Source organism: Arthrobacter silvisoli, from assembly GCF_003369445.1.
Taxonomy (GTDB): Bacteria; Actinomycetota; Actinomycetes; order Actinomycetales; family Micrococcaceae; genus Arthrobacter; species Arthrobacter silvisoli.
Genome location: NZ_QRCU01000032.1, coordinates 1 through 55,667, shown reverse-complemented (window position 1 = coordinate 55,667; position 55,667 = coordinate 1). Strand labels below are relative to the sequence as shown.

At 66.5% G+C, this 55,667-nt stretch carries 59 protein-coding genes and 1 tRNA gene (1 of these 60 running past the window's edge); 43 read left to right on the top strand and 17 right to left on the bottom strand.

Annotated elements, in window-relative coordinates:
- The 6 genes from DWV11_RS07950 to DWV11_RS07925 form a co-directional block, all read left to right on the top strand.
- A protein-coding gene (locus DWV11_RS07950) for a M20 family metallo-hydrolase (RefSeq protein ID WP_115788349.1) crosses the window boundary here: on the top strand, positions 1–965 show its 3' portion. Its footprint begins 268 nt before the window's first position; 965 of the gene's 1,233 nt are visible here — the last part of the coding sequence; the start codon falls outside the window, past its left edge; the stop codon is at positions 963–965.
- Complete coding sequence (locus DWV11_RS07945; RefSeq protein WP_115788348.1) at positions 962–2,401, top strand: amidase; 1,440 nt, start codon at positions 962–964, stop codon at positions 2,399–2,401. The genes DWV11_RS07950 and DWV11_RS07945 overlap by 4 nt, the downstream gene beginning before the upstream one ends.
- Before the next feature lie 174 nt (positions 2,402–2,575).
- Positions 2,576–3,727: a GGDEF domain-containing protein gene (locus tag DWV11_RS07940; RefSeq protein ID WP_115788347.1), complete on the top strand. Its 1,152-nt coding sequence runs from the start codon at positions 2,576–2,578 to the stop codon at positions 3,725–3,727.
- A gap of 89 nt (positions 3,728–3,816) precedes the next feature.
- Entirely contained in the window at positions 3,817–5,172 is a 1,356-nt protein-coding gene (locus DWV11_RS07935) for an FAD-dependent oxidoreductase (RefSeq protein WP_281269602.1), read from the top strand.
- On the top strand, positions 5,162–5,680 hold the full coding sequence (locus tag DWV11_RS07930) for a hypothetical protein (RefSeq protein ID WP_115788345.1): 519 nt from the start codon (positions 5,162–5,164) through the stop codon (positions 5,678–5,680). Before DWV11_RS07935 ends, DWV11_RS07930 begins: the two co-directional genes overlap by 11 nt.
- A gap of 25 nt (positions 5,681–5,705) precedes the next feature.
- The gene (locus tag DWV11_RS07925) at positions 5,706–7,388 is read left to right on the top strand and encodes an ATP-binding cassette domain-containing protein (protein ID WP_115788344.1); all 1,683 of its coding nucleotides are present in this window, start codon (positions 5,706–5,708) and stop codon (positions 7,386–7,388) included.
- Between the two features lie 36 nt (positions 7,389–7,424).
- Here DWV11_RS07925 and DWV11_RS07920 read toward each other — a convergent pair whose 3' ends face one another.
- The 4 genes from DWV11_RS07920 to DWV11_RS07905 are packed head-to-tail and all read right to left on the bottom strand — an operon-like array spanning position 7,425 to position 12,221.
- Positions 7,425–8,942, bottom strand: coding sequence for a mannitol dehydrogenase family protein (locus DWV11_RS07920; protein WP_115788343.1), 1,518 nt, complete (start codon positions 8,940–8,942; stop codon positions 7,425–7,427).
- Between the two features lie 23 nt (positions 8,943–8,965).
- Positions 8,966–9,886: a carbohydrate ABC transporter permease gene (locus tag DWV11_RS07915; protein ID WP_115788342.1), complete on the bottom strand. Its 921-nt coding sequence runs from the start codon at positions 9,884–9,886 to the stop codon at positions 8,966–8,968.
- A complete protein-coding gene (locus tag DWV11_RS07910; RefSeq protein ID WP_115788448.1) occupies positions 9,883–10,851 on the bottom strand; it encodes a carbohydrate ABC transporter permease in 969 nt (322 codons plus the stop codon). The genes DWV11_RS07915 and DWV11_RS07910 overlap by 4 nt, the downstream gene beginning before the upstream one ends.
- 26 nt (positions 10,852–10,877) lie before the next feature.
- Positions 10,878–12,221, bottom strand: a complete 1,344-nt coding sequence (locus DWV11_RS07905; protein WP_115788341.1) for an ABC transporter substrate-binding protein — start codon at positions 12,219–12,221, stop codon at positions 10,878–10,880.
- Between the two features lie 188 nt (positions 12,222–12,409).
- Here DWV11_RS07905 and DWV11_RS07900 point away from each other — a divergent pair, with 188 nt between their 5' ends.
- The 5 genes from DWV11_RS07900 to DWV11_RS07880 all read left to right on the top strand — a co-directional run bounded on the left by DWV11_RS07900 (position 12,410) and on the right by DWV11_RS07880 (position 17,607).
- On the top strand, positions 12,410–13,381 hold the full coding sequence (locus DWV11_RS07900) for a sugar-binding transcriptional regulator (RefSeq protein ID WP_115788340.1): 972 nt from the start codon (positions 12,410–12,412) through the stop codon (positions 13,379–13,381).
- Positions 13,378–14,778, top strand: a complete 1,401-nt coding sequence (gene xylB / locus DWV11_RS07895) for a xylulokinase (RefSeq protein ID WP_115788339.1) — start codon at positions 13,378–13,380, stop codon at positions 14,776–14,778. Before DWV11_RS07900 ends, xylB begins: the two co-directional genes overlap by 4 nt.
- A 419-nt stretch (positions 14,779–15,197) precedes the next feature.
- Complete coding sequence (locus DWV11_RS07890; protein ID WP_115788338.1) at positions 15,198–15,776, top strand: sugar O-acetyltransferase; 579 nt, start codon at positions 15,198–15,200, stop codon at positions 15,774–15,776.
- 2 nt (positions 15,777–15,778) lie between these two features.
- Positions 15,779–16,426, top strand: a complete 648-nt coding sequence (locus tag DWV11_RS07885) for a TetR/AcrR family transcriptional regulator (RefSeq protein WP_115788337.1) — start codon at positions 15,779–15,781, stop codon at positions 16,424–16,426.
- Positions 16,423–17,607 carry an MFS transporter gene (locus tag DWV11_RS07880; protein WP_115788336.1) on the top strand — a complete coding sequence of 395 codons (1,185 nt, stop codon included), beginning with the start codon at positions 16,423–16,425 and terminating at the stop codon, positions 17,605–17,607. Before DWV11_RS07885 ends, DWV11_RS07880 begins: the two co-directional genes overlap by 4 nt.
- Here the strand turns inward: DWV11_RS07880 and DWV11_RS07875 are convergent.
- The gene (locus tag DWV11_RS07875) at positions 17,540–18,253 is read right to left on the bottom strand and encodes a phosphatase PAP2 family protein (RefSeq protein WP_115788335.1); all 714 of its coding nucleotides are present in this window, start codon (positions 18,251–18,253) and stop codon (positions 17,540–17,542) included. The genes DWV11_RS07880 and DWV11_RS07875 overlap by 68 nt on opposite strands.
- A gap of 23 nt (positions 18,254–18,276) precedes the next feature.
- A complete protein-coding gene (locus DWV11_RS07870; protein ID WP_115788334.1) occupies positions 18,277–18,540 on the bottom strand; it encodes a hypothetical protein in 264 nt (87 codons plus the stop codon).
- A gap of 242 nt (positions 18,541–18,782) precedes the next feature.
- Here DWV11_RS07870 and DWV11_RS07865 point away from each other — a divergent pair, with 242 nt between their 5' ends.
- The 5 genes from DWV11_RS07865 (at position 18,783) to DWV11_RS07845 (ending at position 24,533) form a co-directional block, all read left to right on the top strand.
- Positions 18,783–20,327 carry a bifunctional phosphatase PAP2/diacylglycerol kinase family protein gene (locus DWV11_RS07865; protein WP_245953499.1) on the top strand — a complete coding sequence of 515 codons (1,545 nt, stop codon included), beginning with the start codon at positions 18,783–18,785 and terminating at the stop codon, positions 20,325–20,327.
- A 113-nt stretch (positions 20,328–20,440) separates the two neighbouring features.
- Positions 20,441–21,460 carry an ABC transporter ATP-binding protein gene (locus DWV11_RS07860; protein ID WP_115788332.1) on the top strand — a complete coding sequence of 340 codons (1,020 nt, stop codon included), beginning with the start codon at positions 20,441–20,443 and terminating at the stop codon, positions 21,458–21,460.
- A complete protein-coding gene (locus DWV11_RS07855) occupies positions 21,457–22,350 on the top strand; it encodes an ABC transporter permease (protein WP_115788331.1) in 894 nt (297 codons plus the stop codon). Before DWV11_RS07860 ends, DWV11_RS07855 begins: the two co-directional genes overlap by 4 nt.
- Before the next feature lie 150 nt (positions 22,351–22,500).
- A complete protein-coding gene (locus DWV11_RS07850; RefSeq protein ID WP_115788330.1) occupies positions 22,501–23,838 on the top strand; it encodes a sensor histidine kinase in 1,338 nt (445 codons plus the stop codon).
- Positions 23,835–24,533, top strand: coding sequence for a response regulator (locus DWV11_RS07845; protein WP_115788329.1), 699 nt, complete (start codon positions 23,835–23,837; stop codon positions 24,531–24,533). The genes DWV11_RS07850 and DWV11_RS07845 overlap by 4 nt, the downstream gene beginning before the upstream one ends.
- Positions 24,534–24,541: 8 nt before the next feature.
- Here the strand turns inward: DWV11_RS07845 and DWV11_RS07840 are convergent, their stop codons facing one another.
- From DWV11_RS07840 to DWV11_RS07830, 3 genes are all read right to left on the bottom strand, one after another.
- Entirely contained in the window at positions 24,542–24,979 is a 438-nt protein-coding gene (locus DWV11_RS07840) for a hypothetical protein (protein WP_136017888.1), read from the bottom strand.
- A gap of 75 nt (positions 24,980–25,054) precedes the next feature.
- On the bottom strand, positions 25,055–25,270 hold the full coding sequence (locus DWV11_RS07835) for a hypothetical protein (protein ID WP_115788327.1): 216 nt from the start codon (positions 25,268–25,270) through the stop codon (positions 25,055–25,057).
- 16 nt (positions 25,271–25,286) lie between these two features.
- Positions 25,287–25,544: a hypothetical protein gene (locus DWV11_RS07830; RefSeq protein WP_115788326.1), complete on the bottom strand. Its 258-nt coding sequence runs from the start codon at positions 25,542–25,544 to the stop codon at positions 25,287–25,289.
- Positions 25,545–25,836: 292 nt separating this feature from the next.
- Here DWV11_RS07830 and DWV11_RS07825 point away from each other — a divergent pair, with 292 nt between their 5' ends.
- The 13 genes from DWV11_RS07825 to DWV11_RS07765 all read left to right on the top strand — a co-directional run bounded on the left by DWV11_RS07825 (position 25,837) and on the right by DWV11_RS07765 (position 39,331).
- Entirely contained in the window at positions 25,837–26,535 is a 699-nt protein-coding gene (locus tag DWV11_RS07825; protein ID WP_115788325.1) for a TetR/AcrR family transcriptional regulator C-terminal domain-containing protein, read from the top strand.
- A 111-nt stretch (positions 26,536–26,646) separates the two neighbouring features.
- A complete protein-coding gene (locus DWV11_RS07820) occupies positions 26,647–26,949 on the top strand; it encodes a hypothetical protein (protein WP_115788324.1) in 303 nt (100 codons plus the stop codon).
- Positions 26,950–26,959: 10 nt separating this feature from the next.
- Complete coding sequence (locus DWV11_RS07815; RefSeq protein ID WP_115788323.1) at positions 26,960–28,261, top strand: M18 family aminopeptidase; 1,302 nt, start codon at positions 26,960–26,962, stop codon at positions 28,259–28,261.
- A gap of 282 nt (positions 28,262–28,543) precedes the next feature.
- A complete protein-coding gene (locus DWV11_RS07810; protein ID WP_342767728.1) occupies positions 28,544–29,407 on the top strand; it encodes a glycosyltransferase family 2 protein in 864 nt (287 codons plus the stop codon).
- A gap of 1 nt (position 29,408) precedes the next feature.
- Positions 29,409–30,407 carry a glycosyltransferase family 2 protein gene (locus DWV11_RS07805; protein ID WP_115788322.1) on the top strand — a complete coding sequence of 333 codons (999 nt, stop codon included), beginning with the start codon at positions 29,409–29,411 and terminating at the stop codon, positions 30,405–30,407.
- 56 nt (positions 30,408–30,463) lie between these two features.
- A complete protein-coding gene (locus DWV11_RS07800) occupies positions 30,464–31,546 on the top strand; it encodes a hypothetical protein (RefSeq protein ID WP_115788321.1) in 1,083 nt (360 codons plus the stop codon).
- Between the two features lie 13 nt (positions 31,547–31,559).
- Entirely contained in the window at positions 31,560–32,372 is an 813-nt protein-coding gene (locus DWV11_RS07795; protein ID WP_115788445.1) for a glycosyltransferase, read from the top strand.
- A 5-nt stretch (positions 32,373–32,377) separates the two neighbouring features.
- Positions 32,378–33,652 (top strand): lipopolysaccharide biosynthesis protein, encoded by a 1,275-nt coding sequence (locus DWV11_RS07790; RefSeq protein ID WP_245953497.1) that lies wholly within the window; start codon positions 32,378–32,380, stop codon positions 33,650–33,652.
- A complete protein-coding gene (locus tag DWV11_RS07785) occupies positions 33,649–35,427 on the top strand; it encodes a glycosyltransferase (protein ID WP_115788320.1) in 1,779 nt (592 codons plus the stop codon). The genes DWV11_RS07790 and DWV11_RS07785 overlap by 4 nt, the downstream gene beginning before the upstream one ends.
- Positions 35,424–35,762 (top strand): hypothetical protein, encoded by a 339-nt coding sequence (locus DWV11_RS07780; protein ID WP_115788319.1) that lies wholly within the window; start codon positions 35,424–35,426, stop codon positions 35,760–35,762. The genes DWV11_RS07785 and DWV11_RS07780 overlap by 4 nt, the downstream gene beginning before the upstream one ends.
- A complete protein-coding gene (locus DWV11_RS07775) occupies positions 35,759–35,962 on the top strand; it encodes a hypothetical protein (protein ID WP_115788318.1) in 204 nt (67 codons plus the stop codon). Before DWV11_RS07780 ends, DWV11_RS07775 begins: the two co-directional genes overlap by 4 nt.
- Positions 35,959–37,008 (top strand): metallophosphoesterase family protein, encoded by a 1,050-nt coding sequence (locus tag DWV11_RS07770; protein ID WP_115788317.1) that lies wholly within the window; start codon positions 35,959–35,961, stop codon positions 37,006–37,008. The genes DWV11_RS07775 and DWV11_RS07770 overlap by 4 nt, the downstream gene beginning before the upstream one ends.
- A gap of 385 nt (positions 37,009–37,393) precedes the next feature.
- A complete protein-coding gene (locus DWV11_RS07765) occupies positions 37,394–39,331 on the top strand; it encodes a CBM96 family carbohydrate-binding protein (protein ID WP_115788316.1) in 1,938 nt (645 codons plus the stop codon).
- A gap of 69 nt (positions 39,332–39,400) precedes the next feature.
- On the opposite strand, the gene DWV11_RS07760 is transcribed toward DWV11_RS07765, so the two are convergent.
- Positions 39,401–40,090, bottom strand: coding sequence for a DUF1345 domain-containing protein (locus DWV11_RS07760; protein WP_342767727.1), 690 nt, complete (start codon positions 40,088–40,090; stop codon positions 39,401–39,403).
- Entirely contained in the window at positions 40,074–40,238 is a 165-nt protein-coding gene (locus DWV11_RS20065) for a hypothetical protein (protein ID WP_168404603.1), read from the bottom strand. The genes DWV11_RS07760 and DWV11_RS20065 overlap by 17 nt, the downstream gene beginning before the upstream one ends.
- 128 nt (positions 40,239–40,366) lie before the next feature.
- Between DWV11_RS20065 and DWV11_RS07755 the strand changes: the two genes are divergently transcribed.
- A tRNA-Leu gene (locus DWV11_RS07755) sits at positions 40,367–40,449 on the top strand.
- 60 nt (positions 40,450–40,509) lie between these two features.
- Here DWV11_RS07755 and DWV11_RS07750 read toward each other — a convergent pair.
- A complete protein-coding gene (locus DWV11_RS07750) occupies positions 40,510–40,848 on the bottom strand; it encodes a YnfA family protein (RefSeq protein ID WP_115788314.1) in 339 nt (112 codons plus the stop codon).
- 226 nt (positions 40,849–41,074) lie between these two features.
- On the opposite strand from DWV11_RS07750, the gene rpsF reads away from it, so the two are divergent.
- The 7 genes from rpsF (at position 41,075) to DWV11_RS07715 (ending at position 45,071) form a co-directional block, all read left to right on the top strand.
- The gene (gene rpsF, locus DWV11_RS07745; protein WP_021473324.1) at positions 41,075–41,380 is read left to right on the top strand and encodes a 30S ribosomal protein S6; all 306 of its coding nucleotides are present in this window, start codon (positions 41,075–41,077) and stop codon (positions 41,378–41,380) included.
- 55 nt (positions 41,381–41,435) lie between these two features.
- Positions 41,436–42,020 (top strand): single-stranded DNA-binding protein, encoded by a 585-nt coding sequence (locus DWV11_RS07740; protein WP_115788313.1) that lies wholly within the window; start codon positions 41,436–41,438, stop codon positions 42,018–42,020.
- A gap of 126 nt (positions 42,021–42,146) precedes the next feature.
- Positions 42,147–42,386, top strand: a complete 240-nt coding sequence (gene rpsR / locus DWV11_RS07735) for a 30S ribosomal protein S18 (RefSeq protein WP_003800144.1) — start codon at positions 42,147–42,149, stop codon at positions 42,384–42,386.
- Positions 42,387–42,403: 17 nt separating this feature from the next.
- Positions 42,404–42,856: a 50S ribosomal protein L9 gene (rplI, locus tag DWV11_RS07730; RefSeq protein ID WP_115788312.1), complete on the top strand. Its 453-nt coding sequence runs from the start codon at positions 42,404–42,406 to the stop codon at positions 42,854–42,856.
- Between the two features lie 136 nt (positions 42,857–42,992).
- Complete coding sequence (locus DWV11_RS07725; RefSeq protein WP_115788311.1) at positions 42,993–43,844, top strand: PhzF family phenazine biosynthesis protein; 852 nt, start codon at positions 42,993–42,995, stop codon at positions 43,842–43,844.
- A gap of 196 nt (positions 43,845–44,040) precedes the next feature.
- Positions 44,041–44,667 carry an FMN reductase gene (locus DWV11_RS07720; protein WP_115788310.1) on the top strand — a complete coding sequence of 209 codons (627 nt, stop codon included), beginning with the start codon at positions 44,041–44,043 and terminating at the stop codon, positions 44,665–44,667.
- A gap of 80 nt (positions 44,668–44,747) precedes the next feature.
- Positions 44,748–45,071, top strand: coding sequence for a TFIIB-type zinc ribbon-containing protein (locus DWV11_RS07715; protein WP_245953496.1), 324 nt, complete (start codon positions 44,748–44,750; stop codon positions 45,069–45,071).
- 102 nt (positions 45,072–45,173) lie between these two features.
- On the opposite strand, the gene DWV11_RS07710 is transcribed toward DWV11_RS07715, so the two are convergent.
- Together DWV11_RS07710 and DWV11_RS07705 are read right to left on the bottom strand one after the other, a co-directional pair.
- Positions 45,174–45,749 (bottom strand): hypothetical protein, encoded by a 576-nt coding sequence (locus DWV11_RS07710; RefSeq protein ID WP_115788308.1) that lies wholly within the window; start codon positions 45,747–45,749, stop codon positions 45,174–45,176.
- Between the two features lie 3 nt (positions 45,750–45,752).
- A complete protein-coding gene (locus DWV11_RS07705; protein ID WP_115788307.1) occupies positions 45,753–46,226 on the bottom strand; it encodes a hypothetical protein in 474 nt (157 codons plus the stop codon).
- Between the two features lie 643 nt (positions 46,227–46,869).
- Here DWV11_RS07705 and dnaB point away from each other — a divergent pair.
- Complete coding sequence (gene dnaB, locus DWV11_RS07700; protein ID WP_115788306.1) at positions 46,870–48,252, top strand: replicative DNA helicase; 1,383 nt, start codon at positions 46,870–46,872, stop codon at positions 48,250–48,252.
- Positions 48,253–48,282: 30 nt separating this feature from the next.
- Here the strand turns inward: dnaB and DWV11_RS07695 are convergent, their stop codons facing one another.
- Positions 48,283–49,260, bottom strand: coding sequence for an acyl-CoA thioesterase (locus tag DWV11_RS07695; protein WP_115788305.1), 978 nt, complete (start codon positions 49,258–49,260; stop codon positions 48,283–48,285).
- 136 nt (positions 49,261–49,396) lie between these two features.
- Between DWV11_RS07695 and aztD the strand changes: the two genes are divergently transcribed.
- On the top strand, positions 49,397–50,677 hold the full coding sequence (gene aztD / locus DWV11_RS07690) for a zinc metallochaperone AztD (RefSeq protein WP_115788304.1): 1,281 nt from the start codon (positions 49,397–49,399) through the stop codon (positions 50,675–50,677).
- 73 nt (positions 50,678–50,750) lie between these two features.
- Here aztD and DWV11_RS07685 read toward each other — a convergent pair whose 3' ends face one another.
- Positions 50,751–51,185, bottom strand: coding sequence for a DoxX family protein (locus tag DWV11_RS07685; RefSeq protein WP_115788303.1), 435 nt, complete (start codon positions 51,183–51,185; stop codon positions 50,751–50,753).
- A gap of 170 nt (positions 51,186–51,355) precedes the next feature.
- Here DWV11_RS07685 and DWV11_RS07680 point away from each other — a divergent pair, with 170 nt between their 5' ends.
- The 3 genes from DWV11_RS07680 to DWV11_RS07670 all read left to right on the top strand — a co-directional run bounded on the left by DWV11_RS07680 (position 51,356) and on the right by DWV11_RS07670 (position 53,758).
- A complete protein-coding gene (locus tag DWV11_RS07680) occupies positions 51,356–52,693 on the top strand; it encodes an MATE family efflux transporter (RefSeq protein ID WP_115788302.1) in 1,338 nt (445 codons plus the stop codon).
- Positions 52,694–52,747: 54 nt separating this feature from the next.
- Positions 52,748–53,335: a hypothetical protein gene (locus DWV11_RS07675; protein ID WP_210725690.1), complete on the top strand. Its 588-nt coding sequence runs from the start codon at positions 52,748–52,750 to the stop codon at positions 53,333–53,335.
- 69 nt (positions 53,336–53,404) lie between these two features.
- Positions 53,405–53,758 (top strand): hypothetical protein, encoded by a 354-nt coding sequence (locus tag DWV11_RS07670; protein WP_115788301.1) that lies wholly within the window; start codon positions 53,405–53,407, stop codon positions 53,756–53,758.
- Positions 53,759–53,835: 77 nt separating this feature from the next.
- Here DWV11_RS07670 and DWV11_RS07665 read toward each other — a convergent pair whose 3' ends face one another.
- The gene (locus DWV11_RS07665; protein ID WP_115788300.1) at positions 53,836–54,378 is read right to left on the bottom strand and encodes a CGNR zinc finger domain-containing protein; all 543 of its coding nucleotides are present in this window, start codon (positions 54,376–54,378) and stop codon (positions 53,836–53,838) included.
- Between the two features lie 107 nt (positions 54,379–54,485).
- Between DWV11_RS07665 and DWV11_RS07660 the strand changes: the two genes are divergently transcribed.
- Positions 54,486–55,487, top strand: coding sequence for an EamA family transporter (locus DWV11_RS07660; RefSeq protein WP_210725696.1), 1,002 nt, complete (start codon positions 54,486–54,488; stop codon positions 55,485–55,487).
- Positions 55,488–55,667: the final 180 nt, after the last annotated feature.

Genomic DNA, 55,667 nt, shown 5'->3' with positions numbered 1-55,667 from the left:
CCTACGGCGTGATTGCGGCCCTGCACGCGGCGAAGGCAATCGACGCCGAGGTGGCCGGCTCCGGCACCGCGCCCCGCTACAACCTCGCGGTGGTCAACTGGTTCAACGAGGAAGGCAGCCGATTCGCCCCGAGCATCATGGGCAGTTCGGTGTTCGCCGGCCTGTTCGAGCGGGAGCAGATGCTCGACGTCCGGGACCTCGCCGGGACCAGTGTCCGCGAGGCGCTGGGAAGCATCGGGTACCTCGGTGCCGACACCGGGCCGGAGGTGGCCGGCTACGCCGAAATCCACATCGAACAGGGCCGCATCCTGGAACGCGAAGGCATCCCCATCGGCCTGGTGGACTCCAGTTGGTACACGCAGAAGTTGGACATCGAGGTGCTCGGCGAGCAGTCCCACACGGGCGCGACGGCCATGGCCGACCGGCATGATGCGCTTGTTGCCGCCGCCAAGATCATCCTGATGGTGCATGACGTCACCAAGGACTTCGCCGAGGAAGCACTGGTCTCCTCGGTGGGGCAGTTGACGCTGGAGCCCAACTCGCCGATCGTCGTTGCACGCCGGGTCCACCTGGTGGCGGACCTGCGCTCCGGCGACCCGGAAATCGTGCGCGCGGCCCGGGCCAAGCTGCTGCAGGACATCGACGCCTTGGCCAAGGAGCACGACATCAAGGTCAACGTGAAGGACTTCGACATCCGCCCGATCCGGCGTTTTCCCGAGGCCGGCCTTGAGCTGTCGGAAAAGGTGGCAGCCAACCGGGGCCTCACGTCCCGCCGGATCCAGACCATGGCCGGGCACGATTCCGTCGCCATGAACACCATGGTTCCTTCGGTGATGCTGTTCATTCCGAGCGTGGACGGCGTCTCGCACTGCGAGCGGGAGTTCAGCACCGACGGCGACATGCTCACCGGGGTGGACATGCTCACCGGGGTGGCGCGGGAACTCGTGGCGGGGGCGCTGGCATGACCGGACTGCCCGACTTGCACTATCTCGACGCCGGAACGGCCCTGCGGATGTTCCGCAGCCGGGAACTGTCCCCCGTGGAACTCATGGAGGCCGTCATTGCCCGGACCGAAGCCGTCAACGGCGGCATCAACGCCCTGACGGAAACGCTCTTCGACGAGGCACTGCGCGGGGCCCGGCAGGCTGCCACCGCCTACGCGCGGGGCCGCGGGCTGACTCCCCTGCTGGGCCTGCCCGTCGCGGCAAAGGAGAAGCACGGACTCGCCGGACACACTCTGTCCCAGGGCCTGATCGCGCAGAAGGACGCCGCGGCTACCGAAGACCATCCCGTGATCGCACGCATCCGGGCGGCCGGCGGGATCATCCACGCGCGCACCACCACCCCGGAATACAGCTGCGCCACCATCACCCACAGCCCGCTCTGGGGAGTCACCCGGAACCCCTGGAATCCCCGGTATTCTCCGGGTGGTTCCTCCGGTGGTGCGGGAGCAGCATTGGCCGCCGGGCTGGCTCCCCTCGCCACCGCCTCGGACATCGCCGGCTCCACCCGGCTGCCGGCGTCGTTCACTGGAACCGTGGGCTTCAAGGCACCATACGGCAGGATCCCGGGGCTCGCCCCGCTGTCCGCGGACCACTACCGCGGCGACGGACCGATGGCCCGCACCGTCGCGGACACGGCTTTGCTGGCCAACGTCATGGCCGGCCGGCACGCCGGAGACCACACCTCCCTCGCCGATGCCGATCCTTTGGCGGTTCCGGCGCCCGCGGCGGATTCGGTGCGGGGAACGCGGATCGCGCTCTGCATCCGCCTGGGAAACTACCCGGTGGCGCCCGACGTCGAGGCCAACACCCGCGCGGTGGCAGCGGCCCTGCGCGATGCCGGAGCCGTCGTCGAGGAAATCGAACTGCCCTGGACCACCGAATTCATCAGCCGGACCATGTTCACCCATTTCGGCTACCTGCTGGGGCCGGCGATGGAAGACGAAACGGCCGGCACTGAAGATCAGCTTGCGCCGTACACGCGCCGCTTCATGGCCGATGCCCGCGCCGCCGCGGCCGCCAACCGTTTCGTGGACGGCATCCGTGCCGAAACGCAGATCCAAGCCGAGCTCGCCGCTGCCATGGCGGGCTATGACGCGTTGCTGTGCCCGGCGTCGGCGGTTCCGGCACTGGAGGCCGAAGGGGCATACCTGGACGGGATCGACGCCGGCGGGGTGCGCCTGGAGCACTACTGGCAAGGCCACATGACCGGACCGTTCAACATCGCCAACCGCTGCCCGGTGCTCGCTGTGCCGAGCGGAATGGCGGACTGCGGCATCCCGACCGGGATCCAGATCGTCGGGCACCCCTTCGACGACGCCACCGTTTTCAGGGTGGGTGCCGCCGTCGAGGTCCTGCGCCCCTGGGCTCAGCGCCGGCCGCCGCTGAACGGGGCCTGAACTGGAGCTACTCCCGCGCCCGGCTGCTTGCTAAGCTCACATCAAGTCGAGCATTGGATCTAGCTGAGGGGATCAACATGCCCGTCGGCCAATTGCGCGAACCCGGCAGACCGCGCCATGTGGATCATCGGCGGCGCGGGGTCCGGCCCGCCGCCAGCCCCCAGGCAGCCCGCGATGGTGCTTGACACGACCAGCCTGAGAGTCGCCTTTGCCGTCGTCGCGTTCACCGTGGGCATCCTGTTCTATTTCGCGGATTACCTCAGCACGCGCTCCCCTTACAGCGGCTGGTGGTGCGTCTCGCTCGCTCTGTTCCTGACCGGATCGGCCGCCCTCCTGCTTGAAGCGACGGCCCTCCGCTGGTTTGCCAACCCGGTGGGAAACTCCCTGCTGGTCGGGGGTGCGTGCGCCGTCTGGGCCAGCGCGCGCTCGCTGCGGGCGCTCCATCCCCCTGTTTGGGTGCTTCTTGCCGTGCCCGGTTGCTCGGCCGTCGCCGCTGCAGTGGATCATCCGGGCTCCAATCCGTGGGCCGGTGATGCGGTGTTCCTGGCGTCCATGTGCTTCATGATCGGACTGGCCGCACGGGAATTGTGGCTCGGGGGACCCGAGGCCTCCAGGATACGGATGGCCATGTGTGTTGCCGCGGCCTCGGTTGCCACCTTCTACTTCTGCCGCCTCATGTCATTCATCCTCGATGGCGCCGGCAGCCCCCGGTACAACACTTTCTTCGGGTCCGCCGTCACCACCCTCGTGGGCATGGCGTTCCTGGCCGTTGCGTCCTTCAGCATGTTCGCCTTGAGCAGCGAAAACCGGGCCCGGGTGCTCAGGACCGCCGCCGCCCAGGACGGACTCACGGGCCTGTTGAACCGCGCGGGTTTCCTCCAGGAAGCAGGTGATGAGCTTCGCAGGATCCGGCTGGACGAGACGCACGGTTCCCTCGTCCTGGCCGACATTGACCATTTCAAGGACGTCAACGACAGCTACGGACATGCTGCGGGCGACGTTGCCTTGAAGTCCTTCGCCGGGGCGTGCCGGGCTGCGGTCCGTTCCGGTGATCTCGTGGGCCGGATCGGCGGAGAGGAGTTCATCCTCCTGGTACCGGGCATCAGCGCCGAGCGGGCGCGGTTGATTGCCGCGGATATCAGCAACCGCTTTGAAACAGCAAGCGCGGCTGCCCGTTTCCCGATGCCCACGGTCAGCTACGGAATCATCCCGATCGGCAAGGAAACAGCGGACCTCGATGAGCTCATCGCGGCCGCCGACGCTGCTTTGTACATGGCGAAGAGCCTCGGACGCAACCAGGTGGTCATCGGTACCCACCGGGGCTGAGGTGGGGCCCGGGAACTCTGGACATCCTCCGCTTGCCATGCACACTTGAATTCATCACTTGCTGAATTGATGGGCCACCGGGAGGTCCCGTGTACGAGGCAGAATCCACAACATGTGCCATCGCGGGCGGTGGCCCTGCAGGAGTCATGCTGGGCCTCCTGCTGGCGCGGGCCGGCGTCGAGGTTACCGTGCTGGAAAAGCACGCCGACTTCCTGCGGGACTTCCGCGGGGACACGGTCCACCCATCCACCATCCGGCTCCTTGACGAACTGGGCCTGGGCGAGGGATTCCGTGCGCTCCCGCAGAGCAGGCTCGGCAACTTCCGGCTGCCGGCTCCCGACGGCGACATCACCCTGGCGGACTTTCAGCGGCTGAAGCCGCCCTACAACTACGTGGCCATGGTGCCCCAATGGGAACTGCTGAACTTCCTGGTCAACGCCGCCCGCGACGAACCGTGCTTCACGCTCCGGATGAATACGGAGGCCACCGGGCTGCTGCACGACGGCGGGAAGGTCGCCGGAGTCTCGTACCGCACCCGGGATGCGCAGTCCGGAGAGGAGGCAGGGACGGGGGAGCTCCGGGCGGAGCTCACCGTGGCCTGCGACGGCCGGGGATCCGTGCTGCGCCGGGAAGCCGGGCTGGTCCCCCGCGAATTCCCGGTTCCCTTCGACACCTGGTGGTTCCGGCTCTCGCGCAACCAGGACGAACAGGGCCAGATCGCGAGCCTGACTCCGCGCTTCGCCGGAAAAGAGGTACTGCTTGCCCTTACCCGCAAGGACTACTACCAAATCGCCTACATCGCGGAGAAGGGCGCGGATGCCTGGTTGCGCGCCGAAGGCGTGGAGCGCTTCCGTGAACGCGTCTCCCGCCTGCGCCCGGATTTTGCCGACAGGGTGGGCGAAATCCGCTCCATGGATGACCTGCACAAGCTGGACGTGAAACTCAACCGGATCAGCCGCTGGCACAAACCCGGCTTGCTCCTGATCGGGGACGCCGCCCACGCCATGTCCCCCGCCGGCGGGGTGGGAATCAACCTGGCCATCCAGGACGCCGTGGCCGCGGCCGCAAGGATTGCCGGGCCGTTGCTGCGCGGCCGGTTGACCGAACGGGACCTCGCCGCGGTGCAAAAGCGCCGCTGGTTCCCCACCGTGGCCATCCAGAGCGTGCAGCTCCTGCTCCACACGGCGATTTTCGGGCCGGCCGTGACCCGCGGCCTCTCCGGGCCGCCGGGCCCGGTGGTCTTCGCCGCCCGCCGCCTGCCCTGGCTCCGCAAGGTGCCGGCGTTCCTGCTCGGTTTCGGTCCCCGGCCCGAGCACGCCCCGGGATTCGCCCGGCGCCGGCCTGCCGCCGTCGGACCGTCCGCCGCGGAGGACCCGCCAGTTACGCCCGGAGCCGCACCGGAACGCGGACCGGAACCCGGAACGGGCCAGGGCCATGAAGGGTGAACGGCCGTTGCTGCCCCAGGGCTGGCGGAAGCTGGTCCTGGTTCTGCACATCACCGGCGGGGTCGGGTGGATGGGCCTTGACGTCGGCCTCCTGTTTCTCGTGTTTACCGGCCTGCTGACCGATAGCGGACGGACCGCCGTTGCCGTCTATACCGCGCTCGGAATATTCGTTCCGCCGGCCGTCATTATCCTGAGCCTGTTGATGCTCGCCACGGGCCTGGTCCAAGGCCTTTGGACCAAGTGGGGATTGGTTGAGTACTGGTGGGTGCTGGTGAAACTGCTGCTGGGAATCGTGCTGACCGTCCTGGTTTTCGTGGCGTTGCTCCCGGCAGTGGGTTCGCTGCCTGCCGGGCTGGGCGATGCTGACGGAGCGAGCGGGGCAGCGGTGCGACATGCTTTGGGGGCCGCGCCGGTCCAGCTCCTGTTTCCGCCGATTGTGTCGTTCCTGTCGCTCGGTTTTGCGCTGGTGCTCGCCATTTACAAGCCATGGGGCCGCGTCCGCCCGTGACATCGCCGCATGGGAAGATTGGGCAGTGGCCCATATTGACGTTTCCGGCATCGACTACTTCCTTTCCGACGGCACCCAGCTGCTCAACGGTGTGACCTTCAAGGTCCCGGACGGCAGCAAGACCGCGCTGATCGGACCGAACGGAACCGGCAAGACCACCTTGTTCAAGATCATCGCGGGGGACATCACCCCGGACGAAGGCACCGTGGGCCGCTCCGGCAGCATGGGCATCATGCGCCAGTTCGTGGGCCAGGTCCGCGACGAATCCACCGTGCGGGACCTGCTGGTCTCCGCCGCGCCGCCCGCACTGGCAGCGGCCGCGAAGGCCGTGGAGGACGCCGAGCTCGCCATGATGGAGCACGACGACGAGCCCACCCAGATGCGGTACGCCCAGGCCATCGTGGACTGGGGAGACGCGGGCGGCTACGACGTGGAGACCGTGTGGGACGAGGTCTGCATGGCGGCCTTGGGGGTTTCCTTCGACAAAGCCCAGCACCGCCGCGCGTCGAGCCTGTCCGGCGGAGAGCAGAAGCGGCTGGTCCTCGAAGCGCTCTTCGCCGGCCCGGACGATCTGCTCCTCCTCGACGAACCGGACAACTACCTGGACGTCCCCGGCAAACGCTGGCTGGAGGACAAGCTCAACGAGTCGAAGAAGACCGTGTTCTTCATCAGCCACGACCGTGAACTCCTCAACAACGCCGCCGGCAGGATCGTCACCCTGGAGCCGGGCATCAACGGCGCCGGTGCGTGGATCCACGGCGGCGGTTTCGGCTCCTACGTGGAGGCCCGGGCGGACCGCAACGCCCGCTTCGAGGAACTGCGCAAGCGCTGGGACGAAGAGCACGTCAAGCTCAAGGAACTGGTCAACATGTACAAGACCAAGGCCGCGTTCCGCTCCGACATGGCCAACAAGTACCAGGCCGCCCAGACCCGGCTGGCCAAGTTCCTGGAGGCCGGCCCGCCCGAGGCCCTGCCGCTGGAACAGAACGTGCAGATGCGCCTGCGCGGCGGCCGCACCGGCAAGCGCGCCGTGGTGGCCGAGAAGCTCGAGCTCACCGGCCTGATGAAGCCCTTCTCCACCGAGATCTGGTTCGGCGACCGCGTGGGCGTGCTCGGCTCCAACGGTTCCGGCAAGAGCCACTTCCTGCGGCTGCTCGCCGCCGGCGGCACCGACCCCGAACGCGAGCACCTGCCGGTGTCCGACGTCGAAATCGCCGAGGTGCCGCACGAAGGCACCGTGAAGCTCGGCGCCCGCATCCGGCCCGGTTTCTTCGCCCAGACGCACTCCCGGCCGGACCTGCTGGGCCGCACCCTTCTGGACATCCTGCACCGCGGAGACGAGCACCGCTCCGGCCTGGGCCGCGAAGCCGCGTCCGGCGCCCTCGATGCCTACGGCCTGGTGGGCTCCGCGGAGCAGAAGTACGACTCGCTGTCCGGCGGCCAGCAGGCCCGTTTCCAGATCCTGCTGCTGCAACTCTCCGGTGCCACCCTGCTGCTCCTGGACGAGCCCACGGATAACCTGGACCTGCACTCGGGGGAGGCGCTGGAGCGCGCGATCGACGCCTTCGAAGGCACCGTCCTGGCCGTGACCCACGACCGCTGGTTCGCCAAGTCCTTCGACCGCTTCCTGGTGTTCGGCTCGGACGGCAAGGTCTACGAATCCGCCGAGCCCGTGTGGGACGAAAGCCGGGTGGAGCGGGCGCGGTAGGGTGCTGCCGTTAGCGGGCAGCCGCGGCGACAACCATCATTGCCGCGCCGTTGCTGTGGATTCCGAACCGGCTGGCGCCCCATCGTAGGTCACCCATTGGGCAGTGGCCCGGGACCCCTGTGCGTGCAGACGTGTCAGGGCGCTGCTGTAGGCCGTCACGAAGTCTTCGTTGTCGATCAGGTCACCGAAGACCTCACGCTGAGAGATAAATGAGAGCGGCTCCTGGCGCTGCCGCGAGGCGGCCGCCATGAGGGATTCCTTCAGCCGGTCCACTACATCGATCGGCTGCCCCTGCTCGTCCTTGCCTTCGTCGTACCGGGCCCAGCTTGCCACGATGGCTGCGGACCGCTGAATTTCGCCGCCGTTCTCCAGATTGATGCGGATGACAGGCAGGAGCCATTTGGGAATCCTGTCCGAGCTTTCCGCGCACAACCGGGCCAGGGTGTCGCGGACGTGCTCGTTCGAGAAACGCTCGATGAGCGTGCGCTTGTAGCTCTCTAGGTCGATCCCTGGCACCGGCTGCAGCGTCGGGGTTGCTTCTTTGTCCATGTAGTCGAGCAGGAATCGCGCGAACAGCGGATCCTGGCAGACCTCGTGGGCGTAGCGGTATCCCGCCAGATAGCCGAAATAGCACATGCCCTGATGGCTGGCATTGAGCAGCCGCAGCTTCATGAGTTCGTAGGGTTCGACGTCTTCTACGATCTGGACGCCGGTCTTCTCGAAGGGAGGCCGTCCGAGGCTGAAGTGATCCTCCAGCACCCATTGTTCGAAGGGTTCACACACAACCGGCCACGCGTCGTTCACCCCGAAAGCCTCCTCGATGGCGTCGCGATCCTCCACCGTGGTCATCGGGGTGATTCTGTCCACCATGCTGTTCGGGAAGGGCACGTGCTCTTCGACCCAGGCCCCAAGCTCGATGTCTTTCAGCCGGGCGTAGGAGACAAACATCTTGCGGGCGACGTCGCCGTTGCCTTGGATGTTGTCGCAGGACATGATCGTGAAGGGTGCCAGCCCGCGGGCCCGCCGCCGGGAGAGCGCCTCAGTGATGAGCCCGAACGTCGTTCGCGGCGCGGTTCCTGCCTGAATGTCATGGACGACGTCGGGATTTCCGGCGTTGAATTCACCGGTGACGTGGTGGAAGTTGTAGCCACCCTCAGTGACTGTGAGTGAGACGATCCGGATGCCTTCGGATGCCATTTTCTCGATGACGGCCTCAGGGTCGTCGGGTGCGAAGAGGTATTCGATGATCGAACCGATGATCCGTCCTTCACGGGTCCCGTCCGGGTTTTTGACCACCAGGGTGTAGAGGCAGTCCTGACTGTCCATGACCTCCTTCATCCGCGCGTCGGCGGGAAGGACTCCCACGCCGCAGATTGCCCAGTCCAGTGCCTTACCGTCATTCATGAGGCGGTCCAGATACATCGCTTGGTGCGCGCGGTGGAAGCCGCCGACGCCGAAATGGACAATCCCGGCCTGCAAGGCAGCGCGGTCATAGCCCGGTTTGGCCAAGGTGGTGTTGATGTCGTGGAGAGTTGCGCTGGTGAGTGCTTGCATTTTCTTTGCCTTCCGGTAGGGCGCTACTTGACGGCGCCGAGCGAGAGGCCCTGGACGAGCTTGTCTTGGGCGGCGAAGCCGGCGAACAGTACCGGCAGGGAGATGATGACGGCGGCGGCGCAGACTTTGGCGAGGAAGAGACCCTGGCCGGAGACGAAACCTGTCAGGAAGACGGGCGCGGTGCCTGCCACCACGCCGGTGAGGACGCGGGCCAGGAGCAGTTCGTTCCAGCTGAAGATGAAGCAGATCAGGGCGGTGGCGGCGATGCCGGGCATCGCGACCGGGGCGATGATTTTGCGCAGGATGAGCAGGAGGTTGGCGCCGTCGATCTGGGCGGCTTCCAGCATTTCTTCCGGTACTTCGGCGAGGAAGGACCGCATCATCCAGACTGCGATGGGCAGGTTCATGGACGTGTACATCAAGATGAGGAACCAGATGTTGTCCAGGGCTCCGACTGTTCTCGCGAAGAGGTAGAGGGGCAGGATCGCCGCCACCACCGGCATCATTTTCGTGGAGAGGAAGAAGAACATTACGTCGGTCCACTTCTTCACCGGCCGGATGGACAGGGCGTAGGCGGCCGGGATAGCCAGGACCAGAACCAGGACAGTGGAAAGGATCGAGGCTGTGGCGGAGTTGATCAGCGGCGGCCACGGACTCACACCCGACGTCTCGCCGAAGAACTCCCGGTAGGCGTCCAGAGTGAGGTTCGCTGCGATGGACGGCGGGTTCGTGGCGGCGTCGGTTTCGGAGTGGAAGGAGGTCAGGATCATCCACAGGACGGGGGCGGCGAACAGCAGGGCGAGCAGCCAGGCCGCGAGGCCGGCGGCGGTGCTGTTGCGGGTGGGGTCCATGCGCGATTTCCCGCGTCGGGGTGATCCGGCGCTGGGGGTTTTCGGCGCGGCGGGGGCCGACTTGCGGGCTGCGGCAGGAGTGAGGGTGCTCATCGTGCTGCCTCCTTCTTGAAGAGCGAGAAAACGGTGCGGAGCGCGAAGGTGGCCACGATGATGGTGCCGATGACCACCACAACGCCGGCGGCGGATGCCAAGCCGTATTCGTTGGCAAAGTAGAACGTCTGGTAGATGGCGTAGGGCAGGTTGGCGGTACCGAGTCCTCCTGAAGTGAGAGTGAAGACGGCGTCGAAGTTCTGCACAATGTAGATCGCTCCGAGCAGGCCGCCGAGTTCCAGGTACTGGCGCAGGTGCGGAAGGGTCAGGTGCCGGAAGACCGCCCAGGGCGTGGCGCCGTCCATCTGGGCCGCTTCCACGGTGTCCATCGGACGCGACTGCAGGCCCGCGAGCAGGATGAGCATCATAAACGGTGTCCACTGCCAGACCAGAGAGACGATAACGGCCATCAGCGGGGCCTGGGACAGGAAGTCCGGCTGCGGAGGCGTGTCGCTGCCGAACAGCGACCAGATCCAGGTCAGGATGCCGTTGAGCAGCCCGTACGTGGTGTTGAGGAGGGCATGCTTCCAGATCAGGGCAGCGGCAACGGGCACCACCAGGAACGGTGCTATCAACAGGGTCCGGGCCAGTCCGCGGCCGATGAACTTCTTGTCCAGCAGCAGCGCCAGGCCCAGGCCAATGAGCAGACTGGCCAGGACCACGGAGACGGTGAGGAGGATGGTGGTGAGGATCGCCTGGCGCAGGTCCGGGTCGGTGAGGACCGTGAGGTAGTTCTCCAGGCCGGCGAAACCTGTCTTGTCAGGGCTGAGGCTGTTCCAGTTCATGAACGAGATGATCAGCGTCACCACGAACGGAAGCTGGGTGACCAGAATAAGGAAGACCAGCGCCGGGAGCAGCGGTGCGCGCCGAGCCCAGGCCAGGGCGCGTTCCCGCGCGCGGCTGTCTCGTGAAGGTTTGGTTGCGTGGTGTCCCGGGCGGGAGACGCGCGCCGTTGCGGTAGTCATGATGTTCTCCTGCAATTCGGTCATTGCTACTTGTACCTATTGCCGACTTTTTCGGCGGCTGCTTGGCCCTTGGCCAGCGCATCGGCCACAGTGCCTTGGCCTGCGATGGCGGAACTGACACCCTGAGAGACTTTGGTGCCCATCCCGGCGAACTCGGGAATGCCCACAAACTGGATTCCCACGGCGGGACGCTCCTGCACGCCCGGGTTCTTCGGGTCGGCGTTCGCGATGGCGAAGCGCTCGGCCTCAAAGAACGGCGCAGCCTTCTGGAACTCAGTGTTCTCGTAAGTTGAGATGCGCTTCCCGGACGGGACCCTGGCCCAGCCCAATTTGGAGGCCACGAGCTCCTCATATTCCTTCGAGCTGGCCCAGGCGATGAATTTCCCGGCCGCATCCTGTTTCTTGGAGGCGGCCTGCATCGCCCAGGACCAGGTCCACAGCCAGCCGGAGGACTTGGTTTCCTTGACCGGTGCCTGGGCATAGCCGATCTTCCCCTTCACCGGGGAGGCGTCGGATTCCAGCGCGCCGGCGGCCGACGTCGCGTCGTACCACATGGCCACTTTGGACTGACTCATGTTGTTCAGGCATTCGGTGAACCCGGCCTGCGCAGCGCCTGCTTCACCGTGTTCGCGGACCAGCTTGGTGTAAAACTCGACCGCTGCAGTGAACTCCGGGGAGTTGACCTTTGCATTCCAGTCCTTGTCGAACCAGGTACCGCCATAAGTGTTAACAACAGTGGTCAGCGGTGCGAAGATCTGGCCCCAGCCCGGCTGGCCACGGAGGCAAATGCCCTTCATACCCGGGGCCGCGCCATCGGCCTGCGCTGCAATCTCGGCCACCTCATCCCACGTTGGCTTCTCCGGCATGGTCAGGCCCTTGGCTTCCAGAATGTCCTTGCGGTACATCAGGAAGGAGGACTCACCGTAGAACGGCTCCCCGTACAGCTTCCCGTCCTTGCCCGTAAGTGATGCGGTGTAGGCGGGCATAATATCGGCCTGGTTGAACTCAGGATCCTTCGCGACATTGTCCAGCGGCGCCAGCCAGCCGTTCGCGGAGTAGAACGGAATCTCATAGTTGGACAGGGAGGCCACGTCGTACTGTCCGGCCTGGCTGGAGAACTCCTGGCTGATCTTGGCCCTGACGTCGTTCTCCGGCAAGATCGTGTAGTTGACTTTGATCCCTGTTTCCTTGGTGAAGCTATCCGCCGTGAGTCTCTGCAGATCCTCCATCTGCGGGTTGTTCACCATCAGGACGTTGATGCTCTTCTGGTCACCGGCCGTGCTTCCGCCGCCGGCACCCGCACAGGCCGAGACGGTCAAGGCCATACACAGGGCGCCTGCGGCCAGGGCGGCGCGCTCTCTTGAACGCATTAAGGACTCCTTTGTTCTCTGTCTTCAAACGTGCACCGAGTCTGCTTCCTGCCCCAGGTATTCCAAGAAGAATGGGGAGGTCTGCTCGTTTGAGCGTTTACGATTGCTCATATGTCTACGAGTGACCTTAGTCATATATACTCATTTGAGCAAGAGGTAATGCTCATTCGTGACGGCCGGAGGTCCACATGGTAAAACAGTCCGAGGAAGCCCTAGCGGGGCTCTCCCATCGGGAACTCCTTGCCCATGTCGGAAGGGATTACTACCTCGAGAACATGCCCAAGGTGGATATCGCCAGCCGCTATAACATTTCGCGGTTCCAGGTAGCGCGACTGCTCGAGGAGGCCCGCGCGACAGGAATCGTGGATATTGTGGTGCACTTCCCCTCGGAGCGGGCTGATACCGGTTGGATCGAATCCCTGTTGGGTATTCAGCATGTCGTCGTTGTTGACCCGGCAGTCGATGAGCTCCATGCCCGCACCATTCTCGGGAAGGCTGCGGCCAAAGAAATCGCGCGCATTGCCAGGGCAGGGACCACTATCGGGATCTCATGGTCCCGGACCCTGGATATCGCCTCGCATCACATTGAATCGCTTCCGAAGAGCGACATCGTGCAACTCGCCGGCGCCCTGCCTACGGCGGGGGACGGCAACCCGATGGAAATCATCCAGCGGCTCGGACGCCTCAGCGGCGGGCGGACCTGGCCCCTCTGGGCACCGTTGGTCGTTGACGACGTAACAACCGCCACCGGACTCCTTCGCCAGCCGGAAATCGCCGAAGCCCTGGCTAAAGGCGACTCCCTGGACCTGGCCGTAGTGGCAGTTGGCGCCTGGAAACCCAACGAGTCAACTGTCTGGGAACGTGTTGACAACAAGGTCCGGAGGAAAGCCAGCGAGTCCGGGGCCGTAAGCGAGTGCTCCGGACGGCTCCTGGATGCGGATGGCCAGCCCGTGGTGACCGAACTGGATGCACGCGTCATTGCGGTAACCGTCGATCAACTCAAGCGAACCCCTCAAGTCATCGCCGTAGCCCAAGGTGCAGCCCGGGCGGAAGCTGTTCGTGCCGCCGCCAAGGCCGGCTTTATCACTACCCTGATCATCGACCGGCCACTGGCAGCAGCCCTGGCCGGAACAAGCGACAAAGAGCGGAACAACGCATGAGCATCGTCATCGGAGTGGACTCCTCGACCCAATCGTGCAAGGTCCTGGCCGTTGACGCGGAGAACGGAGAGATTGTTTCTGCCGGATCGGCCAGCCACCCCGACGGGACAGCCATTAATCCCCGCATCTGGAGCGAAGCGCTGCGCCAGGCATGGCATTCGGCCGGCGCAGACAGCTTCCGCGGCTCGGTCGCGGCCGCGTCCGTTGCCGCACAACAGCACGGCATGGTCGCGCTCGACGAATCCAATGCCCCTGTCCACGATGCCCTGCTCTGGAACGACACAAGAAGCGCACCCGATGCCGTGAGACTACGCGACGAGCTTGGCCCCGAAGGCTGGATCGACGCAGTAAACCTTGTCCCGGTGGCATCCTTCACCATCACCAAACTTGCCTGGCTGGCACGCACCCAACCCAGAACAGCAGCCCGTGTTGCCCGAGTCGTACTCCCACATGACTGGCTCAACTTCGAGCTGGGCGGCGAGTTCACCACAGACCGCAGCGATGCCTCCGGGACAGGCTACTTCTCGCCCGTCACGAACAGCTACCGCACTGATCTGCTGGAACGCTTCTTCGGCCACCGACCCCAACTGCCAGACATCGTCCCCTCCAACGAGCCCGCCGGGACGATCCGGGAAGGCTGGGGGGCAGACAGTGCCCTATTGGGCGCCGGCGGCGGTGACAATGCAATGGCTGCGCTCGGGCTTGGCATCAGCCCAGGGGAGATCATCATCTCCGTCGGCACCTCGGGCACCGTATTCACCACCTCTCCTGCCCCCACCCACGACCCCAGCGGAGCCGTCGCCGGCTTCGCAGACGCGACAGGCAACCACCTGCCCCTTCTGGCGATGATGAATTCCGCCCGCGTCATGGCCGCCACCGCCAAGATGCTCAACGTCAACCTCGAGACCCTGGATTCCCTGGCCCTCAAAGCTGATCCCGGCGCAGGCGGCCTGACCCTGCTGCCCTACCTTGACGGAGAGCGCACGCCCAATCTGCCAGACGCCCACGGAACCCTTGCAGGGCTGACGCGGGAGAACATGAATCAACAGAACCTGGCCCGCGCATCCGTCCTGGGCGTGCTCAACTCACTGGCCGACGCCGTAGACCTGCTCAGGGAATCCGGGGTGGCTCCACAAAGTGTGCTGCTCATCGGCGGGGGCGCAAAGTCGGAGTCCCTGCGGCGTGCGGCAGCCAGCGTGCTGGGAGTCCCCGTAGAAGTTCCGGCATCAGGGGAATATGTAGCACTCGGAGCCGCGCGGCAGGCAGCATGGGCGGCCACGGGAACCTACCCGACATGGAAGCGCACCATAGAAGTGACGTACGAACCCCAGGGAGATTGGGGCGCCGAAGTCCGGGGCCGCTATGTAGAGGCCCGCATGAACGTTTATGGCGTCTAGCCAGCGCGCGATTTCCCGCCTTTCATCACCCCGGCCTTCCGCGCTGCCTACACGCCCACGGACACCGGTTCCGCCGTGGCGGCCTGCTCGAGGTCCAAGCCGTCGGGCACGGGGGTGGGCGGAATCGGCGTCGATGGCCACGAAGGCGGCGATCGAACCGTCCACCGGCGGGATGGCGGGTTTCCTTTCAAGAACCGTGGGATGAGTGCTCACTTGTGGCGGACATTCCGCGGAGGAAACCCCCACAATGAGCACTTGAGGGGAGTGGTATCCACGGTATGGCCGCCGCGGCCCAAGCCTCCCGGCTACCGGAACCTGTCCAACGTCAACCGCCAGTTCCACGAGGAATAGGGCTGCACTCCCCTCGCGTACCGGCGCAGCGCTTCCGCCGGGTCCTTCCGATGTGTACGATCGTACATATGACCGACTACTTCGCTGGAGATCCGCGGAGCAACCGCGAACGCATGCTCGCCGGGGACCTTTACATCGCCGACGACCCCGAAAGCGAGAAGGAAGCCCAGCGGGCCATGAGCCTGCAGGCGAAGTTCGCTGCCGCGTACCCGGAGGATCCGCTGGGTTCCCAGGCCATCCTGTCGGAGTTCCTGGGCCGCGTGGGCGAGGAAGTGCATATCAAGGCGCCGATATATGTCGATTACGGCATTTACATCTCGGTGGGTGCCCGTACCTTCGTGAACTACAACCTCACCGCCCTGGACGTCGCCCCGATCACCATCGGCGAAGACTGCCAGATCGGGCCGAACGTCCAGCTCCTCACGCCCACCCACCCGGTGGATCCACAGCCCCGACGCGACCGCCTGGAAGCAGCCAAGCCGATCACCATTGGTGACAACGTCTGGCTGGGCGGCGGCGCGATCGTGCTGGCCGGCGTCACCATCGGAGAGAACTCAGTCATCGGCGCCGGTGCGGTGGTCACGAAGGATGTGCCCGCGAACTGTGTCGCGGTCGGCAACCCCGCCCGCGTCATCCGGGAGATCTAGGCGTGGCCACCCGCCGTTTCGACCCGGACCGCCGGGACAGGATCATCGACGCAGCCTTGGACGTGATTGCCGCCGAAGGCGTCGCCGGTGCCTCGCACCGGAAGATCGCCGCCCACGCCGGGGTGCCGCTGGGGTCCATGAGCTACCACTTCAGTGGCATGGACGAACTGCTCACCGAGGCCTTCACCCGATTCGGCACCTCCATCTCGGACCGTTTCGACGAGCGCCTTGGCAGGGCCGAAGGGATCGACGCCGCCCGGCAGGCCGTGGTGGACTTGATCCACGAGGATCTCCTGGACTCGCAACGCGAACTGGTCCTGACCCATGAGCTCTACACGCTGGCGGCACGGAAGCCGGAATTCCGGGCCATCACCCGCGACTGGATGGCGCGGAGCCGGCGGGCGCTGGGGCTGCATTTCGACCCGGTCACCTGCCGGATGCTGGACGCGCTGATCGAAGGCCTCTCCATCCACGCGGCCTTGGACACCGAGCCGCACGGCGCTGCCGGAGCGGACGGCGAGGCCGAACGGGCGAGCGACCCGGACCCGCACAGCCGGGCCCGCACCGCCGAGGCGGTCGCCCGCATCACCACCCGCACCACACCCGACACCACTGCACCCCACACCACCAGGGAAGCCCCGCACGAATGACCCTCACTACCAGCACCAACGTCCGGGCCGCCGCCACGGCCACCTTCCTGGTCTTCAGCATGAACGGCCTGGTCTTCGCCAGCTGGGCAGCGCGCATCCCTGCAGTCGCGGAAACCCTGCACCTGGGCTCCGGACAGATCGGCACCCTGCTGCTCTGCATCGCCGTCGGTTCCCTCGTGGCGCTGCCCTCCAGCGGCTGGGTGATCAGCCGGATCGGTACGGCGAATGCCGTCCGCTTCGCCGGCCTGCTCCTCGGTGCCGCTGGTTGCGGCGTGGCCTTCTCGCTCATGGCGGCCGCCGTAGTGCCCACGGCGATCTCGCTCTTCTTCCTCGGCATCGGCGTCGGCGTCTGGGACGTGGCCCAGAACATCGAAGGGGCCGACGTCGAACACCGCCTTGGCCGGACCATCATGCCGCAGTTCCACGCGGCCTTCAGCGGCGGCGCCTTCCTGGGCGCGCTCATCGGTGCGGGGCTCTCGCAGCTCGGCGTCGGCCTGCCGGAACACCTCCTGGTCATTGCCGCCGTCGCCGTCGCGCTGGCCCTGACCGCGCCGCGCTACTTCATCCCGCACGCTGCCGCTCACACGGAGTCCGACGGCGGTGCTGCCGCCGGCAAGGGCGCTTCGGCCTGGCGGGACGGCCGCACGCTGCTGATCGGCGTCGTCGTGCTCGGCGCCACCCTGACCGAAGGCGCGGGCAACGATTGGATCGCCAAGGCCGCGGTGGACGGCATGCAGGCCAGCGAATCCACCGGTGCCCTGCTGTTCGCCCTGTTCGTCGCGGCGATGACCATGATGCGTTTCCTTGGCGGCCGTGCGATCGACAGTTTCGGTCGGGTGGCGGTGCTGCGCGCCAGCATGGGCGCCGCGGCCCTGGGCCTGGCCCTGTTCGTGTTCTCGGGGAACATCGTCCTCGCGGCGATCGGTGCGGGCCTGTGGGGCATCGGTGCGGCCTTGGCGTTCCCCATGGGCATGTCTGCCGCCGCGGACGATCCCAAACACGCGGCTGCGCGGGTGTCCGTGGTGTCAACGATCGGCTACGTTGCCTTCCTGGCCGGACCGCCGCTGCTGGGCTACCTGGGTGACCACACAGGCATCCGTTTCGCGCTGCTGGCTATCGGGGCTCCGATCCTGCTGGCCCTGCTTCTCGCCGGCGCCGCGAAACCCTTGCCTTCCAGGTAAGCAGCCTGCGCGCGTTTATATTCTCCTCAAGGCATGCTTTCTGGACGGGGACCCAGAGCAACAGGACCACCGCGGTGGCCAGGCTTGCCCCGCCCACCACATCAGTCAGCCAGTGGGCCGCCAGGTAGGTGCGGCTGAGCATCATGGCGACGGTCCCGATCGACGACAGCACCCAGGCCCAGGCCCGGCCGATGAGCAGCGCGGCGGCCACGACGAAGGCCGCCGTGCTGGAAGCATGCCCCGAAGGGTATGAATAGGTTTCCGTGAACACCCCGGCGTCGCCCGGCCGCGGCCGCTGGATGAGCACTTTGATGAGCTGTACCAGGAGAGTGACCACCAGCCCGGAGACCACGCTGAAGAGGGCCATCCGCGGACGCCGCCGCACGATCAGCGCCGCAGCCAGCAGGGCGTGGAACACGAACATCCCCGTGTATCCGGCCCAGTTGAGCACCAGGTTCACGAGATCCCAGAACGGATTGCGCAGGCCCAGCATGGCATCGTGCCAGGCAGTGTCGGCGGCTTGGAAGGGCGGCCGGGCCGGACCGGCGAGGAGCATGCCGCCAAGGACCGCGGCAACAGTGAGCAGGACGGTGGCTGCCGCGAGCGTTCCGCCCGGGCTGAGTCTGCGTGGCTGGAGGCTCCCCATCAGCCCATCCTAGGAGGCCTTCCTTATCCCCGGGTCATCTTGCGGATGTGCTCCGGGGTGAGCCCGGTGAGCGAGGCCAGTTCGAAGACGTCCAGCAGTCCGCTGCGGTGTGCGTCGGCCACGAGGGCCTGGCGGCCTGCTTCGTATCCGAGCCGCTCGGCGTCCGCCGCCGCGGTCTTGGACGCATTGGGCGCATGCTGGAGATCATGCCCACCTTCCAGGTTCCGGGCAGCACCAACCCGAAGCTGCCCGTTTGGGCCCGCCCGGATCTTGCTCCGGGTCCACAAGTTCCGGTGGAAACCGCACTCCTCCACCGGATATACAAGCCGCCGGCCACACCCCCGTTATGTGGCCGGCGGCACCCGTTTAAGCATTTGACCGCGCCATCCCCGTCCGCCGGCCGCCCGCCCAGGCCCTGGAGTACTGTGGCCCCATGCGGACTCTGCTGCGCCCTGTACTTTCGTTGTGCCCTTCGCACCGGTTGCGCCCTTCGCACCGGCTGCGCCGCCACAGCGCCGGGTTGCGCCCCGTGCCCAAGCTACACAGGATCCGCCGGGGCCCGGGCCGGATCGCCGATTTCGACCGCGCCGTGCTCCGCAGGATTTCCCGCTGGCCGCACGGGAACCACGACGCCTTCTTCCGCAAGCTCTCCGCCTCTGCCACCAAGGGCAAGCTGTGGTTCGCCGTCGCCGGAGCCCTCGCCACCGTTCCTGGGAAGCCCCGCCGGGCCGCCGTGCACGGCCTGCTTGCCCTCGGTGTGGCATCCGCCGTCACCAACCTAGGTTTCAAGGCGCTCCTCCCGCGCACCCGGCCTCTGCCCGAGCACCTCCCGGTCTTTCGCTTCGTCCACCCGCAGCCCACCAGCTCCTCGATGCCCTCGGGCCATTCCGCCTCCGCGGTGGCCTTTACCCTGGGAGTTTCCTTCGTCCATCCGGCGGCCGGCGCGCTGCTTGCCCCGGTGGCCGCCGGCGTCGCCTATTCCCGCGTCCACACGGGCGCGCACTGGCCCTCCGACGTCGTGTTCGGTTCCGCGATCGGCGCCGGCGCAGCGCTGCTCACCCGGCGGTGGTGGCCGGCACGTGCCGAGCAGCCGGAACAGCGCCGCAGCGACGAAGCCCTCCCGCGGATCGCCGACGGCGCCGGGCTGGCGATCGTGGTCAACGCCAAGGGCGGCTCCTACTCGCCCGAGACCGGCGAAGTCCTGCGGGAAACGTTCCCAAATGCACACATCCGGGAGGCCGGCGACGACGATGATGTCACCGCCGTCATCGAGGAAGCCGCTGCCTTGCCGGGGACCAAGGCCTTGGGCGTGTGGGGTGGCGACGGGACGGTCGGCACGGCGGCAGCCGCCGCCGTCGAACACGGACTGCCGTTGCTGGTGCTGCCCGGCGGGACGCTCAACCACTTCGCACGTGACGCCGGTATCGCCACTCTCGAGGACGCCGTGGCGGCCGCGGCGGCAGGGAGCGGGATCCGGGCAGACCTGGGGCTGGTGACGGCCGGCCGCGGCCAGGACGGTACGGACGAGGTCCGCGAGTTCGCCATGCTGAACACCGCCAGCATCGGCGTCTATCCGAACCTGGTGCGCCGCCGCGAACGGCTCCAAGGCGCCCTCGGCAAGCCGCTGGCCGGCCTGATCGCGGGGCTGCGTACCTTCGGTGCGGCCTCGCCCACCACCTTGCTGATCGACGGTGTCCGGCACCGGATCTGGATCCTCTACCTCGGCCGCGGCCGGTATTACCCGCGGGACCTCGCGCCGCTGGCCCGCCCCGTGATGGACGACGGCGTCCTGGACATCCGCATGGTCACCGCGGACGAACCTTTTGCCCGGCTCCGGCTGCTGTGGGGCGTGCTTACCGGAACCGCCGGCAGTTCCAAGGTGACGCATTTGCGCGAGGCCTCCCGGATCAGCGTCCAGGCGCTGGACGCGCCGCTGGTGCTGGCGGTCGACGGCGAACCCCTCCCTGGTGTGCGCAGTGCCGAGTTCAGCGTCGGGCCGGGCCACCTCCGGGTGTACTCGCCTGCTGCGGGGACAGCGGGGTCATCCATGAGGACTACCCTGATCCGACCCTGAATCATCCCTGGGACAGGCGAAACCCGGGGCCTTCGTGGCTAGCGTTGTTAATACCGTCAACAACACTCAGCTTCAGCGAAAGGGAAGGGACACTTCCATGATCGGGGCACTCCATGATTGAGGCACAAGGGCTGCGAAAGGTCTACGGCGAGAAGACCGCCGTCGACGGCGTCAGCTTCACCGTCCAGCCCGGAAAGGTCACGGGCTTCCTGGGCCCCAACGGCGCCGGCAAATCCACCACCATGCGCATGATCATGGGCCTGGACCGGCCTACCGCCGGCAGCGTCACCGTGAATGGACTGCCGTATGCCAAGCACAAGGCACCGCTGCACCAGGTGGGCGCCCTGCTCGACGCCAAGGCGGTGCACACCAGCCGCAGCGCCTACAACCACCTCCGGGCCATGGCCGCCACCCACGGCATCCCGAAGAAGCGGATCGATGAAGTCATCGACATGACCGGCCTCAGTGCTGTCGCCCGGAAGAAGGCCGGCGGTTTCTCCCTCGGCATGGGCCAGCGCCTGGGCATCGCCAACGCGCTCCTCGGCGATCCCCAGACCCTGATCCTCGACGAGCCGGTCAACGGCCTGGACCCCGAAGGCGTGCTGTGGGTCCGCAACCTCGCCCGGTACCTTGCCCGCGAAGGCAAGACGGTCTTCATCTCCAGCCACCTGATGTCCGAGATGGCGCAGACAGCTGATCAGCTGATCGTCATCGGCCGCGGCCGGATCATTGCCGACACCACAGTGGACGCACTGATCGAAAGCCAGACCCGCAAGCGCACCCTCGTCAGGACCCCGGACACCTCACGCCTGGGCGTGCTGCTGGCCGGCGAAGGGGTCCGCGTGGACCAGAACGAGCCGGAAACCCTCGAGGTCTCGGGCATCGACCCGCGCAGGATCGCCGAACTGGCGCTCGAAAACCGCGTACTCGTCTATGAACTGACACCGCTCACTTCGTCCCTTGAGGAGGCGTACTTCCAGCTGACCCGGGACGAGGTGGAGTACCACTCGCACCTCGAGTCGCACACCGGCCAGGCGCCGGGTCCCGTGAACGGGGCCCCCGGAAGCGGTGCCCCCGGGACCCGCAGGATGTCCGACGCCGAAGCCGCCGCCATGGAAGGATCCCAGCGATGAGCACCGCCATTGCCTCCCGCACGCCCGTCCCTTCGACGTCCGGCGCCCACGGAGTGAACTTCTTCCGGGTCCTCGACTCGGAATTCATCAAGTTCCGGACTCTCCTCAGCACCAAGATCCTGGTGCTGGGCACCTTCGTGGCGATCGTCGGCGTCGCCATGCTCGCAGCCCTCGCCCGGTGGAGCATCATCAACCAGATGACGAGCACCGAAGGGCCCGGCGGGCAGAAAATGACCCCGCAGCAGGCCGCGGAATCCATCCCGCCCGGCCAGGGCTTCGAGCTCTACAACCTGCCCAACGCCGGCCTGAACATCGGCATCCTGGTCCTCGGCTCCCTGGCGGTGCTTTTCATTGCCTCGGAGTTCGCCACGGGCATGATCCGTTCCACTTTCAACGCCGCCCCGGACCGTCTGTCCACCTTCGTCGCCAAGGCCGTGGTGCTGGTGGTCGTTTCCTACGTCCTTTCCATCGCCGGCGGTGCGCTCAGCTTCCTGCTGGCCGCGCCGATGTTCACCGGAATGGGCCTGGACCTGGACTGGGGCACGGACGGCGTCCTTTACAGCTTGCTGACCGGCGGGCTCTACGTTTCCGGTGTCGCCCTGATCGGCCTGTCCCTGGGCACCCTGCTCAAGAACTCGGCGGGCGGCATCACCATCCTGGTGGCCATCATGTTCGTCCTGCCGTTCGCCGGGAGTTTCCTGGCCTTTGTGCCGGGCGACTTCTGGAAGTACGTTCCGCAGTACCTGCCCAGTGAAGCCGGTGGCCGCTTCCTCTCGATCGGCCACGCGGACGGCATCCTGGACCCGTGGCAGGGCGGCCTGATTTTCCTTGGCTACGTCATCCTCTTCATGTTTCCGGCATTGTTTGCCCTCAAGAAGCGCGACGTCTGATCCGCACCGTAACCGCTCCGTCGCCCTTCGGGGTCGCGGGAGAGCTGCGGGGTCGCTGGAACGTTCCGGCGACCCCGCAGTCCTCCCGCGAACTCGGCATGAAGGCCGGGAGCATCACAACCTCGGACAGCACCGGTCTAGGCTCGATCCATGAGTGACGAAGCGCCGGCAAGGGACGCGGTTCCGCCGGCACAGGACGGACCCCTGCCCGCAGCCCCGGCGGCTGACGCGTCCTTCGCCGAAATCACGGCCCGGCGCCGCGGCAGGCTGCGCCGGTTCTTCTACGAACACCCGCGCACCATGGACGCGGTGGTGGTGCTCTGCTACCTGCTGCTCGCGCTGTCAACCTTGATCAGCAGCATCGCGGACGGCAAATGGCCGGCCGGGCTGCTGCTCCTGGCCACTGCCGCGGCGCTCTTCCTGCGCCGGGTTTTCCCGCTGGCAGTGACGGCCGCCGTCGCGCTAATGGAACTCGGGGTGACCCTTCTGCACCCATGGGGCACCAATGTGTCCGCGGGACTCTGGTTCGCCTTGTACGCGGTGGCCGTGGTGCGGCCGCGGCGTTCTGCCCTCATGGTGTTCGCCGCGGCGAGCCTGCCGCTCACGCTGCTCTACCTGTTCATGTGGACCAGCCCCGGCGGTCCGGGTGGGCCGGGGGACCAGGTCCCCGAGAACTACCACCTCATCAGCAACATCACCGCGGCCATCAGCATCCTGCTGTCCAACCTCATCGCCACCGGGATCGGCATCTCGGTGCGGCAGCGCCGCGAGCACGAGTCCGAGATCCGCGCCTGGGCCGCCCGCACTGCCCGGCTGGGGTCCGTGACGGAACGGAACCGGATCGCCCGGGAGATGCACGACGTCGTCGCGCACTCGCTCACGGTGATGGTCAGCCTCTCGGACGGGGCCGCCGTCGTGGTCCGGAAGGATCCCGGACGCGCCGCGGAGGTGCTCGGTGAACTGTCGCGCACCGGGCGCACCGCGCTCGCGGACATGCGCCGGGTGCTCGGGGTGCTGCGGGACGATTCGGGCCGCCCCGCGCCGCTCGCCCCCGCGGATTCGGGGGACCTCGCCACCCTGCTGGAGGGCTTCCGCACGGCGGGGCTGCCGCTGCACTTTTCGCACACCGGCCCGGCGCTGCCGGACGATCCCGCCTTCCGGCTCACGGTGTTCCGGATCGTGCAGGAGTCCCTGACCAACGTGCTGCGCTACGGCCGCTCGCTGGGGCTGGTGGAGGTCCGCGTGCAGCGCGATGGGGACAAGGTGGCCATTGACGTGCTCGACGACGGCCGCGGCGCCCGCGACGACGGCGCCGGAGCGGGCGGTGCCGGAGCCCGTGTCCCCGGAATCGGGACCGGCCAGGGCATCAATGGCATGCGGGAGCGGGCGAGGATCTACGCCGGCACCGTGGACGCCGGTCCCGGGCCGGCCGGCGGCTGGCAGGTCCATGCGGAATTGAACTGGAACGGCGACAAGGGGAAGCCATGACCGGAGACGGAACGATCAAAGTGCTGCTGGCGGACGACCAGCCGCTGCTGCGCATGGGCTTCCGGCTCATCCTCGAGGGCGAACCGGACTTGGACGTGGTGGGCGAGGCGTCCGACGGCAAAGAGGCATTGGCCCAGGCCGCAGCCCTGCGTCCGGATGTCATCCTGATGGACGTACGGATGCCCGGGATGGACGGCATCGAAGCGACCCGGCAGCTGAGTGCCTTGGATTCTTCCGCCCGGGTCATCATCCTCACCACCTTCGACCTGGACGAGTACGCCTTCGCGGGACTGCAGGCCGGTGCCTCGGCGTTCCTGCTCAAGGACGTGGCTCCGGAGGAACTGGTACACGCGGTGCGGCTCGTGGCCAGCGGGGATGCCGTGGTGGCGCCACGGGTCACGCAGCGGCTGCTGGAAACCTATGTCCGGGGCGGCCGCCCGCAGGGGCAAGCCCCTCCGCAGCACAGGGACCCGCTGCTGGACGAGCTCACCCCGCGCGAAACCGAGATGCTCCAGGCCATCGCCGAGGGCCTTTCCAACGCGGAGATCGCGCACAAGTTCTTCTTGTCCGAAGCCACGGTGAAAACCCATGTGCGCAGGATCCTCACCAAGCTGCACCTGCGGGACAGGGTCCAGGTGGTGGTGTACGCGTACGAAAGCGGGCTGGTGATTCCCAGCAACAATCCGGATTACTGACGGTGCCGCTAGGCGGGCAGCTCAAGCCGGAATCCGCATTCGCATTGCGCGATTTTCGTGGCAAACTCGACGTCGGGCAGGCCGTCCTCGGGGTCGCCGTCCCGATCCGGCGGTGCTTGGATGACCCGTCGCGCAACGCCGACCAAGGTCATCGGCATTCCGCAGTGCAGGTATCCCCCGCCGAAATGCATCAGGCCCGGGATGGTGTCGCTCTTGTTCAGCAGGGCCGCGACGTGCTCGAAGGGCGCTGCATGGGCGTGAAACGAGCCGCACGCGGTGCAGGCGTAGATCACGTGCACCAGCGCCTCGTCCCTGCCGGCCGGCAGCGAATCGATGGAGTGCAGTATCAGGTGCTTGTCTGACCGGCACGTGTCGCACCAGAGGGGGAGGGCATGCGGTGGGGCTGAGTTTGAGGATTGCCCAAAAGCGGGATTGTCACTGTCCATGTCAATCAGCTTCTTCTTAGCTAAGAGTGCGGCGTCGTTGCACCCGCGCCGCACTGGCGTTCCGGGCGTTCGGGGTTAGTCGTCCCTGCCGCCGAATTCCATTTCCTGCGCGTTGTGCTCCCGGATCCGGGGCGCCGCGCCATGGTGGTGCTTGGTGTTGTGTTTCTGGGCGTAGCGAAGTGCGGCCTTGAGTTCCTGGAAGAGGCGGCCCCTTGAGGACGCTCCGCACTGGACGAGGTACGCGGTGCCGTCTGGTCCGTAGGACAGCGACACGTCGGCTGCTCTGGTCATGATTCTTCCTTCCCGTTCAGGGCAAGGCGGGATACGTCGCGAGGATGTAATCCATGGCTGCGGGTCCGGTTTTCCGGAGTCCCGGGGCCGAGAGGTTGATGCCATGCTGTTTTATCGCTGCCCGGAAGTCGGCCTCGGTGCCCGGGGCGTGGTGGTTCAATCCGCACCAGCTGATGTAAAGGCCAAAGAGCTGGTCGAGCCCAAGGCAGCGCGTCGGGTCGGTGTCCGGAACGGTGGCTTCGGCGAGGAACCGGCCAATTTCTGAAACGGCCATCGGGGGCCTTTCGATGTTGGTATTGCAGCTGCCGGCCGCGGTGACCGGGACAGCGGCACCCCTGACGGCGCACACACAGGTGGGCGAAGGACGGGTGCTGGCTTCGTACCGGACGGCGGCACGGTCCGTATGGTATTGCCCACAAATGCCGTCTACACTGTAGGCATCGGATGTAGACTTCGCTTCTTGTCTACACTGTAGATCTACAGGTCAGCTAAAGCAAGCATTTTCAAGGCAAAGTTTCCCGGGGAGCGTGTTCCCGGGAGCTCCGCTCGGACGGTCGGAGATGACAATGGAACGTACTGACACAGCCGGGTATGATCCCCGCGCCAGGCGACTCAACCGCCGCATCGTTGTGCGCGCGGCCCTGGATCTGGTGGATGCGGACGGTCTTGAAGCCCTGAGCATGCGGCGGCTCGGGCAGGCCCTTGGCCGCGACCCGATGGCCCTGTATCGGCATGCTGCCAGCCGGAAAGAACTCCTGGCCGGCGTGGTCGAGCTCGTGCTTGAGGAAGTGGAGGTCTTCCCGGACGACGGCACATCCTGGGAGGAGCAGTTGCGCCGCATGGCGCACGAGCTGCGCCGCGTGTGCCTGCTGCACCCGAACGTCGTGCCCGTGATCGTGACAGGGCCTTTGTCGACACCGCTGGGCCTGCGTCCAGCGGGAACGCTGAAGCCCCTGGAGCAGGTTTTGGGGCTCCTGATCGATGCCGGTTTCACTCCGGCCGACGCGCTGCACGTCTACCGCGCCTTCTACGGTTTCCTCTACGGGCACATCCTGAACGAACTGCAGGAACTCATTGCGGACCCCGAGGAAAACGAAGCACTCCTCAGACTGGGGCTCCAGCGCCTGCCGCTACGCGATTTCCCCCACTTGCGACGCATGGCCCCCGAACTCCTGGAATACAACGGGGAACAGGAACTGGACCAAGGAATGAGCATCCTCCTGTCGGGTCTCAGCCAGCAGTTCGCCCCGGCTGCAGCAATCTGAGGACGGGGGTTCGCTCCTCAGATACCCAGTCTGTCCACAGCCCCGGCACAGAAACCCGCACCCGGCACAGAAACCCGCACCCGGCAGAGGCGCCCGGGCTTCGATGAAGTCATGACTACTCCACCCGGCACCCCCCCGAAACAACGGCCCCATCCCAACCGCGACCACGGATTCGAGTCCGACCTCTGCACGCTCCTGAGCCGCCGTCGCACCTTAGGTACCACCACCAGCTTCGGCACCTCCTGCACCAAGGCGGGCGGCGTCCCGCTCACGGTCAGGCTGACCCTGCCCGACAACGCCAACGGCTGCGCGCCCCTTTCCGGAGCGGACGCCACCGGCGGCATGTACCAGCTGGCCACCATGGCCGGCTCGGCGAAGACGGGCTACACGGCGGCGCTGAATGTGACCATCTAGACTCGGAGCCATGCCGTCAACTGCCACAGCACAAGAGCACATCAAGGACCTCGGCGCGTACGTGACCGCGTCGCCGTCGAGCTTCCACTCCGTCCACGAAGCAGCCCGCCGGCTCGACGCCGCAGGGTTCACCCGGCTGGACGAGGCACGGGCCTGGCCGGTCCCGTCCAAGGGTGGCGGCGCGTTCTACGTGATCCGCGACGGCGCCCTCATCGCCTGGGTGGTCCCCGGCGGCGCCGGTCCCGTCACGCCCTTCAACATCCTGGGCACGCACACGGATTCGCCGTCCTTCAAACTCAAGCCCAAGCCCACCACGGGCAAGTTCGGCTGGTTGCAGGCCGGTGTGGAGGTCTATGGCGGCCCGCTGCTGAATTCGTGGCTGGACCGCGAACTGCGCCTGGCCGGGCGGCTCGTGATGCTCGACGGCACCGAGCACCTCATCGCCACAGGCCCGCTGCTGCGCTTCCCGCAGCTGGCCATCCACCTGGACCGCGCCGTCAATGAGGGCCTCGCCCTGGGCAAGCAGCAGCACATGAACCCGGTCTTCGGCCTGGGCGACCCCGGCTCGGATGACCTGCTGGGGCTCCTCGCCGCCGACGCGGAGGTGGATCCGGCACAGATCGGCGGTTACGACATCGTGGTCGCCGACACCCAGGAACCGGCAGTGTTCGGCGCGAAGGGCGAATTCTTCGCCTCCGGCCGCCTGGACAACCTGTCCTCCACACACGCTGGATTGGCGGCGCTGATTGCACACGCCGCGGTGGCCCAGGCAGGCGGCCCGATCGCCGTGCTGGCCGCCTTCGACCACGAGGAAATCGGCTCCGCGTCCCGCTCCGGGGCGTGCGGGCCGATCCTGGAAGACATCCTTACCCGGATCTCGGACGGCCTGGGCGCCTCGGTGAGCGAGAGGCGGCAGGCTTTCGCGGCGTCGTTCTGTGTTTCTGCGGACGCCGGCCATGCCGTTCACCCCAACTACCCCGAACGGCACGACCCCGCCAACCGACCGGTCCTCAACGGCGGGCCGTTGTTGAAGATCAACGCCAACCAGCGCTACGCAACCGACGCCACCGGCGCCGCCTTCTGGGCACGGCTGTGCGCGGAGGCCGGTATTCCCTACCAGGAGTTCGTCTCCAACAACGACATCCCCTGCGGCTCCACCATCGGCCCCCTGACGGCGACCCGGCTGGGGATCCGGACGGTCGACGTCGGCATTCCGCTGCTGTCCATGCACTCGGCCCGCGAGCTGTGCGGCACCAAGGACCCGCACTCGCTCGCCGCCGTCGCAGAGCTGTTCTTCCGGACGGCCGCTTAATGCGGTTGCAGCGGCCGGATGCTGATGCTCGCGTGATACCGGGTATCGGGGTTCGTAGCAAGTACTTACCCCTACTTGAAAGGAAAGCCCGAGCTTCACGGCAAAAACGAGTACCCACTACTCGTGACGACCGTTTTGGGCCAACCCTAAACTAGGCGTCACGGCCAGCGTCATAGGCGTTGATAGCTGGAGGCCAGAGACCTGACACATGACCGGATAAGAAGATAGCGCTGTACTCAACCTTCGGGCTTAGTGCAGCGGTTCCGTCCGTAATGTCGTGAAGTGGTGAGGCACTTGTCCATTTCCACCCAGCCCCCGGTTTCCTTCCCGAGACTTGCCGTGGAGTCCTCGAGGGCATCAGTAAGCGTCATAATCCCCACGCTGAACGAAGCAATGAACCTTCCGTGGGTCCTTCGCCGCATGCCGTCGTATGTGGACGAAGTGGTAATCGTCGACGGACACTCCCGGGACAATACCGTGGAGGTTGCCCGGGCACTGCGTCCCGACGTCGTCGTCGTGGACGAGCAGAGAAAAGGAAAAGGTGCCGCGGTGCGGGCCGGATTCGCCGCATCCTCCGGCGACATCATAGTGATGCTGGATGCGGACGGAAGCATGGACCCCCAGGAAATCGGCTGGTTCGTCTCCCCGCTCCAGCACGACTACGACTTCGTCAAGGGTTCCCGCTACGTCACTGGGGGTGGGTCGCAGGACCTGACTCATTTGCGGAGCGCCGGCAACCGGGCCTTGACCGGCCTGGCCAACGCCGTCCTTCACAGCAACTATTCCGATCTCTGCTACGGCTACCTGGCGTTCCGGAAGGAGTGTCTGAGTGTCCTCGAGCCTGAATCGGACGGTTTCGAGATCGAGACCGAATTGATTGTGCGGGCAGCCAGAGGTGGCCTGCGGATCGCGGAGGTACCCAGTAACGAGCTGGGCCGGATCTCGGGGGCCTCGCATCTGCAGACTTTCCATGATGGGTGGCGCGTCCTGGTGACGCTCGCGCGGGAATGCCTGCTCTGGGAGGCGCCTACCGCCGGGGCCCGGCCCGAAGCACTCCGCCGGGTGGCGTATGCGTACGCGAACGTGAGAGTTCCGCACACGCCCACCGACCCCCAGAGTGTCCTGTCCATGATCCGGAGCGCCTAGCATGCCCGGCTATTTTGGGCCTCCGACGGTTTCTGTCGTCATCTGCACTTACACCACGAGGCGCTGGGACCGCCTTCTGGGCGTCATTGAGTCCGTCCGTTCCCAGACCGTTCCAGCCCAGGAAATCCTGGTGGTGACCGACCACAACGAGGACCTGTACAGGCGGCTCGTCGAAATTGTCGATGACGTCACCGTGGTGAGGAGCAGTGGCCCCCGCGGGCTTTCCGGGGCCCGCAACACAGGGGTGGGCCTGGCGGCTTCGGAGGTCATAGCTTTCCTGGACGACGACGCCGAAGCTGCCACGGATTGGCTTGAACGGTTGCTGGTCCTCTACGACGACCCTGACGTCCTTGGAGTGGGCGGACGCGTCGAGCCAGTGTGGGACGTCGCCCGCCCTGGCTACTTCGGCGAGGAACTCGACTGGATCGTGGGGTGCAGCTACTCCGGAATGCCCAGGGTCGCCTCCGAAGTCCGGAATGTCATTGGTGCAAACATGTCCTTCCGGCGCTCCGTTCTCAGGCGGGTCGGCGGCTTCAACCTTTCCTTGGGTCGTAAGGGGACATTGCCCTTGGGCTGCGAGGAGACCGAAATCTGCATCCGGTCCAGGATGGGTTCCCCTGGCGCACGGATCGTCTACGAGCCGGCAGCCCTGGTGCGCCACCACGTGCCGGCCGAGCGCGGGAAGGTCCGCTACATGCTGTCACGTTCATGGTCTGAGGGGCTCTCCAAGGCCCAGGTCAGCGAACTCGTGGGCCACAACCGGACGCTCAGCCCGGAACGGAGATATGTGCGCAGTGTCTTGCCACGGGCAGTTTTTGCCGGGTTACGCGATTGGGGCCGCGGGAGCAATCCGCAAGGGCTCGGTCGTGCCGGAGCCGTGGTTGCCGTTCTTGCCTGCACCGCCGCGGGATACATCCGCGGGCGCGGGATCGCGCACGCATCGAGGCGCTCGTTGGCCAAAGCTGACTTCGTGGAAGCACCGTGGAGGCAGGTCCAATGAGGTTGTACGCACCAGCAACACCATCCGAGTTACACCACCTGGGCAGGGGGGCCACCATGCACACCAAGGCACTGCATTTCGACATCCACGGGCGCGTCACGATCCGCGTCGACGCAGAGGCACCGGCGGCGGCCCAGCTCCGGAGCATGTTTGCGTGTTTCTTCACCGACACCGAACGGCCAGCCAACATCGTCGTCGATGACAGGCCGGAGCCGATGCCGGATGCCGGTCTGGTCGAGCACGAGCTCGCGTACACGGGGAACAGCGTGCGTTTCCAAGCCGATCGGGTCCAGATCGTGAGGGACGCAGAGCAGTGGCGCATCCACGGGCCGGGCGAACTGTTGACCTCCGTGGTCCCTGTCCTCGATGCCGCCATGGTCAGTCGAGGAGCTGGCATGATCCACGCGGCAACGATGGCCTACCGCGGACACGCAATCGCGCTTCCCGCCGCTGGCGGGACCGGTAAGACAAGCACCGCCGCCAAGCTGATGCGGCGCGAGGGGTGGTCGTTCATGGGTGACGACTGGGCCTTCCTTGCCGAGGATGCCACGCTCTTGGGCTACGCGAAGCCGATGTTCATCAAGCCGCATCACCGGTCCATCTACCCCCACCTGTTCGAAGGCGTCCGGAAGCCACTGGTCCCGTCACGGCTTTCGGGCAGCGTCGGCCGCCTCACCACCTTGGTGCATCCGTACGTCATCCGTTATCCGCGCCTCGCGGACTTCTCCCGGCGATGGTCACCGGAGCACCGCATGGTCGAGCCGCGGACCGCATTCCCGGGCCGGGAAGTAACGACCTCGGCGCCGCTCGCGGCCGCCATTTACATCGAGCGCTTCGAGGGCACCCGGTCCCGGGTCGTCGAGCGGACGCGCGATTGGATGGTGGACCGCATGATCGGCAACTTCCACATCGAGATGGCGGGCTTCTCGCAGCGGGTCGTGACGGGCCTGGCGGCCACGTCCGTTGTCCCGTGGCGCGAGCACTTCGCGGCCAAGGGGGTCGTGCTGAGCAAAGCGCTTGACGGGCGTCCCTGCTACCTGCTGCAGGTGCCTTCCGGGTATTCGGCGGACGAGGCGTCCGACGACATCGTCGGGCACCTTGAACAGTTGATGCCGTCCGTCCTCGACGAGCGCGTCTGAGGGGGTGGACGCGGTGGGTCACAGCCCTGCCGAGGTCACCGCCGTCGTTCCGGCCCGGAACGCGGAGGCTCTGCTGCCGCGCTGCCTCGAGGCCCTGCGTCAGTCCGGTGTCGCCGAGATCATCGTGGTGGACGGATTGTCTACCGACCGCACCGTCGAGATCGCCCTCGCGGCCGGCGCCCGGGTCCTCAGTGACGAGGGCCGCGGCCTGCCGTGGGCTCGGACGCTCGGCGTACGGAACAGCAGCACCTGTTGGGTCCTGCTGGTCGACGCCGACGTCGTGTTCAGGCCCGCAGGGGTCGCCGACTTGCTCACGGAACTGGTGGAGAGTGGCTACGACGCCCTCCAGGCCGGCCTGGAGAGTGTCGGTGGACCGGGCTACTGGGGGCAGGCGTTGGCCCACCACCATCGCACCGGCCGCAGCCGCAACTGGTTCGGTCTCGTGGCAACGCTCGTTGAGCGGGACCTGATGCTGGGCGTGGGTTTCGACGACTCGTTCAAGTCCGGGGAGGACATCGAGTTGCGTTGGCGCATGCGGGAGTCAGGGCTGCGAACGGCTGTGTCAAGCAGGGTCGTCGTTGAACACCGTTTCGCCGCAGACGACTTCGGCTTCGCGCTCGACCAGTTCCTCATGGACGGAACGGGACTGGGACGGATGGTCCGCAAGCACGGCTGGCGCGGTGCGAGGTTGGCCCTGCTGCCCGCCGCCGCGGCGGTCCGTGGCAGCGCCATGAGCCTCGCTGCGGGCCAGCCCCGGTGGCTGCGCTACTACCTGGCCTTCGGCTGGTACAACTACGTGGGCCTCGTCAGGGGTCTCGCATCGTGAAGGCTGTGCGGGGGACTTCTGTCCCGGGCGCCTCGACCGTCCGGCGCTCCGCCCTGCACAGCTCTCTCGGCCTCGTCGTGGCCAAGGCCGCCCAGACTGGCGCAGGTTTCGCCTTCTGGATCGTGGCCGCGCGTGCGACGTCCGACCGTGAAGTCGGGCTCACCTCGGCCGCGGTCTCGGCGGTGATGCTCTGCACGCAGCTCGCGGTGCTGGGCGCCGGGTCGGCCGTGATCGTTTCAGTGGGGCGGGGGGAGCCGCCTTCGCGGGTGCTGGACGCGGCGTTCGCCATCGTCGGGGTTGCCGGCACCGTCCTGGCCCTCGGCTACCTCGTGCTGCAGGCGACCGTGGCCCCGGACACTGCCTCAACATCTGTGCTCTTCTGGCTCACGTTCCTCGCGGCTGCCGTCACGGGAACCATGGTCATCGTACTGGACCAGGCGCTCGTGGCGTTGGGACGCGGTGCCAGTGCGACCTTGAGGTACGCGTTGGGCGGCGGGGTCTCACTCGGGGCTGCAGCGCTCGTGGCCTGGCAGGCGCACGGCGCCTCCGCGGACGTGCTGATGGCCTGCTGGGCCCTCGGGACCGCCGTGGCGTGCGTCGTCGGCGCGGTCCAGTTGCGCAGAATCGTGGGTTACCGGCCGCGACCGACCCTGCGCTTGGCACGCGGCCGTTCACTGCTGGCCCTGGGCCTTCCGCACCAGCTCCTCACCCTCACCGAGCGCGCCCCAGGGCTTGTCCTGCCGCTTCTGCTTGCACATACGGTGTCGCCGGAGGCCGCTGCCTACTGGTATCCCGCATGGATGATGGCCTGGGCCGCCTACACCGCTCCGATGCTGATGGGCATCGTCCAGTTCTCCGAGGGTGTCCGCGACCCTGACCGCCTGGCGCAGACCACCTGGGCGAGTCTCCGCTGGTCGCTCGTCGTGGGAGGCCTGGCTGCCGCCGTCCTCATTCTCCTGGCCCGCCCGCTGCTCGGCCTGATGGGTGAGCAGTACGCGGAATCGTCCAGTGACGCCCTGCGGTGGTTGGCCGCCGGCCTCGTGGCGTATGCCGTGCTGCAGGCCTACAACGCCATGTGCCGTGCCCGCGGTCGCTACACGGAGGCGATCGTCGTCGGAGTGGTGCTGGGAACCGCACTTTGTGCTTCAGCGCTGGTGGCCGCCGGCAGGGGCGCCGGTGCCATGGCCGTTGCGTGGCTGGTGGTGCTCTCCATCGGAGCCGCCGCTGTCGGCCTCAGGCTCCTTGCCGTCGTCCGGCACGTCACGCGGGAGGCGCGATGACCAAGGCGCTCGAAGCGACCCACCGTACCCAGGGATACCGGAAGACCCGCGACGTGGCCTGCGCACTGGCCGGCGTCGTGTCGCTGGCGCTTGCCGCGGGGGCCGCCTCCACGGTGGCCGTGCCCGTCAACAGTGACCTGGGGCTGGTCGCCGTCCTGCCCTACCCGTTCTGGGTGGGGGTCCTGCTGTTGAACATCGCCTTCGTTGTGGCGCTGCGTGGGGATGCCACGGGTCCGGCCCGCCGCCTGGTCATGTTGTGGCTTGTCGTGGTGCTCGTTCTCGTGCTCTTCGGGACTGCGGCGTTCGTGACGGACATACCGCGGGGTGAGGTAGCGTTCCGTCATATCGGCATCGCCGATGCCCTTTCGCGCACCCAGGGGATCAACCCGGACATCGACGCGTACTTCAACTGGCCGGGCTTCTTCGCCCTGCTGGCCACCGCACTCCGGGCGACCGGTCTCGATCCAATGGCCGTTGCCCTTTGGGCGCCGGTACTCAACATGGGTTTGTGGCTCGCTGCACTCGGTGTTTTGACGGGCTACCTGACCCGCGATCCGCGACGGCGCTGGCTCGTGCTCTGGATCTTCTGCCTCGGCAACTGGCAGGATCAGGACTACCTTTCTCCCCAGGCCTTCGGCTTCTTCCTGTACCTCGTCGTGGTCGCGCTGGTCATCGGCCCGTTGGCCGCGCGGACCCCGAAGGTCCGCGGGATCAAACCGGCCGAACTGGCGGCGTGGTGGCGGGGGCGGTCGCCCGAGGAGCTCCGCCCCATGCACCGGGTGAGCGCCCTCGCGGTGACCCTCTTGCTCGTCGCGGTCATCTCCGCGAGCCATCAGTTGACGCCGTTCATGGTGCTCATCGCCATCACCGCCCTCACCCTGAGTGGACGTGTCTGGCCCAGCCGACTGCCCCTGATCATTGCGGTGGTGGTGGCACTGTGGCTCGCCTACCCCGCCAGCGCCTACCTGGCCGGGCACCCACCCCTGGCGGGCGGGGGACTGGAAGACGTGATCGTGGCGAACGTCGTCGACCGCACAAGCGGGACCGCCGGACACGTTCTCGTAGTGCAGCTCCGGATCGTTCTCACCCTCGCGTTGTGGGGGCTGGCAGCGGCCGGGGCGTTGCGCGACTGGCGCAGAGGGCGCCTCGACATCAGGGTGGTCCTCCTCGCTGTCACCCCATTGTTGCTCTTCCCCGCGCAGGCGTATGGAGGGGAAATGCTCATCCGCGTCTCGCTGTTTGCCCTGCCGTTCATCGCCATGCAGGCCTCCTCGGTCCTGCTTCCCGCGGACGGCGGCACCCGCCCCACCCTCCTTGCGGCGGGGGGCCTTGCCGTCATCTGCTCTCTGCTGGCCGTGCTGACCGTGTCAGGGCGGTTCGGGAACGCCCGGTTTGACGTCTTCACAAGCGGTGAGACCGCCGCCGTCGCCGCCGTGCAGCGTCTAGCACCCCCCGGCTCTGCGATCATCTCGGCTGCCCATCCGACGCCGTGGCGCAGCGAGGGCTACCTTGAGCACCGTTACCGGACCATCGAGGACCTATGCGGGCCCGGCTTGTCGACGCCGACGTGCGGCCCGCTCGTTTACGGTTACGCCCGGCACAACCCTGCCGGTGCCGTCGTGCTGCTCACGCGCTCGGCAGAGGCGGGTCTCGTTGTCCAGGGCGCCAGCAGCGCAAGCAACCTCGACAAACTGGAGGCGTGGCTGAGCGCGCAGGACGGCGTGGTTCTTGTCTTCAGTAATGCTGACGCGCGAGCGTACCGGGTGACGCCATGAGCAGCGGTGTCAGCGGGCCTACCGTGGCACTGGGTATCGCCGACGTCGCGCTGTCGCTGGTGACGCTTGTCGGGCTGCAGACACCGTTGCAGGCGGCCGCCGCGGTCGCCGTCCTCGTTCTGCTCCCGGGGCAGGCGCTGACGCGGCTCACGCAGGTGGACGACGTCGCGCTCAGCGCCTTGCTCGTCCTGTCACTCGGTCTCGCAGCGCTCACGGCGGTTTCCATGACGATGTTCTACCTCGCGGTGTGGTCGTGGCAGGCGTGCGTCGTGACGATGGGCGTCGTCACCGTCCTTGCCTGCATTGCACGCGGACGGCAGGAGGCGGCACGATGATCGACATCGCGGGACTGCTCGCGGCTGCCGTCCTGCTCATTACCCTCATCGCCTTCGAAGTCCGGCGCCTTGGCTCGGACACCGGGCAGCCCACACGTCCGAGGTTCTTCGGCAAGACGGTGAGCCGCAGCGCAGTCGCGGTCATGTGGACCTTATACCTGCTGCTCTTCCTTCCACGCGTGCTGGGACTGCTCGCATGAGCCGCGTTGCGCGGTGGTGGCTGCTCAGCGACCTCCACTTGGGTGTGGCGGACGACGACCCCCGGGGCGCCGGCAGCGCGTTGTCCGGGTTCCTGCAGCGCGAGGTGCTCCCGGCCTCCGGTCCACAGCAGCACGTCGTCTTCGTCGGTGACACGTTCGAACTGTTCGGTTTGGCCGAGGACGAGAGCCTGGCCCGGCTCGACTCCATCTTCGCCCGCCACTCCGACACGTTCCGGGTCTTGGAGAGGTGTGCGGCGCGGGGCGTTCAACTGCACTTCGTCTGCGGCAACCACGATGTGGAGCTGGCCAGGCCCTCGGTCGCGGCCCGCCTTTCTGCGCTGCTGTCCCCCTCCGAGCCTGCACAGGTCCGGGTGCATCCGTGGTTCCTGCACGTGCCCCGCGTGCTCGTGGCCGAGCACGGGCATCAGCACCACGCGCTGCACCGGATCCCCGAGGTGCTCCGCGCGGCGGTCAACGGGACCGACGAGCTGGACCTGCCACCGCTCGCCGCTTGGAACGCCCATCCGTCGAGATCGCGCCTCGGCCGCGCCGGGGCCGTCGCCCGGGCCTGCCTGGCATCCGAGCGGGCGGAACGCCGCGTCCGGGAACCCGAGTACGATCAGCTGCTGCAGAGTGAGTCCCGGCGGCTCGCGCTCGACGGGATCACCGTGAGGGAGTTGGCGTGCCTGTCCCGGTTCCGCACGATGTCGGCGCTCCCGGTCGCCGCTACACGCATGGCGCTCGCGGCCGCCGGTCGTAGAGCCGCCGGCCAAGAGGCTGCTGCAGCGGGCCGGTTTGCACGGACCCTGGAGGCGCACGGTTCCGCGGTGGCCTGGTATGTTTCGGGGCACACCCACCGGGCCCTCGAGTCCGCGCTCGAAGCGTGCTCCACCCGGTACATCAATACCGGCACGTGGTGTTCAGACGTCCGCGGCCGCGGACCTGACCAGTCGGACCGTCGGGTCTTTCCGTACGCCGTGATCGACGTTGCCCGCGACGGCGCGGCCAGCGGCGGGCTGCGGTATTGGCGTCCGGGCGGTGGCTAGCCGTGCCGGTTCCGGCGCTGTTCGACAAGTCGATGCGAGGGGTTGCTATTGATGCTTCAACCATTGACACTGAATGTACTTGGGAATTCATGTTCACCGAGGAGCAACATTGCCAGGCCATGCAGTTTCTTATCTAGGCGGGCGTGGTGGAGGTCGCAGCGCTTTCTGGCTCGGCGTGAGACGGGGAAGTGGCAGGCCGCCTGGTACTCGCCCACGCCGGTCGCGGAACCTGGGGCTCCATGCACTGCTGACAGTGCTGCTGCTCGTGCTAGGTGGCCTCGTGGCACCTGTTCCGGTGTCAGCTGCTCCGGGTGATGTCGGGGTTGAAGGTCCGTCGCACACGGGTACGGGGACGCCGACGGGTTCGAAGCGGGCGACGAGTTCGTTGTGGTTCAACGACGGAATCTGGTGGGGGAACCTCTGGGATACGGCCACCGCGGATTTCCATATCTTCCGGTTCAATGCCGCAACGAGTTCCTGGTCAGACACAGGCGTGGCGACGGACCCGCGGCCAAGCACCCATCATGACGTTTTGTGGGACGGGACAACGTTGTATGTGGCGAGCTATCGCTTCGTCGCCGATACCCTCCCTGCTGAGCCGAACTTCCCGACGACGATGCGGCGTTACAGCTACGACCCGGCCGCCAAGACATACTCGCTGCTGAGCGCCACAAACATCAATAACTACAAAGTTGAGATCCTGACCATCGATAAGGACTCGACGGGCCGGGTGTGGGCCACCTGGCAGCAGGGGAACCAGATCTATTTGAATGTCACTGCCACGGATGGCCAGACGTGGGGGACCCCGTTCCCGCATCCCGCAGCGCTGAGCAACGTGTCCGTCGACGACACATCGGCCGTGATCGCATTTGGACCTGGCAAGATGGGTCTGATGTGGAGCCGGGAGGTTGGTGACTCCACGGACGGCATGTACTGGAGCTACCACGTTGATGGTGCGCCGAACACCGACTGGAGTGCTCCTGTGGCCGCGGTGTCGGGACTGCAGAGCAGTGATGACCACATGAATTTGAAGTGGCTGGACTCCTCGGGGGGCCGGGTTTTCGCTGCAGTCAAGACGTCGTTCACGTCCGCGCCTGAACCGTTGATCCAGCTGTTGGCATTGAGTGGTACTACGTGGTCAGCGCACACGATCGCGGCTGTCTCGGAGTGCCCGAACCGGGTGATCGTGCTGATTGATGAGAGCACCCAGATGCTGCGTACATTCGCTACCTATCCGAAGCCGGGTGGGACGACGAACGATGGCGTCTGCACCAGCTCTGGAGGTGCGATCTACGAGAAGTCCTCGCCGTTGGACAATATCGCTTTCACCACCGCGAAAACGGCTCGTATCGTCGACGCCGACCAGTATGTCCACAACGTAACGTCAACGAAGCAGAACCTCAACAGCGCGGTGCGGGGCACGGGCAACAGCGGTCTGCTGGTGCTCGCCGACGTGAACGCCACAAGCCGGTACTGGCACTTCTACGACCCCAGCGGCGGCGGTGATACGACGGCTCCGACAGTGACGGGTTCCTCTCCGGCTGCCGGTGCCACCGATGTGGCGGTGACCGCGAATGTGACTGGGTCGTTCTCGGAAGAGATGGATCCCTCGACGGTCACCACGAACACGTTCACCTTGACGGCGGGGACGACGACGGTGCCGGCCGCCGTGACGTACAACAGCACCGTTGCGACGTTGGTCCCGAGTGCGGATCTGGCCGCGGGCACGAGTTACACGGCGACGATCAGGGGCGGCTCCGGTGGGGTCAAGGATGTTGCCGGTAACGCGTTGGCGACGGACAAGACCTGGACCTTCACCACGGCGTCAGCCGCCGGAGGCACGCCGGAGACCGTGACGCTCGCGGCCACCGCTGACAGCTACGTGTCCAGCGCGCCGCCGGGGACGAACTTTGGCACGAGCGCCACTCTGGGTGTCGACAACAGTCCGGTGGAAGTCACGTACCTGAAGTTCGACCTGTCCCCGTATGCGGGCAGGACGCTGGAGAGTGCGACGTTGCAGCTGAGCGTCGGCGCGAATGCGTCTACAGGCAAGCAGAACGTCAAGCTGGTCGCTGATGACAGCTGGACTGAATCCGGGATCACGTACAACAACCGTCCGGCGCCGGGGACCGGCATCGGCACGCTCGGCCCGACAAAGGTCAACACCGTCTACAGCATTCCCCTGACGGTCAGCAGCCTGACCGGTGAACTCGGCCAACAGCTTTCGCTGGGTTTGGACTCCAGCAGCTCCGACGCCGTGGACCTCCACTCCAAGGAGGCGGGCAGCACGCTCGCACCCAAGCTGGTGCTCACGCTGAAGTAGCTGACTGCGGATCGCATCGGATGCCCGGCCAGGGCGCCTGCATGTCCAAGGAACCGTCATGCTGTGAGCCTAGAAGGCCAGCCCGACCACCAGGTTGAGCGTCGCCGCCAGGATCACCGTGCCGAACAGATAGGACAGCAGGCTGTGCTTAAGTGCCTCGGCGCGGATGAGGTGGTTCTCGAGGTTGGTGTCCGACACTTGGTAGGTCATGCCCAGGCTCGTGGCCAGGTAGGCGAAGTCGGTGTACTGCGGAGGCCGGTCCTGGTTGAAGCTGATGCCGCCCACCTCCCCGCCGGCGTCCTCCCCTGTCCCGTAATACAGTTCGGCGTAGCGCAGGGTGAACAGGGTCTGGACCAGCGCCCAGGACAGCGCGACGCTCAGCAGCGAGAGCGCTCCGGCAGCGAGCCGGTCACCCAGCCCGCCGCCGTCGTTCCGGTGCGATCCGACGACGACGGCGGCCACCGCCACCAGGCTCGCGACGTTCGCGCCGAGGATCAGCAGTTCGCTTGCCCCGCGTGAGGGGTCTTCTTCCGTTGCGTGCCTGCGGGTGCCCTCAGGGTCGAGCCGCCCGACGACCAGCCACACCCACAGCACATAGGTGAAGGAAGCGGCCACCCAGCCCACCACCGGGGCGGCCAGCCAGTTCCCGGAGGCGCCGGTGGCCACCGCGGCGGCGGCGCCGGCGGCGAACATGACGGCCAGGCGGAGCCGTTTCCGGCGGGCGCGTTTGCTGCTGGCGCGATTACTGGACGCCGGCAAGGTGCTCGTCCTTGGCTTCGGCGCGCTTCCTGTCGGCCTGCAGGATGCCGTCCCGCACGCCGGAGCGGATGACGAAGTAAAGGACGTACAGGAAGAGGGCGGCGAAGAGCAGGGGAACGATGATGGCGTTCAATGCAGTGGCATCCATAGGGCCACCCTACCGACGCCCCCGGACGAAAACGTGTCATGCGGCGCGCGCCCGAATCGGCGGCGGCGGGATTCCCGTGCTACGGTCTTTGCTGCTGCTTCGGAGAAAAACGCTTCTCCGGTTCACCTGCGCGGGTGGCGGAATGGCAGACGCGCTAGCTTGAGGTGCTAGTCCTCGAAAGGGGGTGGGGGTTCAAGTCCCCCTCCGCGCACAAAACGGGACACCCCGGTCATCGGACCGGGGTGTCCTTCTTCTTTAGCGCCCTTGTGTCCTAGCCGCCGGTGCGCGGCGCGAACATGATGACGGCGACGCCCAGCAGGCAGGTGACCGCGCCGATGATGTCCCAGCGGTCGGGCCGGAAACCGTCCATGAGCATTCCCCACGCGAGCGACCCGGCGATGAAGACGCCGCCGTACGCTGCGAGGACGCGGCCGAAATGGGCGTCGGGCTGGAAGGCGGCCACGAAGCCGTAGATGCCCAGCGCCGCGATGCCCAACCCTGCCCACCACCAAGGCTTGGCCTCCCGAACGGATTGCCACACCAGCCAGGCTCCGCCGATTTCGGCGACGGCGGCCAGGAGGAACAGCACAGAGGATTTCAGGATGGTCATGACCTCAGTCTTCCCTCAGCCCCGGTTTTCCACATACGGCAGCCGGGCCGTTCCTCCGCGCAGGCAGGCCGAATAGCCTTGGGTGCGGGAGATGGACTAAGATATTGAAGTCTGTGCTGCGCGCTGCCCTCGAATTTCCGGTGGCGGAGCCGTGCACGGCATCGCAAATGAACCTCCTGTTACGGAAATACCGTAACCGCTTAGCCCAAAGGAGGTGGGTTCACATATGCGTCCTTACGAATTGATGGTAATCATCGACCCCGAGGTCGAAGAGCGTACCGTTGAGCCGTCGCTTCAGAAGTTCCTGAATGTCATCACCACCGATGGTGGAACCATCGAGAAGGTTGACATCTGGGGCCGTCGTCGCCTGGCTTACGACATCAAGAAGAAGTCTGAAGGTATCTACGCCGTGGTGAACTTCACCGCTGAGCCGGCTACCGCCAAGGAACTTGACCGCCAGCTGTCTCTGAACGAGACCATCATGCGCACCAAGATCATCCGCCCCGAAGACCAGAAGGTTGTTGCTGAGTAATTCAGCTCCCTACTTTCCAATCTTTACCCCGTAGGAACGAACAAGGAGGCAGTAGATGGCAGGCGAAACCACTATTACGGTCATCGGTAATCTCACCAATGACCCGGAGCTGCGGTTCACCCCGTCTGGCTCGGCAGTAGCGAACTTCACCATCGCTTCTACTCCCCGGACCTTCGACCGCCAGTCCAACGAGTGGAAGGACGGGGAAACCCTGTTCCTCCGCGCGTCGGTGTGGCGCGAGGCAGCCGAGAACGTGGCCGAGTCCCTCACCAAGGGCATGCGCGTCATCGTTTCCGGCCGCTTGAAGAGTCGCTCCTACGAAACCAAGGAAGGCGAGAAGCGCACCGTCATCGAGCTTGAGGTCGACGAAATCGGCCCCAGCCTTCGGTACGCCAATGCCAAGGTCAACCGTACCCAGCGCTCCGGCGGTGGCGGGTTCGGCGGCGGTAACGGCAACCAGGGCGGCTTCGGCGGCGGCGGTGGCTTCGGGGGCGGTTCTGGTGGAAACCAGGGCGGCAACCCCGGTGGAGGATGGGGCGGCGGCAACCAGTCCGCACCGCAGGATGACCCGTGGGCTACCCCCGGTGTCAGCAATGCAGGCGGCTGGGGCAACGGCCCGGATTCCGAACCTCCCTTCTAAACAAACATTCACGTCCGACGCCGGACCCCGCCCGGGTGCCGCAAGGCACCCAAGGTGGCAGACGCCGTCGGACACCACCATCCCGTGGATCAATATCCACGGGCTCCATAGAAAAGGAGCTCCACGATGGCTAAGGCTGAACTCCGTAAGCCCAAACCAAAGTCCAACCCCTTGAAGGCCGCTGACATCACCGTCATCGACTACAAGGACGTAGCACTGCTGCGCAAGTTCATCTCCGACCGCGGAAAGATCCGCGCTCGTCGCGTCACTGGCGTTACCGTTCAGGAACAGCGCAAGATCGCCCAGGCAATCAAGAACGCCCGCGAAGTTGCACTGCTTCCCTACTCCGGCGCTGGCCGCGGCTAAGGAAGGGATTAACTACCATGGCAAAGCTCATTCTGACCCACGAAGTTACCGGTCTCGGTGCTGCTGGCGATGTTGTCGAGGTCAAGAACGGTTACGCACGTAACTACCTCCTGCCCCGCGGCTTCGCTCTGACCTGGACCCGTGGTGGCGAGAAGCAGGTTGAGTCCATCAAGGCTGCACGTGCTGCCCGCGCCCACGCTTCGGTTGAAGCTGCCCAGGCACAGGCTGCTGCACTGTCCGCCAAGAAGGTTCAGCTCGTTGTGAAGGCCGGCGAGTCCGGTCGTCTCTTCGGCACCGTCAAGCCGGCCGACGTCGCAGCTGCTGTTGAGGCTGCCGGTCTCGGCTCCATCGACAAGCGCAACGTTGAACTGCCGAACCACATCAAGTCTGTTGGTTCGTACCAGGCCAACGTCCGCCTGCACGAGGACGTTTCCGCTGTCATCGACCTCCAGGTCGTTGCTGCAAAGTAAGTAGCGCAAGCTGCCCGAAAGGCCCCCGCTCCCGGATTCCCGGAGGCGGGGGCCTTTCCGTTAATGCCAACACGGGATTCCTTAAGACGTCCGGTGCCGCCACAGGCGCTGCCGGAGCCGGTGATAGCCTGCAGCGGTGACTCCCGAAACCGTGCGCACCCGGCCCTTTGTCCAACTCGATGTCTTCTCCGCGGAGCCACTGCGCGGCAACCCCCTGGCCGTCGTCGTCGACGCCGAAGGCCTGGACGGCCGGCAAATGCAGCAGTTCGCCAACTCGACCAACCTGTCCGAAACTACCTTCCTGTTGCCGCCCGAGGACCCGGCCGCCGATTACCGGGTGCGGATCTTCACGTCCGGCGAGGAACTGCCGTTCGCGGGGCACCCCACCCTGGGCTCGGCCCACGCGTGGCTGCAGGCCGGTGGCGTACCGAAGCAGGACGGCGTTCTGGTCCAGGAATGTGGCGCCGGGCTGATCCAGGTGAAGGCCGGCGGCGGCCGGCTGGCTTTCGAGGCGCCGCCCCTCACGCGCTCCGGCCCGGTGGACGCGGCGACCCGTGCTCAGCTGGCGGCCGGCCTGCAACTGCCGGAGGAGTCCCTGGTGGACGTCGCCTGGCTGGTGAACGGGCCGCGCTGGATCGGGGTGCTCCTCGAGTCCGCCGACGACGTCCTGGGCATTACCCCGGACCTGGCCGAACTGGGCGATCTTGAGGTGGGTGTGATCGGCCCGCACCGGCCCGCAGCCGGCGTCGACTTCGAGGTACGGACCTTCATTGCCGGCGACGCAGTGGTGGAGGATCCCGTCACCGGCAGCTTCAACGCCGGCGCCGCCCAATGGCTGATTGGCAGCGGACGGGCACCGGAACGGTATCTCGCCGCACAGGGGACGGCACTGGGCCGGGCCGGACGCGTCCACGTGGAACGGGTGGATGGCCGGATCTGGGTTGGCGGCGACGTCGCAGGCTCCATCGAAGGAACGGTGCTGCTGTAGGGCCCCGTTTTTGAGCGCGAACGTACACTTGTGGCCCCGGAATCGCGGCCGAAAACGGGGCCTCAACTGTACGTTTGCGCAGGGTTCGTACGCGAGGAAGAGCGGGCGGGAATACTTCTCGAGGCCCCATCGTTTGGCTTTTTAGATGCAAATGCATGTAATCTGTCAACGAACCATCGAGCACCAGGAGAACGCCATGGAGACCCGCCGCATCACCGTCCTTTCCGCCGGACTCGGCGTCCCGTCGTCGAGCCGCCTGCTCGCCGACCAGCTCGCCGCCTCGGCGAAGCGCCAGCTTGGCGAGGCAGGCTACGAGGCCCAGGTCGAGGTCATCGAACTGCGCGAGCTCGCCGTGGACATCGCGAACAACTTCGTCACCGGCTATGCCGGCCCCCGCCTCGCGGAAGTGATTGCCGGCGTCGAGCAGTCCGACGGCATCATCGCGGTCAGCCCGGTGTTCAGCGCCTCCTACAGCGGCTTGTTCAAGTCCTTCATCGACGTCCTGGATCCCAAGTCCCTGGACGGCAAGGCCGTGCTGATGGGCGCCACCGGCGGCACCGACCGCCACCAGATGGTGCTGGACTACGCCATGCGGCCGCTTTTCAGCTACCTCCGGACGCGGATGACGCAGACCTCCGTTTTCGCCGGACCCCAGGACTGGGGAAACAACGACGGCGGCGGCTCACCTCTGTCGGCCCGAGTGGACCGGGCGGCCGGGGAGCTGGTCCAGCTGCTGAGCGGCGAGCAGCCGCACCGGAAGGCCGAACCGATGGAGTCCCTGCCGTTCGAGCAGCTCCTCGCCGGGATCACCGGCGGCCGGTAGCCCGAAGGCCAGGCAGCCGCTGACCAGCCCTTCCGAACTTTTTCCCGGCGCGGATCGTTGAGCCCGTCATGAAGTGTCCCGTGGATTCAATTGACCTTGTGATGAGTGACCGGAACGGAGTGGAGATCGACTACTGCCCGCAGTGCAGGGGCGTCTGGCTGGACCGAGGCGAGCTGGACAAGATCATCGACCGGGCGGCCAGCCAGTATGGACAGTCCGCGCAGCCTGCGCCCCAGGCTCCGCCGGCGCCCACTCCGCCGCCGCTCTACACCCGCGACTACCTCGAGCGGCCCCGCTACGACGACCGGAACGACCGGAACTACAACAAGGGCCACGACCGCGACTACGACCGGCGCAAGCACAAGAAGAAGGAAGGCTGGCTGGGAGACCTCTTCGACTTCTAGGCCAGGATTCACCACCAACGCGGGGTCACTTACGGCCCGTCATCCCTCGAAACATGGGCCGTAGGTGACCCCGTGTTGCCTGGTCCGCTAGTAGACGGTGGCTCAGTCCTCCAGTAGGGCGATGAATTCGCGCGCCTGCGCGAGGGAAATGTCCGAGTGGCGGACCAGGGCAAGGGCGGCAGCCTCCACGTCGCCGCTCTTGGCCAAGGTGCGGATGCGGCCGTAGATGTCGTCGTTGAGCATGTTGCTGCTGACTTCACGGATCACGTCGCCCTTGCTGGCGATGGCCCGGTAGCGGTACGGGAAGCGTTCCGGCTCTTCATCGTCGGGGAGCAGGTCCGCGGGCGGCGGCTCGGGCTGCCGGAACGGCTGAGGGTGTGCCGCGAGGGCGGCCACCGCGTCGCGGGAGGCGCGCAGGCCCTCTCCCGTGCTGCTGAGGTACAGCTTGATGGCAGCCATGGCCTGTCCCTGGGCGATGAGCGAGTACAGCTGGCGGTGCTGTTCCTCGTTCAGCTTGGCCGCCGATTCGCGGGCCAGCTCCACGGCATCCACGGGCGCGCTGGCAGCGTCATGTGCCGCCCGGTACTCCCTGGCCCGGCGGCTCAGGCTGCGGTTGAGCAGCAGGACGGCGATGACCACGGCAACCAGGATCAGGGCCGGAATGATCAGGGATTCCATGTATCAGAGCCGATCTATGTAGTTCTTTGCGGTAAGCAGGTCCGCGCGGGTGTAGTCCCGTAGAAGTTTAATGGCCTGGATCTTTTGCCCGTTCCGGGCCAGGGACTGCAACTGCCGTACGAAGTCCGGATTGAGTTGCCCGTCGGACAGTACGGCCGGGGGGCGGCCCGACGCCGGTGCTCCGTAATCAGGTGCCGCCGGACCCTGTACCGCAGGACCCAGCGGGGCCCGCCGCCCGGGGTGGCCCGGCGGGTTCTGCCTGGGGAGCGTGGAGGCAGTGGCGCGGGCGGCCAGTGCGGCTTGGACTTGTTCGGCCTGGTGCGCGGCGGAACGCCGGGCAAGCTCACGCTGGTACCGTTCGGCGTCCGAGATGCCGAAGTCCCGGGGTTTGAAGGCCTGGTTCACGGCCCAGATCACCATTAAGAGGATGACCACAGGCACGGCGACAATCAGTGCATCCCCCAAGGTGAAGTCCATGATTAGAGCTTATGCCAGTTGTAAGTTATCCACAGCACATTCCCAACCGGGCATGCTTTTTGAGAGATAACTGTCGATTTTTCCCGGAAATTGTGGGCCACATCACATTCGAAGCATATTTTCGACCCGGCGGTGGTATCGGGAGGCCGGTCCATGCGCTCTGCGGCATTGAGGCTGTGGATGCGGAAAGCTGAAAAATACTTTTCCTACACAGCCTGTTCGAAGAGTTTTCCCAGCTCAGAGGCAGGTATCGGCGGAAACTATTTTGCTTTCCACAGGACGATGCACAGACTGTGCACAAGCAGGGCCAAGTTATCCACGGGTTATCCACAAGCCCGGCTTGGCTCGCCGAAAAAGCGGGGATAACGTGGCTCAGTACCCCTTTCAGGTACGCGGATTGCCCCGTTTTCGCTGCCGACGGAGTTTTGTGCACAGGCCCATTCCGGGCCTTGTGGATTTCCCTGTGGATAACTCGTGGATAGTTGGGGACATCCGGTTCCGCCGCTTCGGTACGAGTGCCGGCGGAAAAATTGTCGGTGCCCGCGGTAAGTATGGGGCATCGGCAGATTCAAGGTGGCCGGCAGCCCTTCCGGGTGTGTCCCAGGCTGCCTGACCCACGCGGCGGTACACATGGAGGACGGCTTTGTCAGTTACGCATCTGGATTCGATTGAGGGCGGCCGCTCGTCCGAGCTCGGCCGGACTCCCCCGCAGGACATCGCGGCTGAGCAGTCGGTCCTCGGCGGCATGATGCTGTCCAAGGATGCCATCGCAGACGTCGTCGAGATCGTCCGCGGCCATGACTTCTACCGCCCCGCGCACGAGACCATCTACGAATCGATTATCGACCTCTACGGACGCGGTGAACCGGCCGACGCCGTCACGGTCTCCGATGAACTCACCAAGCGCGGCGAGATCAACAAGATCGGCGGCCCGGCCTACCTGCACGAGCTGATCCAGACGGTCCCCACGGCGGCCAACGCCGGCTACTACGCCGAGATCGTCGCGGAGCGGGCGGTGCTGCGCCGCCTCGTGAACGCCGGCACCAAGATCGTCCAGATGGGCTACGGCCAGGATGGCGAAGTGGAGGACCTGGTCAACCAGGCCCAAGCCGAGGTCTACGCGGTGGCCGAGCGGCGCACCGCCGAGGACTATGTCGCCCTGAAGGACGTCATGGAATCCACGGTGGACGAAATCGAAGCTTCCGGGCACCGCGGCGAGGGCATGACCGGCGTTCCCACCGGCTTCTACGAGCTCGATGAGCTCACGCACGGCCTCCACCCGGGCCAAATGATCGTCATCGCGGCCCGTCCGGCGGTCGGTAAGTCCACCTTCGCGCTGGACTTCGCCCGCTCGGCGGCCATCAAGAACAACCTGGCCACCGTGATGTTCTCGCTCGAAATGGGCCGGAACGAAATCGCGATGCGCCTGCTTTCGGCCGAGGCCACCATCAGTCTCCAGGACCTCCGCAAGGGAACCATCAAGGACGAGCAGTGGTCCAAGATCGCCACCACCATGGGCCGAATGAACGACGCTCCGTTGTTCATCGACGACAGCCCCAACATGTCCCTGATGGAGATCCGGGCCAAGTGCCGGCGCCTCAAGCAGCAGCACGACCTCAAGCTCGTGGTGCTGGACTACCTGCAGCTGATGAGCTCCGGCAAGCGCGTGGAGTCCCGCCAGCAGGAAGTCTCCGAGTTCTCGCGTGCTCTGAAGCTGCTTGCCAAGGAACTCCAGGTGCCGGTCATCGCGCTGTCCCAGCTGAACCGTGGCTCCGAACAGCGCCAGGACAAGCGCCCCATGGTCTCTGACCTGCGTGAATCCGGTTCCATCGAGCAGGACGCCGACATGGTCATCCTGCTGCACCGCGAAGACGTCTATGACAAGGAGTCCCCGCGCGCCGGCGAGGCGGACATCCTGGTCGCCAAGCACCGTAATGGCCCCACCAAGGACATCGTGGTTGCCTTCCAGGGCCACTACTCGCGCTTTGCCAACATGGCCGGCGATTCAGGCGGCGGCGGCTTCTAGCGGGTGCCCGCCAGGCTCCCGGGCAGGCGACTAAGCGCCTGCTTCGCCCTGCAGCAGGTGGCCGGGCAGGCGGTTGCCCGGTGCGTATCCACGGATTTCCAGCAGTTCCCGGGCATGCGCGTGGAGGCGCTTGTCCTCCTCGCTGACCGGTATCCACTGGGGCACCGGCACCGAGGTTCCGTTTTCGTCGCGGGCCACCATCACCGTCAGGCAGTAGGTGGTGAGGTTCATTTCCCGGCTCTTCGGGCTGCCGGAGCGCACGTGGACCGCGATGTGCATGCCCTTGTTGCCGGTGTACACCAGCCGGGCCTCCACCTCCACGACGTCGCCGATCAGCAGCGGCCGGTAGAAGCGGACGCCGCCCGAGAACACCGCCACGGTGTCCCGGCCGCAGTATCGCGAGGCGCAGACATATGCGGCCTCGTCGATCCATTTCATGACGATGCCGCCGTGCACCTTGCCGCCCCAGTTCACATCGGTGGGGGAGGCCATGAACCGCAGCACCACACGCTCCGCAGTTCCGGCGTCGGTATATACCTGGGCGTTCATCGCTTCGACGATCCGCTCGCGCACGGCGATCCGCGCGAGGGCGTTGTCCCGCTGTTCGATCTCGGCAGGCGTGGACGGCGTGAACTGCGGCACCGGGACCGGCTTGCCGTCCGGGCCGACCGCCACGAAGATCACCAGGCACTGGCTGCGCATGGTGGCCGGCCCGCCCTTGGGATCGGCTGCCGAGGTGACCGTGCGGATGTGCATCGAGGAACGGCCCGTGTAGACGATGGTTGCCTCCACTTCCACCATGTCGCCGCTGTTCACGGGATCGCTGAAATGGATGTTGCCGACGTACGCCGTCACGCAGTAGGACTTGGCCCAGCCCACGGCCGCGGCGTAGGCCGCCTTGTCCACCCATTCCAGGACGGTACCGGCATCCACCGAGCCGCTGTGCCCGACGTCGGTGGGGGCGGCCAGGAAGCGAAGGGTGACTGAGTGCGGTGCGGGCTCGCTCATGAGGCGAGTTTAGCCACGGGCCCGACGGCGGCGCCTTGTGTGACGACGCCCGTCACCTGCCGTCCGGGACGGCAACGGACGGGACGGGGTCCGCCCGATTTCCCCATTTCTAATGAGAATCATTATTGTTAAGCACATGACCACTCACCCCTCGTTCCTGCGTCCGTCCCGCCGCATCCTCGCCGTGCCGTCCGTGTTCGTTTCCGCCCTGCTGCTTGCCGGCTGCGGCGCCGCCCCGGGACCGGCCTCCCGGCCGTCCGCCGGTGAGGCCTCGCCCGCCGCCGCCCGGGAAGCGCAGGGCCCTGCTCCGCGCCTCGTCCTGACCTACGACGGCGGCATTTCGGTCCTCGACGCAAAGACCCTGAAGCCTGTGGGCGGGGCGGAGCTCGCCGGCTTCAACCGCCTCAACCCGGCCGGCGACGGCCGCCACGTGCTGGTGTCCACCGGCGATGCTTTCCGGGTGTTCGACGCCGGCTCCTGGAGCGAGCCCCACGGCGACCACAGCCACCACTACGCCGCCGAACCGCGCCTCACGGAACGCGCCTTCGAAGCCAGTAAGGCCGGGCATGTCGTGCGCCACGCGGGAAAGACGGTGCTGTTCAGCGACGGCTCCGGGAAGGTCGAAAGCTTTGATCCCGCCGGTTTCGCCAAGACCCTCACAACCGGCCTGCCCGCGACGGACGTCTACACTGCCCCGGAAGCCCACCACGGCGTCGCGGTTCCGCTCGAGGGCGGTGGGCTGCTGGTGACCCTCGGCAACGACGAACGCCGCACCGGCGCCGTCGTCCTCGGCCCGGGAGCGGGACAGGACCGCAAGGAAATCGCCCGGAACGAAAACTGCCCTGGCGTCCACGGCGAGGCCGTCGCCGCGCACGGCGCCGTGGTGCTCGGTTGCCAGGACGGCATGCTGATCTACAAGGGCGGAACGTTCACCAAGGTGGACAGCCCCGACAACTACGGGCGCATGGGCAACCAGGCCGGATCCGAAGAATCCCCGGTGGTCCTGGGCGACTACAAGGTTGACAAGGCCGCGAAATTGGAGCGTCCCACCCGGATCTCCCTGGTCAACACTGAGACCGCCACACTGCGGCTCGTGGACCTCGGAACCAGCTACTCCTTCCGCTCCCTCGGCCGCGGACCGGCCGGCGAGGCCCTGGTGCTGGGAACAGACGGCGGCCTGCGCGTGATCGACCCCGCCACCGGTAAAGTCACCTCCACCATCAAGGTGACCGCGCCGTGGACGGAATCCGAAACCTGGCAGGACCCGCGCCCCACGCTCTTCGTGCAGGGCTCGACGGCGTACGTCACCGAGCCGGATGCCCGTAAGATCCACGCCGTGGACCTGAAGAGCGGCACAGTGGAAAAGAGCGCCGTGCTCGACGTCGTGCCGAACGAACTGACCGGTGTCGAGGGCTGAACTGGACCCGCTTAAGGAAAAACGCACCCGCCGAAACGGGTGCGTTTTCTGTTGAAGTGCCCGGGCGAGGAAACTACGCGAGGACGCCCAGCTTGGAGCCCTTGCGGCCGAAGGCTGCGGCGTCGACGGAGAGCCGTCCGGCGCCTGCCAGGGCTACGGCGAGGGCGCCGCCGCCGAGTGCCAGCACCAGTTCATAGCCGCCGTTGGCGACAAAGACGCCGGCCGGGGCGTGCACCAGCACCAGTGCGCCGAGCATGTCGACAGCGAGGAGTGCAGCGAACACGCGGGTCAGGAGGCCGGCGATGAGCGCGACGCCGCCCGCCAGTTCCAGTCCGGCCACGATGGGCGCCACTACGGAGGCGCCGGGGACTCCCATCTGGGTGAAGGCGGCCTGGGTGCCGGCGATGGTGAATTCATTGAATTTCTGCCAGCCATGTGCGGCGAAGATGAACCCGACGATGACGCGCAGGACGGTAAGGGCTGTGTTGGTCAGGGTGGACTTGTTCATGGTTTTTGCACCGTTTCGTTGCGGTTGGCGGTCTGGGGCGCCCCGGCGCTTGCCGGGATCTGCGACGCCCTCACCAAGCAGCGTTCCGGAGATTGCTTGAAGTGTCAAGTAAATGTGACGGGAAGCAACGGAGCCCCGGGCTTGTCCGCCCTGCCCGTTATGGTGGAAAAGTGCCCCAGACCGTAGCCCGTGCCACCCCCTCCCATGCCCGCGAGATCCTCCGCCTCGCCGTTCCGGCCTTTGGTGCGCTGATCGCGGAACCCCTGTTCCTCCTCGCGGACTCGGCAATCGTGGGCCATCTCGGCGTCAGCCAACTGGCCGGGGTCGGGCTGGCGTCCACGCTGCTGCACACCGCCGTCGGGCTGATGGTCTTCCTGGCTTATTCGACGACGCCGGCGGTCGCCCGTGCGATCGGTGACGGAAAGCTCTCCAAAGCCCTCGGGGCAGGGCGCGACGGCGTGTGGCTGGCCCTGTTGCTCGGTACGGTGCTGGCTGTGGCCGGCTTCTTCGCTGCCGGGCCGCTCGTGGACCTCTTCGGCGCCGGGGGAGAGGTGCGCGGCTTCGCCGTCGACTATCTCCGCTGGTCCATGCCCGGGCTGGTTGCCATGCTGCTGATCTTCGCCGGCACAGGCGTGCTCCGCGGCCTGCAGGACACCCGCACCCCGCTGGCGGTGGCCACCGCCGGCTTCGCCCTCAACATCGCCCTGAACTGGGTGCTGGTCTATGGGCTGCACCTCTCCGTCACCGGTTCGGCGCTCGGCACCAGCATCGCCCAGTGGGCCATGGCCGGGGTGTACCTGGTAATGGTCGCCCGGAACGCCCGCCGGCACGGGGTGTCCCTGCGCCCGGACTGGCATGGCATCCGGGCCATGACCACTGTGGGTTCATGGCTGATGCTCCGCACGCTCTCCCTGCGCCTGGCCATCCTCGCCACCGTGCTCGTGGCCACCTCGCAGGGTGCGGTGAACCTGGCCGCGCACCAGCTCACCATGACCATCTTCTCTTTCCTGGCCTTCGCGCTGGATGCCCTGGCGATCGCGGCCCAGGCCCTGATCGGCAAAGAGCTCGGCGCCGCCAGGCCCGCCGAGGCGCGCGAACTCACCCGGACCATGATCCGCTGGGGCCTGGGCTTTGGCGTCGTGACCGGTGCGCTGCTGGCCGTCGCCGCGCCGTGGGCCGGCCTGCTCTTCACCTCCGACACCGCCGTGCAGTCCACCCTCACCGGGGCGCTCTGGATCCTGGCCGCCGGGCAGCCGCTGGCCGGCTTCGTGTTCGTGCTCGACGGCGTGCTGATCGGCGCGGGCGACGCCCGCTACCTGGCGATTGCCGGCGTCGTGAACCTCGCCTTCTACCTGCCCCTGCTGGCAGCCGTCCACCTGATCCGGCCCGAAGGCGCGGCCGGGCTGCTCTGGCTCTGGGCCGCCTTCGGCCTGGGCTATATGCTGGCCCGCGGAGTCACGCTGGGCCTGCGCTCGCGCAGCGACAAGTGGATGGTGCTGGGTTCCTGACCCCGGCACCAGGGGCCCGACGGCCGGACAGGTTCTGATCGCTAAACTGGAGGGGTGACTTCCCCCTCCTCGTCAGCATCTGTCCCTTCCTGGCTCTCCGCTTCCGATGACGCCACGCCCTGGAAGCCCGTACTGCTGCGTGCCGCTATCGCCCTCGCTTTCGGGGCGCTGACGGTGTTTTGGGGGGCGCCGTCCGTTCAGGTTCTTGCCTGGGCGCTCGGGTTGTACCTGCTGGCGACGGCGTTCGCCGTACTGCGCAGCGGAACCGTTCCGCTGGGACTGGCGGCCGTGGTCGCCCTCGGCGGCGTGGGTGCGCTGCTCACCCAGTCCGACGCCGGTGTCACCGCCTCGGGCGCCCTCGCCCTGCTGGTGCTCGGCGTGTGGGAAGCGGTGCAGGGGCTGCGCCGGCGCGGACGCCAGGTGCTGGCACGCGACTGGCTGATCTCCGGCGTCGTAGGCATTGGAACGGCGGCCCTGCTGCCCTTCTTCACTAGCCTCGGAGCGCACGCGCTGCTGGGCGTCGCCGGCGGCGGCGCCATCATTTCGGGGGTTCTGTGGGCACTCTCCGGCCTGAGCCTGCGGCATGACGCCGGCGGCCGTGGAGGCCGTGGGCATGGCGTACCCGCCGAGGACGTAAACTAGTAACCGTACCTTCTACTTTCTGTAGAACTCTTGAGGCGCGCGAAGCGCCGGCACCATTGGAGGACCACCTTGGCAGACCAGCAACCAGGAGAGCCGCGCAAGATGCGGACCTCGGTGAAGGGGCCGCTGATGTTTTCCGCATTCTGGGGTGCGCTGGTCTTCTTCGCGGTACTGATTTTCGCCTCGGGCGGCAGCGGCCACTCGCCGCGCTTCGACCTCGCTTTCACCGGCGGCGGCATCGCCTTCATCGTCAGCCTGGTCATGGCCGCAATGCTCTCCATGAGCCACAAGGAAAACGCGGAGCACCTCGGCAAGGGCTCCGGCGTCAACCTGACCTCCCGCAGGCCCGGCAGCCACGGCGGTGCCGTTCCCGGCCCCGCAGCCCCGGAGAAGCCCGAGGCTCCGGAGCCCGGCACTAACTGACCAGGGCCAGGCCGTCCGGGCCCGCGCTTGCCTTAGGCGCTTGCCTTAGGCGCTGGGCTTAGGCGCTGGCGCTGGTCTTATGCGCTGGCGCGGCGCGCCCGGTATGCCGCCACATGCGCCCGGTTGGCGCAGTTTCCGGTATCGCAGTAGAGCTTGGAGCGGTTCCGGCTGAGGTCCAGCACCACGGCATCGCAATCCTCTGCGGCGCAGACCCGCATGCGCTCCCTTTCCTTGCCGCGGATCACGTCCACCAGTGCCATGGCAGCCTCGGTACCCATGCGGTCGGCGAGCGGCGCATCGGGCGTGGTGGCATGCAGGTGCCAGTCCCAGTGGTCGTGCTTCACCAGCTGGGGGAGTGCCTTCGCCTTCATCAGCAACTGGTTGATCGCCTGCACAGCCGTGTCTTCGTCCGCCGTCCACAGCGCCGCGAGTTCCTTCCGGAGCCGCTTCACGCTCTCCAGCTCCCGCTCCGTTCCAGCCCGGATACCGGTGAATTCTTCGGCGTCCAGGAAGGCATCAAGGTCTTCCGGCGTGGCCAGTTCCTCGCCTCCATTGGCAGCGGTGTTGATCAGGTTGACGACGGTGCGCAGGGCCACTTCAGTGTCAGGTGCAAAAAGCACTTTGACTCCTTACTTGGCTTGGGAGTATTGTCAGGAGCGTAACCCATTTTACTCCTGACAGGAGGCGTGCTGTGTCAGCTGCCAAGAGCCGGGGCGCGGCAGGCTTCATGGCCTCCGGCCTGGGCGTCGCGCTTTTCTCCTCGGCAGTCTTCGGGCTGTCCGGCTCTTTCGCGAAATCCCTCCTGGAGTCCGGCTGGACGCCGGGTGCCGCCGTCGCGGTCCGCCTCAGCGGCGCCGCACTGGTCCTGGCGGTTCCCGCCGTCGTCGCGCTTCGCGGCCGCTGGCACCAGCTCAAGGAAAACTGGCTCACCATCCTGTTGTTCGGCCTCATCGGTGTGGCCGGCTGCCAGCTGTTCTATTTCAATGCCGTGGAGCGGCTGTCCGTGGGCGTTGCCCTGCTGCTCGAATACCTTGCCCCCACGATGATCGTGCTCTGGCTCTGGGCGGCCACCCGGCGCCGTCCGCGGGCGCTGACCTCCATCGGCACCCTCCTGTCCCTGGGCGGCCTCGTCTTCGTGCTCGACCTCACCGGCACCGTCAAAGTGGACTTCGTGGGCGTGCTCTGGGGCATGGCCGCGGCGGTGTGCCTGGTGATCTACTTCTTCATCACGGCCAAGCAGAACGACGGCCTCCCGCCCCTGGTCCTGGCCGCCGGCGGCCTCCTGGCAGGCGCCGTCGTGATGTGGGCGGCCGCCGCTTTCGGCCTGCTGCCGATGTCCTTCAGCACCGCCGACACCCACCTGGGCCCGTGGAGCACCCCGTGGTGGGTGTCCGTCGCCGGCCTCGTGCTGCTGTCCACCGTGCTGTCCTACGTCACCGGCATCATGGCAGCCCGCAGCCTCGGATCCAAGGTGGCATCATTCATCTCGCTCACCGAGGTGCTGTTCGCCGTCGTCTGGGCCTGGCTGCTGCTGTCCGAGCTGCCAGGCACCATCCAGCTCCTGGGCGGCGCACTGATCATCGTCGGAGTGGTGCTGGTGCGCGTGGACGAACTCCGCGCTGACCGCCTGGCCGCTTCGGTGCCCGGCGGTGCCGAGCCGTGCGCGGAGCTTGACCACGCGAACGACGTCGAGCCCGTGCCTTCCGTGCGGACGGTCGCGGAAGGTTAAGTCCCGGCGAGCCGTGTGCGCATTGACGGCTCCGCGCGGAAATACCGGCTTAAGCGTGGATGACCCCCTCAAATGTGAGGGGGTCATCCACGTTTCGTCCGGTAATACCGTCGAAGCAGTCCTTAGTGGGAGGCCTGTTCCTGCTCGTTGGCGTTCTTGGTGGCCTTCTTGCCGGCTTCG

Bases quoted from the DNA above. Each gene is read 5' to 3' on its own strand.
- DWV11_RS07900 (WP_115788340.1), top strand. From the start codon at position 12,410: ATGGTAAAACAGTCCGAGGAAGCCCTAGCGGGGCTCTCCCATCGGGAA.
- DWV11_RS07800 (WP_115788321.1), top strand. From the start codon at position 30,464: ATGCACACCAAGGCACTGCATTTCGACATCCACGGGCGCGTCACGATC.
- DWV11_RS07820 (WP_115788324.1), top strand. From the start codon at position 26,647: ATGACTACTCCACCCGGCACCCCCCCGAAACAACGGCCCCATCCCAAC.
- DWV11_RS20065 (WP_168404603.1), bottom strand. From the start codon at position 40,238: ATGGATGCCACTGCATTGAACGCCATCATCGTTCCCCTGCTCTTCGCC.
- DWV11_RS07840 (WP_136017888.1), bottom strand. From the start codon at position 24,979: ATGGACAGTGACAATCCCGCTTTTGGGCAATCCTCAAACTCAGCCCCA.
- rpsF (WP_021473324.1), top strand. From the start codon at position 41,075: ATGCGTCCTTACGAATTGATGGTAATCATCGACCCCGAGGTCGAAGAG.
- rplI (WP_115788312.1), top strand. From the start codon at position 42,404: ATGGCAAAGCTCATTCTGACCCACGAAGTTACCGGTCTCGGTGCTGCT.
- DWV11_RS07940 (WP_115788347.1), top strand. From the start codon at position 2,576: ATGGTGCTTGACACGACCAGCCTGAGAGTCGCCTTTGCCGTCGTCGCG.
- xylB (WP_115788339.1), top strand. From the start codon at position 13,378: ATGAGCATCGTCATCGGAGTGGACTCCTCGACCCAATCGTGCAAGGTC.
- DWV11_RS07930 (WP_115788345.1), top strand. From the start codon at position 5,162: ATGAAGGGTGAACGGCCGTTGCTGCCCCAGGGCTGGCGGAAGCTGGTC.
- DWV11_RS07770 (WP_115788317.1), top strand. From the start codon at position 35,959: ATGAGCCGCGTTGCGCGGTGGTGGCTGCTCAGCGACCTCCACTTGGGT.
- DWV11_RS07945 (WP_115788348.1), top strand. From the start codon at position 962: ATGACCGGACTGCCCGACTTGCACTATCTCGACGCCGGAACGGCCCTG.
- DWV11_RS07905 (WP_115788341.1), bottom strand. From the start codon at position 12,221: ATGCGTTCAAGAGAGCGCGCCGCCCTGGCCGCAGGCGCCCTGTGTATG.
- rpsR (WP_003800144.1), top strand. From the start codon at position 42,147: ATGGCTAAGGCTGAACTCCGTAAGCCCAAACCAAAGTCCAACCCCTTG.
- DWV11_RS07915 (WP_115788342.1), bottom strand. From the start codon at position 9,886: ATGAGCACCCTCACTCCTGCCGCAGCCCGCAAGTCGGCCCCCGCCGCG.
- DWV11_RS07875 (WP_115788335.1), bottom strand. From the start codon at position 18,253: ATGGGGAGCCTCCAGCCACGCAGACTCAGCCCGGGCGGAACGCTCGCG.
- DWV11_RS07750 (WP_115788314.1), bottom strand. From the start codon at position 40,848: ATGACCATCCTGAAATCCTCTGTGCTGTTCCTCCTGGCCGCCGTCGCC.
- DWV11_RS07835 (WP_115788327.1), bottom strand. From the start codon at position 25,270: ATGACCAGAGCAGCCGACGTGTCGCTGTCCTACGGACCAGACGGCACC.
- DWV11_RS07855 (WP_115788331.1), top strand. From the start codon at position 21,457: ATGAGCACCGCCATTGCCTCCCGCACGCCCGTCCCTTCGACGTCCGGC.
- DWV11_RS07880 (WP_115788336.1), top strand. From the start codon at position 16,423: ATGACCCTCACTACCAGCACCAACGTCCGGGCCGCCGCCACGGCCACC.
- DWV11_RS07785 (WP_115788320.1), top strand. From the start codon at position 33,649: ATGACCAAGGCGCTCGAAGCGACCCACCGTACCCAGGGATACCGGAAG.
- DWV11_RS07805 (WP_115788322.1), top strand. From the start codon at position 29,409: ATGCCCGGCTATTTTGGGCCTCCGACGGTTTCTGTCGTCATCTGCACT.
- DWV11_RS07710 (WP_115788308.1), bottom strand. From the start codon at position 45,749: ATGGAATCCCTGATCATTCCGGCCCTGATCCTGGTTGCCGTGGTCATC.
- DWV11_RS07720 (WP_115788310.1), top strand. From the start codon at position 44,041: ATGGAGACCCGCCGCATCACCGTCCTTTCCGCCGGACTCGGCGTCCCG.
- DWV11_RS07845 (WP_115788329.1), top strand. From the start codon at position 23,835: ATGACCGGAGACGGAACGATCAAAGTGCTGCTGGCGGACGACCAGCCG.
- DWV11_RS07695 (WP_115788305.1), bottom strand. From the start codon at position 49,260: ATGAGCGAGCCCGCACCGCACTCAGTCACCCTTCGCTTCCTGGCCGCC.
- DWV11_RS07850 (WP_115788330.1), top strand. From the start codon at position 22,501: ATGAGTGACGAAGCGCCGGCAAGGGACGCGGTTCCGCCGGCACAGGAC.
- aztD (WP_115788304.1), top strand. From the start codon at position 49,397: ATGACCACTCACCCCTCGTTCCTGCGTCCGTCCCGCCGCATCCTCGCC.
- DWV11_RS07830 (WP_115788326.1), bottom strand. From the start codon at position 25,544: ATGGCCGTTTCAGAAATTGGCCGGTTCCTCGCCGAAGCCACCGTTCCG.
- DWV11_RS07910 (WP_115788448.1), bottom strand. From the start codon at position 10,851: ATGACTACCGCAACGGCGCGCGTCTCCCGCCCGGGACACCACGCAACC.
- DWV11_RS07775 (WP_115788318.1), top strand. From the start codon at position 35,759: ATGATCGACATCGCGGGACTGCTCGCGGCTGCCGTCCTGCTCATTACC.
- DWV11_RS07890 (WP_115788338.1), top strand. From the start codon at position 15,198: ATGACCGACTACTTCGCTGGAGATCCGCGGAGCAACCGCGAACGCATG.
- DWV11_RS07860 (WP_115788332.1), top strand. From the start codon at position 20,441: ATGATTGAGGCACAAGGGCTGCGAAAGGTCTACGGCGAGAAGACCGCC.
- DWV11_RS07780 (WP_115788319.1), top strand. From the start codon at position 35,424: ATGAGCAGCGGTGTCAGCGGGCCTACCGTGGCACTGGGTATCGCCGAC.
- DWV11_RS07660 (WP_210725696.1), top strand. From the start codon at position 54,486: ATGGCCTCCGGCCTGGGCGTCGCGCTTTTCTCCTCGGCAGTCTTCGGG.
- DWV11_RS07705 (WP_115788307.1), bottom strand. From the start codon at position 46,226: ATGGACTTCACCTTGGGGGATGCACTGATTGTCGCCGTGCCTGTGGTC.
- DWV11_RS07740 (WP_115788313.1), top strand. From the start codon at position 41,436: ATGGCAGGCGAAACCACTATTACGGTCATCGGTAATCTCACCAATGAC.
- DWV11_RS07685 (WP_115788303.1), bottom strand. From the start codon at position 51,185: ATGAACAAGTCCACCCTGACCAACACAGCCCTTACCGTCCTGCGCGTC.
- DWV11_RS07920 (WP_115788343.1), bottom strand. From the start codon at position 8,942: ATGCAAGCACTCACCAGCGCAACTCTCCACGACATCAACACCACCTTG.
- DWV11_RS07815 (WP_115788323.1), top strand. From the start codon at position 26,960: ATGCCGTCAACTGCCACAGCACAAGAGCACATCAAGGACCTCGGCGCG.
- DWV11_RS07825 (WP_115788325.1), top strand. From the start codon at position 25,837: ATGGAACGTACTGACACAGCCGGGTATGATCCCCGCGCCAGGCGACTC.